The sequence below is a fragment of the Aeromonas sp. Y318-1 genome, from assembly GCF_027706125.1.
Classification (GTDB): Bacteria; Pseudomonadota; Gammaproteobacteria; order Enterobacterales; family Aeromonadaceae; genus Aeromonas; species Aeromonas hydrophila.
In genome coordinates this window covers 543132-600802 of record NZ_JAPDCM010000001.1, presented here as the reverse complement: position 1 = coordinate 600802, position 57671 = coordinate 543132, and the positions used below count along the sequence as shown (strand labels likewise).

The following is a 57671-nucleotide window of genomic DNA, read 5'->3' as shown; positions in this document are numbered from 1 at the left end:
TGCATGGGCCACCGGCAGCAGCCCGTGGCCATAGGCATTGGCCTTGAGTACCGCGATGATCTTGCTGTGGGGGGCATGGCGGCGCACCACGGCGAAATTGTGCTGGAGTGCATCGATATCGATGCTGGCCGTAACTGTGTTCATCATGGGGTCGGGTGTCTGCTCGATGAGAAGTTGGCTGCTGGTTTCAATCCTGATCCGGTGATCCTGGCTGCCGCGACGAGCAAACGGGGGGGCCACTGAATCATGTTGTTTTATATGCTTCAAAATGTAAAAAGATGTTATCAGTTGTTTTTTGGTTGGTAAATTATGTGGCGAATAAGAATGTGTAAATGCGCAAAATACGGGATATTCCTCTGTATAAATTTGCCTGCCAACGCTTTCTCTGGCTCCCTATGACCCAGTATTTATCACTGGTTTTGTCCCTCCAAACGGGAGGGGAATGAGGCTGTTTTGGGCTGTTTTTGATGGATGGTTGAGTGGATGCCGTGCTGATGTCGGCATTCCAGCGCCGGCCGTCGTGAGCCCGTGGCAAAGAGGAAGGGTAAAGATGGGAGCTTGATGGCAGGGTGAGGGGGAGAGACCCGCCAGGCCCATGGCCGGGCGGGTCTCGGCGTTTTTATTAGACCTTGAAGAACCCGATGCCCTGATTGAGCTGCTGGATGATGGTGGTCAGCTGAGAAGCGTCGTGATTGACGCTCTCGGCGGCGGAGACGTTCTCCAGCGACATCTGGGTGATCTCTTCCACCGACTGGGCGATGAGCTGGCTGGCGGCGGCCTGCTCGTGGAGCATGGAGCTTATCTCCTGGATCAGCTCCACCACCTTGCGGGAGCTCTGATCCACCTGGGCCATGGTTTCGCTGGATCCCTCGGTGGTCTCCCGCACCGTGCTCATGCTGTCGGAGCAGGCGTTCATTCCCTTGACCGCGCTGGTGGCCCCTTGCTGGATGGAGGTGAGCATCTCGTTGATCTCCTGGGTGGCCTGGGTGGTGCGCGCCGCCAGGGTCCGTACCTCGTCGGCTACCACGGCGAAGCCGCGGCCCATGTCGCCGGCCCGGGCCGCTTCGATGGCGGCGTTGAGCGCCAGCAGGTTGGTCTGATCCGCGACCCCCTGGATCATCACCGAGATCTGGCTGATGCGGGTGATGTCGTCAAACAGTCCCTGCACCTGCTTGGCGGAGTCGTTGACCGCCGTGGTGACCCTGAGCACCTCCTGGGAGGCGTGCTTGACCTGCTTCTCGCCGGCCTGGGCTATCTCCCCGGATTGCATCACCACGCTGTTGGCCTGATTGGCAAACGAGGAGAGCTGGGAGACGGAGGTAGTGAGCTCTTCGACCGAGGCGGCCGTGTTGGCGGTGGCGAGGGATTGCTGCTGGGAGCTGGTATTGACCTGCTCGGCCGCCGCCCCCAGCTGGGAGGCACTGGCGGTGAGGCTTTCGGCGGCATGCTGCATGGTTGAGACGATGTCGCGCAGGCTGCGGCGGGTGCTGATCATCGCCTGCTGCATGCGGGTCAGCTCGTCGTTGCCCTCAGCCTGATCCGGGGCGGTGAGCCGGCCCTGCGCCAGTTGCTGCAGATCCTGCATGATGGCGAGCAGCGGCTGGTTGATGCTGGTGCTGAGCAGCCAGCCCAGCAGCAAGGAGAGCAGCACCGAGATGGCGAGTATGGTGTAGGTGGCGGTGGTGATGTCGCTGGCAATCACGTCGCTCTCATCGTATGCCTGTTTGCCCAGCCCCTGGTTGATGTCGACCAGCTTGCTGAGCAGATCGTCCACCACCTGAAACGTGGTGGCGGCTTCGCCCTTCATCAGCTTGATGGCGCTGTCATTGTCGTTGGCTGCACTTGCCGCCATCGCCTTGTGTGCCGCTTCCTTGTAGAGCGGCCAGGCGCGGTCAAAGTCCGCCAGAGCCAGTTTCTCCGGTTCGCTCAGCTGGGTTGCCCGGTACTTGTCCAGCAAGGCGGCCATCTTCTGCTCGTGCAGATCCATATCCCTGGCAATCTTGTCCATGCCGCTTTGGGTCGGCTCGATGACGTAATCGAACAGCGAGCGGTTGTGATAGATGGCCTGCATGTTGGCGTTGGCGACATCCGTGATGGGGGTCAGGATGTTGAGGTACATGTCGTTGAGCATGTCATTGATGGTGTTGGTGTTCTGCTTGCCGTAGAGGCCGACCCCGATCAGGATGAGATTCAGCAATAGGAAGGAGACGATAAGCCGCGTCTTGATGGAGAGCTGGCGAAGTAGGTTGTTCATGGTAGCCTCATGCTTGTTTCAAGCGTCCATGCAGCGATGTCGATACTGCCGGTGTTGTTGTTATCCCGCCCTCTCAGAGCGGGGTTCCTCAATAGCGCAAAGGGACACGGCTCAGGTCGCTCTGGCCTGCCATTCCGCAAACCATTTTCCAATCTGATCGACCGGCAGCGGTCGGCTGATGTAATAGCCTTGCGCCAGTTCGCAGCCGAGCAGTGCCAGCTGCTTCCAGTCCTCTTCGGTCTCCACTCCCTCGGCGACCGTCTTGAGGTTGAGCTTCTGGCTCATGACGATCGCTGAGGTCAATATAGCCAGCTTCTTGGGGCTGCTATGGGCGTCGTGCACGAATTCCTTGTCAATCTTGATCTCGGTGAAAGGACAGCGAGATAGCTGCTTCATGGAGGAGTAGCCGGTGCCATAATCATCCATTGCGATGCCGAATCCCCGCAGTCTCAAGCGTGCCAGGGTGCCCAGCGACATGGCGAGGTTGGACATGAAAGTGGTCTCGGTGACTTCGATGATGATGGCGCTGCAGGGCAGTTGATGGGCCTGCACGATGGCAATCATGTTCTCGACCAGCTTGTCCGTCAGCAGCAGGCTGACCGGCATGTTGATGGAGCAGGTGGGGTGCTCGGACAGTGGGCCCAGGGTGGTGAGTGCCTCGCAGGTGGCGTGCAGAAACTGGTAGAAGAAATCGAGCGCCAGCTGCCCCTCTTCCAGGTGGTGAACGAAGCAGATGGGGGGGATGACCCCGTGCTCGGGATGGATCCAGCGCACCAGCGCCTCGAAGCCGTAGAGACTGGCGTCCGCCATCAGCACCTTGGGTTGCAGAAAGGGGATCAGCTGCCGGTTATCCAGCGCCTGCTGTACATCCTCGGCGGTGAAGGTGAGCTGCATCCACTTCTTGTTTTCCCGGTGTGCCAGCGGATCGCAATGCTGCAGCATGTTGCGCAGATCGCTTTGTCGCAGCGGCTTTGACAGCACGCCGATCACCTCCAGGGTGCTGGCATCGGCGATGGCGTGGATCACGTCCAGCACGTCCCGCTCGACCCCGCTCATCACGGCCACGAACATCCGGTAGTGGGTATTCTTCTCCAGGTTGCTGATGAGCTCGACTCCGTCCATGCCGGGCATGTTGAGGTCGGTCAGCAGCAGATCGATGCGCTCGAGCTGCTGCAGTTTGTTCAGGGCATCCTGACCATCATGGGCAACGTGGATCTGGCCGAACCCCAGCTCCTGCAGCAGGCAGGTCACTTCGTACTGCTGGGTGCGGGAATCATCCACCACCATGGCACTGCGGCCTTGCCATTTTTCCAATGACATAATTACACGCCTCGTAGATCCGGACGGCTGAGCGTCTGGGTAATGTGGGTGAGGGACATGACTTCATCCACTCCGCCGTGGGCTATGGCCTCTTTGGGCATGCCGAACACCACGCAACTGGCTTCATCCTGGGCGATGGTGCGTGCGCCCGTGTCGTGCAGCTCCCGCATGCCGCGGGCACCGTCATCCCCCATGCCGGTCATGATGACGCCGAGGGCGTTGCGCCCCGCACTTACCGCCACCGAGCGAAACAGCACGTCCACCGAGGGGCAGTGACGGGAGACCGGCGGCCCCTCTTTGACTTCCGCCAGATACTGGGTGCCGCTGCGCTGGATCAGCAGATGCTTGCCCCCCGGCGCTATGATGGCGACCCCGGGCAGCAGGCGATCGCCGGTCTCGGCCTCTTTCACCTCCAGCTGGGAGAGGCCGTTGAGCCGCTCGGCAAAGGAGGCGGTGAAGCGGGCCGGCATGTGCTGGACGATGGCGATCCCCGGGCAGCTGGCGGGCAGGCGGGAGAGCAGATACTCCAGCGCCTGGGTGCCGCCGGTGGAGGTGCCGAGCGCAACGATCTTCTCGGTGGTGCGAAAGGAGATCCGCTCCGCCGGCGGGGAGAGTACCTCGTCGGCGTTGCGCCTCGGGGTGACCGGCAGCGGGGCGGCACCGGGCAGCAGATTGCGCAGCTTGGCGCCAACGGCGCCCCGGATCTCCTGGATGAAGTCGTTGGCCGACTGCTGCAGGAAGCTCTTGATGCCGACGCTGGGCTTGGTGACGATGGAGATGGCCCCCGCCGACATCGCCTCCAGGGTGATCATGGCCCCCTCTTCGGTGAGGGAGGAGCAGATGATGACCGGGGTGGGGTGCTCGGCCATGATCTTCTTGAGGAAGGTGAGGCCGTCCATACGCGGCATCTCGATGTCGAGGATGATGACGTCGGGCCAGCACTTCTTCATCTGCTGCATGGCGAAGATGGGGTCGAAGGCGGCGCCGATCACCTCGATATCCTCCGCCTTGCTCAGCATCTGGGTCAGTACCTCTCTTACCAGGGCCGAGTCGTCGACGATAAGCACCCGTATGGTCATGGCAGCTCCTTGGGCTGAAGGGGCAGGCAGCGGTAGCGGGAGGGGGCCTCCTGCACCAGCGGCAGATCCTGCTGGCGGATGATCTCGGAGTGGCCGACCAGCAGGTAGCCGTCCGGGCGCAACAGGTTGCAAAGCTGCGACAGCACCCGGGCCTTGGTCTCGTCATTGAAGTAGATGAGCACGTTGCGCAGGAAGATGACGTCGAAGTTGCGCTCCGGATAGTCGCCGCATATCAGCAGGTTGAGGTTGGCAAAGGTGACCTTGCCGGCCAGCTCCGGCTTGACCCGGATCTTGCCGGCGAACTCGTCATGGCCGCGCTGAAAATAGCGCAGCCACAGATGGGGCGGCACGTGCTGGGCCCGCTCGACCGAGTAGACGGCGCGGCGGGCAAAGGGGATGACCCGGGTGTTGATGTCTGTGCCGTGGATGCTCCAGCGATCGTTGATGCCGAGCTGTTCGGCCAGCACCATGGCGGCGGAGTAGGCCTCTTCCCCGGTGGAGCAGGCGGCGGACCAGATCCGCAGCGGCTGGCGGCGAGTAGCAAGCAGCTGTTCGGCATGGTGCTTGAGCCAGCTGAAGTGCTGGGATTCGCGAAAGAAATAGGTCTCGTTGGTGGAGAGCAGGTTGATGGCGAGCTGCCGCTCGTGGGGATCGCTGGATTGATTGATCCGCTCCCAGTAGGCGTGATAGCTGGTGAGGTGCAGTGCCCGCAGCCGCTTGGCGAGCCGGGATTGCACCAGCGCCCGCTTGCAGGGGGCAAGATCGATGCCGGCCGAATTCAGGATGAAGCGGCGAAACAGATCGAACTCGCTCTGGCTGAGAGTCGGGGTGAGTTCGGACGTGAAGGGGGGCGCCACCATGGTCAGCCGCCCTGTTCCGGGGAGAACTGCTGCTCGGTGGCCGCCTCGGCCATGGCGCTCAGCTCGGCGATGGAGAGGGCCCTGTGCATGTCGAGCAGGATGGCGAACTGCTGATCGATGGTGACCACCCCCTGAATGAAGTCACCGCGGATGTGGGTGCCGAAGGTGGGGGCCGGCTCGATGGCGTCGCTGCGGATCTCCAGCACCTCGCAGACCGCATCCAGCAGCATGCCGATCTCCTGCTCCTCGCCGGTGCTGTTGGGCAGGGAGAGGATGGCGACGCAGGTGGTGGGCTGCAGCAGAGTCTGGCCCCGGCCGAAACGGATGGAGAGGTCGATCACCGGCACCACGGCGCCGCGCAGGTTGATGATGCCTCGCACGAAGCGCGGCATCATGGGTACCGGGGTCATCCCCTCGAACTCGATGATCTCGCGAATGCAGCCGATGTCGATGCCGTACAGTTCGCCGCCCAGCATGAAGGTGACGCAGTGAAAGTGGGCGCTGGTGTCAGGGGCAAGCTTGTCTCTCATCGCCGGCTCCTAGTAGTTGGTGAACTTGCCATCGTCTATCTCTCGCTCCAGATCCTCTTCATGAAAGGGGTAGGGGCGGGAGAATGCAGACTTCGGTTTGCTGCGCCGGATGACATGGGCGCCGCCGTGCGGGGTATAGGGCTGGCGGGTGTTGCCGCCGCGCAGGGTGAACTGCTGCATCAGCTCCTGCAACTGCAGGGCGGTGGAGCTCAGCTCTTCCGAGGTGGAGCTCAGTTCTTCCGCCGAGGCGGCCGAGGCCTGCATGCCGTCGCTTATCTGGGTCACGGCGATGTTGATCTGGGAGACGCTGGCCCGCTGCTCGCGGGAGGCGGAGGCGATCTCCTGCACCAGGGTTGCGGTCTGATCGATGCCGGGCAGCATTTCACGCAGCAAGGAGCCCGCCTGCTCGGCGACGCTGACCGAGCGCCCGGCCAGCTCACCAATCTCCTTGGCGGCAGTCTGGGAGCGTTCGGCCAGTTTGCGTACCTCGGCGGCGACGGTGGCAAAGCCCTTGCCGTGCTCGCCGGCGCGGGCCGCCTCGATGGCGGCGTTGATGGCCAGCAGGTCGGTCTTGTTGGCGATGTCGTTGATGACGGTGATGCGCGACGCTATCTCCTTCATGGCGTGCACCATCTCGCCGACCGCCTTGCCGCTGTCGGTGGCGCTGCTGGCTGCCCGGGTGGAGATGTTCTCGGTCACCTTGGCATTGTCGGCATTCTGGCTGACGGTGGCGGTCATCTCCTCGACCGAGGCACTGGTCTGCTCGACGCTGGAGGCCAGCTCGGAAGAGGTCTGGGAGAGGGCATTGGCGGTGGCGGCCACCTGCTCGGAGGCCGAACCGATGGCTTCCGACATAGCACCCACCTCGTTGAGGGTGTCGGAGAGACGGTGGGCCATGCTCTTGATTGCATAGAGCAGGCTTGAAGTGTCGTCGGCCTTGAGCTGCACCGGGGTGGAGAGATCCCCCTCGGCGACCCGGGCCACCACCTGCACCGTGTAGGAGGGGTCTCCTCCCAGCTGGCGCAATATGCTGCGGGTCACCAGCAGGGCCAGGATGAGGCAGATGAGAAAGGCGGCGCTGGCGATGGCGATGAGGATCTGCAGGTTGTCCTGATAGATGGCCTGGCTCTCATCCATGGATTGGGATGCAAGTTCGGCATTCACCTTGACCAGATCGCTCAGCAGTCCATCGGCGATGTCGAAGGCGGGGCGTCCCTTGTCACCCATCAGCCGAAAGGCGTTGCGCTCGGGCTCCCCATCCTGGCCCGGTGTCTGAGCCAGCTTCAGGATCTCGCTGGCGTACTGCTTGTAAGTGGCCCAGGCCTGATCGAAGCGGGTCAGCAGGTCCACCTCCCGCTGGGTGAGATAGGTCTTGCGGTAGCTGACCAGAAAATCCCACATCCCCTTCTCGAACTTGTCGACATTGACCAACGCCTGGGCCTTGAGATCCGGGTCGACCTCGCCGATGTAGCGATAGAGGGCCCGGTTCTGGTAGACCGCATAGATGTTGGCGTTGGCGATGTCCTTGATCGGCAACAGCTGGTTGGCGTGCATGTTGCTGACCAGTTGCACCATGGTCCTGGTGGAGTAGTAGCTGGTGAGCGACAGCACCACCAGCAGCACCATGAGGATGGAGAACGAGAACACCAGCTTTGTTCTGACTTGCAAGTTGTGAAACCAGTCCATGGTCTGACTCCGTCAATTCCGTTGATGTGCTTAAGGTGTGTGGTCAATCTCTGAGGCTGTAGAGAGCATCGGTCTGTTGCCGGAGCGCATGTTGTTCCCGCCGCCAGGCCAGCTGGATGAGCTGGGGAACGTCGAGGATGAGCGCCGGCTGGCCGTTGCCAAGAATGGTGGAGCCGCTTACGTAGCGCAGGGACTTGAACAGCTCGCCGAGCGGCTTGATGACGGCCTGCACCTCGCCAATCAGGCGATCCACCACGATGCCGGCACGATGGTCGGCATAGTCCACCATCACCACGAATTCGGGTTCGTCGGCAGGGGGCAGGGCAAACAGCTCGCGCAGGACGATGAAGGGCACCCACTCGCCGCGCACGTTGATCTGGCGGGCCGGGGTGCGCAGGGCATCCGGCGGCAGATCGATGCACTCGACCATCATGTCGAGGGGGATCACCAGGGAGGCGTGATCCACCTCGATGCGAAAGCCGTCGATGATGGCCAGGGTGAGCGGCAGTCTCAGCCTGAAGGTGGTGCCCAGCCCCAGCCGGCTGTCGATGGTGGTTTCACCGCGCAGAAACTCCAGGTTGCGCTTGACCACGTCGAGCCCGACCCCCCGCCCGGAGAGATCACTGACATCGCTGGCCGTCGAGAAACCGGGCAGAAACAGCAGTTGAAAGATCTCCTGTTCACTCAATACCTTGCCTTCCGGCAGCAACCCCTGGCCATGGGCCTTGGCGAGGATCTTGTCGCGGTCGATGCCGCGGCCGTCATCGCTGACCTCCACCACCACGGCGCCGGCGTCGTGATAGGCGTTGAGGGTGATGGTTCCCTGCGCCGTCTTGCCGGCGGCGAGCCGAATCTGTTGCTCCTCGAGGCCATGGTCGGCGGCGTTGCGCACCAGGTGCATCAGGGGGTCGGTCAGCTTCTCGACCATCGACTTGTCGATGTCGGTATCGGCGTTGCGGATCTGCAGCTGGATCTCCTTGCCGGTCTGCTGGGAGAGTTCGTGCACCAGTCGCGGGAAGCGGTTGAAGATCTCGTTGATGGGCACCATGCGCAAAGTGAGCGCGTCGTCGCGGATCCCTTCCACCAGGGTGTTGACGATGGCCACTGATTCGATGAGCTCCGCATCGCCCCTCATCCTCGCCTGCAGGGTGGTGGCCGAGGTGGCGATCACCAGCTCGCCGACCCGATTGATCAGCCGATCGAGCTTGGCCGCCTCGATGCGGATGTAGTGCCCCTCCGCCCGCAGTGGTGCGGGTCTGGCCTGCAGTGGGGGGGCCTCCTGCGGCGGGGGGGTTGAGGGGGTGGTAGCCACGGGGGCCGGTTCGGCGCTTGCCGCGCCGGGCGTCAGCTCGCCCCGCGCGATGCAGGCCGCTTCCTCTTCGCTCAGCGCGCCGGCCTGCACCCAGCGCTGCAGCTGGGCCGCGAGCGGCTCATTGCGCCAGGCCGCCAGTTTTTGCCCCTGTTCTGAAAACTGCGCCAGATCCTGATGGGGGCTGAGCAGGCAGATGAGACTAGCGTGGGCAACGAAATCAAAGGTGCTCCGGATCCGCTCGGCCGGTTCGGCGCTGAGCAGGCCAATCTCGTAGCCGAGGAAACACTCGGTGGCATCGAGCAGTTGCAGCGGGGGCCACTCCTGCCAGACCGGCTGGATGACGCGGATCTCCCCCAGGTTGCCGAGGTAGCGAATGAAGGCCAGCAGATCGAAGCCGTCCTGATAGAGGGCGGGATAGAAGCGCAGGGAGAGGTGCCAGGCGCGCCGATCCGTCTGATTGACCGGTGCGGGAGCCGGCATGATCAGCGGCTGGCTGGGCAGGGTCTGGTGCCCTTGCAACTGGGAGAGCAGGGCCAGGATCTGCTGGGTCTCGGTCTGCTGCAGCTCGGGGTTGTGTTCGGCCCCCTGCAGCAGGTCGCGCAGTTGATCGTTGCAGGCCAGCAGCAGGTTGATGAGGTGTTCGTCCAGCGCGATCTCGCCGCTGCGCAGCCGCTCCAGCATGTTCTCCATGGCGTGGGCGAAGCGCACCAGCATGGCCAGCCCCAGCATGCCGGCCGAGCCCTTGATGGTGTGGGCGGTGCGAAACATCAGGTTGTAGGTGTCGGGGTTGGCCGGATAGGTGTCGCGATCCAGCAGAGCGTGTTCCAGATTGTCGCACTGCTCGTAGGCCTCCTCGAAGAAGAGGGCGCGGGCCTTATTGATGTCCATCCACGCGGCCCTCCCCATGGTCGGCTGGCCACAATCCCATCAGGCTCAAGACATGGCGGGCCTGGCTGCCTTCAGCGGCCTCGAGTCGCAGCTGCTTGCCCTGCTGGCCGGCCTCCTGCTGCAGGATGGCGATGAGCTGGGCACCGCAGCCATCGAGCATCTCCAGCGGGGTGAGATCCAGCGTCAATACCGAGAAATTGAGCAGACCGAACAGTTCATCCTGCAGATCCCCCAGCGTGATGACGCTGAGCTCGCCGCTCAGGGTGGCGGTCACCGGCGTCTGCCGGGTGTCGATCGCCAGGCTCATGGCTGCACCACCTTGCAGACATCGTCCAGCAGCTTGAGCGGTTCGAACGGCTTGGTGAGCCAGACCCGGGCGCCGGCCTCGAATCCTTCCCGCTTGATCTGCTCGGAGTCTTCGGTGGTCAGCATGATGAAGGGGAGGTAGCGGGTAGCCTGCTGGGCCTTGACCCGTCTTAGCAGGGTCATGCCATCCATGCCGGGCATGTTGAGATCGGAGATGATGAGGTGTACCCGCCGCTGATCCAGTTCGATGAGGGCGGCTTCGCCGTCGCCGGCCTCAATCACCTCAAAACCGGCGCTGCTGAGCGTCATGGTGATGGCCGCCCTGATCCCCACGGAATCATCCACCACCAGTATGGTTTTGCTCATCGGTCATCCTCATCGACTTCATGGGTTCCTTGCCCTTAGCGCCAAGGGCAGAGCCCGCACAGGGCTCAGTGATAATTGTTGTTCAACAGCTTGATGTTGGAGAGATTTTTATGTCATCACTGACTAATAGAGACAAATGGCGCCAGTTGTACCGGCCAGGTGGCGCAGCCGAGCCGGGAAGGAGGGGGTGGGCCACCTGTTGCAAGAGGGGGAATAGGGGGAAATGCAGATACCCTGTTGATGACAGTTAATTAATCAAGCAAGGGGGATATTTCTTGAAATAGGCAGAGGAGCCTATTTTAGAAGCTGATAATAAATATCGTTCGCGCGTCCATTCCGCTTGTTTACATATAATCATACAAATATAAAGGTATATATTGTCAGCCACTTTTGGCGAGGTAAAATAGCCTATTGCTGGTAACATAAAGACCGGGTCAAATAGTGTGACAACGCTTTCATTCTGATTATTTAACATCACGAATTAACGGGTAATTTAAATGAATTAAATTCATTAACACGTAAAATTACCCCCTAGTGGGTATTTTGAAGGCTCACGCCATGCTTTCTAAGTCTATGCTACATATGAAATTTTTAAATCCATGCTGATGAGTTTTCTATTTGAATAATGTTCCGTCACTTGATGGAGATCAACGCGGGGCAGGGGGGGAGTACTTAGCATTTCCGCTATTAAGCATTTATCAAACAAGTGCTCACTACGGGAATAAAAAGAATGGTCGAGGATACTTTTTTATCGGCTCATGGAATTAATCGCCGTGACTTTATGAAACTGTGCGCCGGGATGGCCGCAACCCTTGGATTAAGCCAGCATGCCGTGGCCAAGATGGCCACCGCGCTCACCAGCCCCGAGCGGCCACCGGTGATCTGGATAGGGGCGCAGGAGTGTACCGGTTGCACCGAGTCGCTGTTGCGCGCCACCCACCCCACCATCGAGAACCTGATCCTCAACACCATTTCGCTGGAGTACCACGAGGTGCTCTCGGCGGCCTTCGGTCATCAGGCCGAAGAGAACAAGCACAATGCCATCGAACGCTACAAGGGCAAGTATGTGCTGGTGGTGGATGGTTCCATCCCGCTCAAGGATGGCGGCATCTACTGCATGGTGGCTGGCGAGCCCATCGTCGACCATATTCGCCGCGCCGCCAGTGACGCGGCCGCCGTCATCGCCATCGGCTCCTGCGCCGCCTGGGGCGGGGTGCCCGCCAGCGGTGGCAATCCGACCGGTGCCGTCAGCCTGGAGGAGGCCCTCGGCAACCTCGGCACGCCGATTATCAATATCCCGGGCTGCCCGCCCAATCCCCACAACTTCCTCACCACGGTCGCCTACTACATCACCTACGGCAAGCTGCCGGCGCTCGATGCCAAGAAGCGGCCGCTGTTTGCCTATGAGCGGCTGATCCACGAAAACTGCGAGCGCCGTCCGCATTTCGACGCCGGTCGCTTCGCCAAGGAGTTTGGCGACGAGGGCCACCGTCAGGGCTGGTGCCTCTACCATCTTGGCTGCAAGGGGCCGGAGACCTACGGCAACTGCTCGACCCTGGAGTTCTGCGATGTGGGCGGCGGCATCTGGCCGGTGGGCATCGGCCACCCCTGCTACGGCTGCAACGAGCAGGGGGTGGGTTTCAGCAAGGGGATCTTCCAGCTCGCCAAGGTGGAGAATCCCACCCCGCGGGTGAACAAGCCCGACGTGGCCATCCAGGAGGGAGGACACATGTCGCCCACCGCCACCGGCCTTATCGGTGGGGCGCTCGGGGTGCTGGTCGGGGTGAGTCTGATGACGGTGCGCGAGCTCGGTCGCCAGCAAAAGCGCCATGAAGCCGGGCAGCACACCTCACGGGAGGAGTAACCGTGAACAGACGCAACTTCCTCAAATTCGCCTCCGTCGGTGCGCTGGCGGCGGGCACCACCGTCCCCGGCAGTGCCCTGGCGGCGGCCGAGAACAAGCCGCCCATTCCCGGCGCGCTCGGCATGCTCTACGACTCCACCCTCTGCATCGGCTGCCAGGCCTGTGTGGCGGAGTGTCAGCGCCTCAACGGCAACCCGGCCAATCCGGCCGGGGAAGCGACCTGGTCCAACAACGACAAGCTGAGCCCCTACACCAACAACATCATTCAGGTGTGGAAGAGCGGCACGGGTGAGCACAAGGATCAGCTGGTGGATGGCTATGCCTACATCAAGAAGCAGTGCATGCACTGTGTCGATCCCAACTGCGTCTCCGTCTGCCCGGTGCAGGCGCTGACCAAGGATCCCAAGACCGGCATCGTCCACTATGACCCGGACGTCTGCACCGGCTGCCGCTACTGCATGGTGGGCTGCCCGTTCGACGTGCCCAAATATGACTACGACAACCCGTTCGGGGCGATCCACAAGTGCGAGCTCTGCAACCAGAAGGGGCTTGAGCGCATCGATCAGGGCAAGTTGCCCGGTTGCGTCGAGGTGTGCCCCACTGGCGCCGTCATCTTCGGCACCCGCGAAGCGCTGATGGCCGAGGCCAAGCGCCGGCTGCTGGCGACCCCGGGCAGCGAATACGCCTACCCGCGTCAGACCTTCAGCGCCAACGATCCCTACCTGCATGAAGTACCCAACTACCAGCCTTACGTCTATGGCGAGAAGGAGGGGGGCGGCACCCAGGTGCTGGTGCTGGCCGGGGTGCCCTACACCAAGCTCGACATGCCTGACTTGCCGGAGCTCTCCTCCGGGGCGCGCTCCGAGCACATCCAGCACACCCTCTACAAGGGGATGGTGCTGCCGCTGGTGGTGCTGACCGGGCTCTCGGTGCTCATTCGCCGCAACACCAAGGACCATCAGGATGGCGACGATCATGACTCGCACGCGGGCCATGACAAGCAATCGGGAGGCAAGGATCATGAGTAATCACAAGGCACATCCGCTGGGAGGCAGGCTGGTCAGCTGGCCGGTCATGGTGCTGGCGCCGTTCGTCATCCTGTGCGGCATGCTGATCCTCAAACGCCTCATCTTCGGGCTGGGCTCGGTCACCGATCTGAACGGCGGCTACCCCTGGGGGCTCTGGATCTCGTTCGATCTGCTGATCGGCACCGGTTTCGCCTGCGGCGGCTGGGCGCTGGCCTGGGCGGTCTACGTCTTCAATCGGGGCGAGTATCACCCCCTGGTGCGACCGGCCCTGCTGGCGAGCCTGTTCGGCTATTCGCTGGGCGGCCTCTCCATCACCATCGACGTCGGCCGTTACTGGAACCTGCCCTACTTCTATATTCCGGGTTTCTTCAACACCTCCTCGGTGCTGTTCGAGACGGCGGTCTGCATGACCATCTACATCGGGGTGATGGCGCTGGAGTTTGCCCCCGTGCTGATGGAGAAGTTCGGCTGGAAGGTCTCCCTCGCGCGGATCAACAAGGTCATGTTCTTCATCCTGGCGCTGGGGGCCCTGCTGCCCACCATGCACCAATCCTCCATGGGATCCCTGATGATAGTGGCGGGGGAGAAGATCCATCCGCTCTGGCAAAGCTACGAGCTGCTGCCGGTCTTCTCCTTGCTCACCGCCTTCATCATGGGCTTCTCCATCGTGGTGTTTGAGGGCTCCCTGGTGCAGGCGGGGTTGGCGGGACGCGGTCCCAACGAGAAGCCGCTGTTCTACAAGCTGACCCAGGTGATCGACATCTTCCTGATCCTGTTCGTGGCGCTGCGCTTTGCCGAGATCGTCATCAACGACAAGTCGGAGTACCTCTCCCAGTGGGATCGCTACGCCTTGATGTTCTGGAGCGAGATCGCGCTGATGATCTTCCCGCTGCTGGTGTTCCACTGGGACAAGAGCCGCCGCGATTCGCGCATGTTGTTCCTGGGGGCCCTCAGCATGCTGCTGGGCGCCGCCCTCTGGCGACTGGACTACTCCCTGCTCGCCTTCAACCCCGGCAATGGCTACCACTACTTCCCCTCCGCGGCGGAAGTGCTGATCTCCTTGGGCTTCGTCGCCATCGAGGTGTGTGCCTATTTGCTGCTGATCCGGCTCTTGCCGGTACTGCCATCACTTGAACGTGTTCACCAAGATTATCAGGCCCGAGGGAAAGCCAACGTATGAGCCAACGTATCACCATAGACCCCATCACCCGCATCGAGGGTCACCTGCGTATCGACTGTGAAATCGAAGGCGGCGTCGTCACCAAGGCCTGGTCGTCCGGCACCATGTGGCGCGGGATGGAGGAGATCGTCAAGGGCAACGACCCGCGCGATGCCTGGATGATAGTGCAGCGCATCTGCGGGGTGTGCACCTCCATTCACGCCATCGCCTCGGTGCGGGCGGTGGAGAACGCCATCGGCGCCAAGGTGCCGGTCAACGCCCAGTACATTCGCAACCTGATCATTGCGGCCCACAACATCCACGATCACATCGTCCACTTCTATCAGCTCTCCGCGCTGGACTGGGTGGACATCACGGCCGCACTGCAGGCCAATCCGCAAAAGGCGGCCGACCTGCTCAAGGGGGTATCGACCTGGTCCCTCAACAGCGCCGACGAGCTGACCAAGGTGCAGGACAAGATCCGCGCCCTGGTGGCGAGCGGCCAGCTCGGCATCTTCGCCAACGGCTACTGGGGCCACAAGGCGATGAAGCTGAGCCCGGAGGTGAACCTCATCGCCGTGGCCCACTATCTGCAGGCATTGGAGTGCCAGCGCGATGCCAACCGCATCGTCGCCATCCTCGGTGGCAAGACCCCCCACATCCAGAACCTGGCGGTGGGCGGGGTGGCCAACCCCATCAACCTGGATGCACCGAGCGTGCTCAACCTGGAGCGGCTGCTCTACGTGAAGAGCTTTATCGACCGGCTCGGCGAGTTCATCGAGCAGGTCTACAAGGTGGATGCCGCCATCATAGCCGCGCACTACCCCGAGTGGCTGAACCTAGGGCAGGGGGCCAAGCACTACCTGAGCGTGCCTGAGCTGCCCACCGATGGTGACGGCGGCAGCTTCCTGATGCCCGGTGGCTACATCGAGAACGGCGATCTGGCCGGCTATCGCCCCATCGAGAGCCATCAGGATGCCTGGCTGATGGATGGCATTGCCGAGAGCAACAAGCACGCCTGGTACAAGGATGACGAACCCCTCAAACCCTGGGAGGGCAAGACCGAGCCCAACTACACCGGCTGGCAGGATGACGGCAAGTACTCCTGGGTCAAATCCCCCACCTTCTACGGCAAGGTGGTGGAGGTGGGGCCCCTCGCAGACCTCCTGGTCAAGCTCGCCGCCAAGCACCCGGAGACGGTGGCGCACTTCGATCAGCTCAACGGTCTCTACAAGACGCTCACCGGTTCAGCCATCAAGACTGAACAGCTGCACTCCACCCTGGGCCGCATCATCGGCCGGGCGGTGCGCTGCTGCGTGCTCAAAGACACCTTGTCTCATCAGTGGAAGGCGCTGGTGGACAACATCGGCAAGGGGGATTTCACCGCCTACATCAAGACCGAGATCCCGGCGGACAAGGAGTTTCGCGGGGTGGGCTTTGAAGAGGCGCCGCGCGGTATGCTCTCCCACTGGATCGTCATCAAGGGCGGCAAGATCGAGAACTATCAGGCGGTGGTGCCGTCGACCTGGAACTCGGGCCCGCGCAACTTCAACGACGAGCCCGGCCCCTACGAGCAATCCCTGGTAGGCACCCCGGTGGCTGACCCCGCCAAACCGCTGGAGGTGGTGCGCACCATCCACTCATTCGACCCCTGCATGTCCTGCGCGGTGCACGTGGTGGATACCCAGAGCGGCGACGTGACTCAGGTGAAGGTGCTGTGATGAACACCCTGATCCTGGGCGTGGGCAACCTGCTGTTGAGCGATGAGGCCGTCGGCGTGCGGATCATCGAGGGGCTGGAGCGCGACTACCGCTTCGCCCCCGGCATCGAGCTGCTCGATGGCGGCACCGCCGGCATGGAGCTGCTCGAAGCGATGGCCAGTCGCGACCACATCATACTGGCGGACGCGGTGCGCAGTGGCAATCCGCCGGGCACCGTGGTGACCCTGAAAGATGAGGAGATCCCGACCCTGTTCGGTCGCAAGATCTCCCCCCATCAGCTGGGGCTGGCGGACGTGCTCTCGGCGCTGCACATGACGGGGGAATCCCCCAATCGGCTCACCCTGATCGGGGTCGAGCCCGAATCCCTCGAGCCTCGCATCGGCCTCACTCCCGTGGTGGCGGCGGCGTTGGGGGAGGCGACGGATCGGATCCTGACCCTGTTGGCCAGTCTGGGTGCTCCGGCCATTGCGCTCTCCGAGCAGGAGAAGGCCGAGCGAGCGCGGGAGGGTGTATGGCGCAATCCATTGTGAATGAGGCAGTGAACGAAGCCGCGCAAGAGCCGGTGCAGGAGTTTGCCGGTTTTGCCGCGAACCCTGCCCCGCGCCTGGTGGCCCAGTACGAGCGGATCGCGCAGCAAGAGATGCAGGCCCTGCCGTTCTATCACCCGGCCATGCCCATCGTGGCCGAATGCACCCTGTTTGAAGGGCAGTGGCTCGGCTGCGTGCTCACCCCCTGGATGCTGAGCGTGGTAGTGCTGCCGGGGCCGGATCAGCTCTGGCCGGTGCGCGGCAGCAGCGATCGGTTCGCCCTGCAGCTCCCCTGCGGCAACCTGACCTTTATGGTGGGGGCATTGCCCGAGACGGGGCAGTTGCTGGCCTGCTCGCTCATGTCTCCCATTGACCCGCATCTGGGGGCCGACGAGGGGCGCTCGCTGGTGAGCAGCACCCTCAAGATGCTGCACTCTTTGCCGGTGCAGCAGGGGGAGGGCGGCGTGAACTTGAGCCGGCGCCGCCTGTTCAGCGGCCGGCGCGGCGATCCTGTGGGCGACACCCAGCGCTAGGTCTCATCTGCAATCAGGTTTAGAATAGGGGCCGTTTTGGCCCCTCACTCGCTTCTGTCGTGCCCCTGTTTTTCGATAGTGAGTGGTAAAACGAACAAGGGATCTTATGACCATTCAATGCTTTGGCTGCCACTCAGGCAGCAACGCCCCCCGCCGCAAAGGCCTCTCTGCCACGGCGGCCGCCTTGCTGGCCCTGCTCTCGGGCGGTTTCTCTTCCATGGCGCCGGCTGCCCAGCCCGTCCCCGCCGAGCTCAAGCTCGCCATCGGAGCCGAACCCACCGAAGGGTTCGACCCGCTGCTCGGCTGGAGCCACGGTAGCTACCTGCTGCTGCACAGCCCGCTGCTCAAACAAAACGCCGATCTCAGCTGGCAGAACGTGCTCACCCAAGCGGTGACTCCGAACAAGGATGGCAAGGGGTGGCTTATCCGCCTCAAGCCGGATCTGACATTCTCCAACGGCGCGCCGCTCACCGCCGAAGACGTCGCCTTTACCTACAACAGCGCAGCCCAGGGCGGCGGCAAGATCGACATGGGCAACTTTGTCTCGGCCAAGGTGCTTTCGCCTACCGAGGTTGCCATATCTTTAAGTGCCCCCCAGAGTACCTTCGTCAACGTGCTGGGATCGCTCGGGATAGTGTCGAAGCAGGATTACGATCCCAAGCGCTATGCTCGCCATCCGGTCGGTGCCGGCCCTTACCGCTTGGTGAGCTTCCTGCCCGGCCAGCAGCTGGTGGTGGAGGCCAACCCCCATTACGCCGGCGGCAGCAATGACTTCAAACGGCTGGTGTTTGTCTTTATCGATGAAGAGAGCGCCTATGCCGCCGCCCAGAGCAGCCAGCTCGACCTGGTGCGCATCGCCCCCTCGCTGGCGCCTACCGTGCCTGCCTCCCTCAAGCTGTGGGTGCGGCCAAGCGTGGAGAACCGCGGTATCGTCTTCCCCATTCCTGCTGCGGGTAAAAAAGATGCCAAGGGCTATCCCATCGGCAACGACGTGACCTCGGATGTGGCGGTACGCCGCGCCATCAACTACGCCATCGACCGCAAGCTGCTGGCCGATCAGCTGTTGGAAGGACACTCCATTCCCGCTTACAGCGCGGTAGAAGGCTTGCCCTGGCTGAATAAAGCCACCGCCTTCAAGGACGGGGATGCGGCCCATGCCAACGCCCTGCTCGACGAAGCAGGCTGGAAGATGGGCAGTGACGGCGTTCGCTACAAGGGCGACCAGCGCGCCGCCTTTACCCTCTGGTACACCAGTGGTGACAGCACCCGCCGGGATCTGGCGGAAGCGGTGCGCGCCATGCTCAAACCCATCGGGCTCGAGGTGAGCCTCAAGTCCGGCAGCTGGGAGCAGGTGGAGCGCGAGATGCACGCCAATCCGGTGCTGATGGGGTGGGGGAGTCTGGATCCCATGGAGCTCTATCACCACTACCAGAGCGGTTCCGCCGGTGTGGAGTTCTACAACCCGGGCTATTACAAGAATCCGGTGGTGGATGGCCACCTCAAGCAGGCGCTGGATGCCCCGAACTGGCAGGCTGCCGTGCCGTTCTGGCAGCAGGTGGAGTGGGATGGCAAGCGTGGCGCCGGGGTACAGGGGGATGCGGCCTGGGCCTGGCTGCTTAACGTGCAGCACACTTATCTCGCCAACCGCTGCATCGACCTTGGCAAGGGGGCGCCAGAGATCCACGGTAGCTGGTCACTGCTCAACAACCTGCAGGATTGGCGGTGGACGTGCCGCTAAGTTCGTCCACCATGATGACTGCAACACTGAAAGCCCTGCTGCGTTTGGCAGGGCTGCTCTGTCTGGTCTCGGTCGCCACCTTTGTGTTGCTGAGCTACTCCCCCATCGATCCCATCAAGGCCTATATCGGCAACGATCTGCTGCACGTGCCGCCAGAGCAGTACGCCCGCATCGCCGCCCGCTGGGGGCTGGATCAGCCGCTCTGGTTGCGTTACTGGCACTGGTTTAGCCAGGTGCTGCAGGGGGATCTCGGTTACTCCATGCTCTACAACGCGCCGGTGAGCGAGGTGATTGGCCAGCGCTTTGCTGCCTCCTTCCTGCTGTTGGCGGGGGCCTGGCTGCTCTCCGGCTGTTTCGGCATTCTGCTGGGCCTCTGCGCCGGTCGCTATCTCAACCGCTGGCCCGATCGCCTTATCTGCCGCTTTGCCTATCTGCTCGCCTCCTTGCCCACCTTCTGGGTCGGCCTGTTGCTGCTCGCCCTGTTTGCGGTGCACTGGCCGCTGCTGCCGGTCTGCTGCGCCTGGACGCCGGGCCTCTCTGCCGATGAGGCAGATTGGGTTATGCGAGCGCGCCATCTGTTACTACCGGTCACCACCCTGGCGCTGCTCGGGCTTGGCAATATCGCCCTGCACACCCGGGCGCGGGTGGCCGAGGTGCTGGCGAGCGATTTTATTCGCTATGCCCGCGCGCAGGGGGATGGTGGCTGGCCCATGCTGCGCTTTCACGTGCTGCGCCACGCCCTGACCCCGGCGCTCTGCCTGCAGTTTGCCTCCCTCGGTGAGCTGATTGGTGGCTCGCTCTTGGCCGAGAAGATCTTCTCCTACCCGGGGCTCGGCCAGGCCACCGTGGATGCGGGGCTGAGGGGAGATATCCCCCTGCTGATGGGAATAGTGCTCTTCTGTACCCTGCTGGTTTTTTTGGGCAACACGGCGGCGCGGGTGCTGCTGGCCCGTATCAACCGCGGTTGGGAGGGTGTGCATGCTGTTTAATCCGCTCCCCTCCTTGCTGCGTCTTGGCTTTGCGCTGATCTGTCTGTTGCTGCTGGCCAGCTATGGTTGGAGCCTCTCTCATCAGGATGTGCCGATGGATCTGCTGGCGCGCCAGCAGCCCCCCTCGCTGGTGCACTGGTTCGGGACCGATCAGATGGGGCGGGATCTCTGGCTGCGCGCCTTTCAGGGCACCCTCACCAGTCTGGAGCTTGGCATCAGCACGGCCCTGTGCAGCGGCCTGCTGGCCATGGTGGCGGCCAGTGTCTCGCTTATCCATCCCCGATGCGATGCGGCGGTGCGCCTGGTGATCGACGCCATGCTGGCGCTGCCCCATATGCTGCTGTTGATTCTTATCTGCTTTACCGTGGGGGGGGGCATGCGCGGGGTGATCCTGGCGGTGGCACTGACCCACTGGCCCAAGCTGGCGCTCATTCTCTGTGCCGAGGCGCGGCGCATCGCCAGCAGCGACTACGTGGTGTTGGCCCGCAGTCAGGGGATGGGGGCGCTGCGCCGCTGGCGTACCCACCTGCTGCCGGGGCTGTTGCCCCAGTGGTTTATCGGCACCCTGCTGATGTTCCCCCATGCTGTGCTGCACAGCGCGGCGCTGAGCTTCCTCGGCTTTGGTCTGGCGGCCCACGAGGCCTCCCTGGGTCTGCTGCTGGCCGATGCCCTGCGTTATCTGGCCGGTGGCGGCTGGTGGCTGGCCCTCTTCCCCGGTCTGATGCTGCTGACGTTGGTTTTACTGTTTGATCAGGCCACTCGCGCCCTGCAACAACTCTGGTTTGGGGGAGAACCATGCTGAGTTTTGAAAGCGCCATCTGGCGTCAGCACAGTCTGGCTGGCGCCGCTGTTCGATCAGGTGACTCGCGCGCCCTGCAACAACTCTGGTTTGGGGGTGAACAATGCTGAGCTTCGACCAGTTGACCATAGAAGCGGCCCACTACTCCTGGCTGGGTCGGCGCAGCTGGCGGCCGCTCTTGACCGATATCAGCCTTCAACTGGCGCCGGGGGAGATAGTGGCGCTGGTGGGGGGGAGTGGCGAGGGCAAGAGCCTGTTGCTGCAAAGTGCCCTGACCCTGCTGCCGGACAACCTGCGCATGCGCGGCACCATCTTCCTCGATGGCGTGCCCCTGTGCGACGCCAGCCGGGCCGGACTGCGCGGCCACACCCTCTGCTATGTGCCGCAGGGGGTGAGCGCTCTCAACCCGCTGCTGACGGTGGAGCGCCAGCTGGGACGGGCGGCGCGTCTGTGCGGTCAGAGCGGTTCTCGCGAGCGGCTCGGCCAGCAACTGCTGCGCTACCAGTTGCCCGCCACCACCCTGGACAGCTATCCGCGCCAGCTCTCCGGCGGCATGGCCAAGCGTATTCTGGCCTGCACAGCGGCCCTTGGCGGTGCCCGCTACATTCTGGCGGACGAGATCACCGCCTGGCTCGACGAGGGGCTGGCCTGCCAGCTGCTCGGCCAGTTGCGTGAATTGGCCAATCAGGGCAGCGGCATCCTCTGGGTGACCCATGATCTGGCACTGGCGGCCCGTTTTGCCGATCGCATCGTGGCGCTGCATCAGGGGCAGGTGAGCGACACCTTGAGCTGCCACCATCTGCGCCAGGGGCAGGGGAGCGAGATGCTCCGTGCCCACTGGCAGGCGCTGCCGGAGTTCAACGCACTCTTCTCTGTGCCGGAGGTTTCCTGATGTTGGAAGTACGAAATCTCAATATTGCCCAGGGGGAACGCGCTCTTTGGCAGGGGTTATCGCTGACGGTGAAAGCGGGCGAGCGGCTCGGCATCTCTGCCCCGAGCGGTCATGGCAAGACCACGCTGGGGCGGGTATTGGCCGGTTGGCAACCGATTGGGACTGGCGGGCAGATCCTGCTGGATGGGCAGCCTTTGCCTAAGCAGGTGAAAGGCTACAATCCCATCCAGCTGGTGCCCCAGCACCCGGAACTCACCTTCAATCCCTATCGCACTACCGGGCAGGCGCTCTGGGATGTGTGGCGTCCCGATGAGGCCATGCTGGCCCGCTTTATGGTCAAGCCTGCGTGGCTCGGTCGTAAACCCGGTCAGCTCTCCGGTGGCGAGTTGGCGCGCATCGCGTTGCTGCGCGCCCTCGATCCCCGCACCCGATTGCTGATTGCCGATGAGGTGACCGCCCAGCTGGATCCGCAAATTCAGCGCCAGCTCTGGCGGGAGTTGATGATGGAGTGCGAGCAGCGTGGTCTTGGCATGCTTGTCTTCAGTCACCAGCAGGCATTATTGCGCCAGGTTTGCCATCGGGTGCTGCGCTTTGGTGAGGTGCAGCCCGTGAGTGTATTGGCTGAAAATGCGGCCTGAGGATTGGTTTCCCCTCATCCCCAGCCCTTCTCCCGCAAGGGGAGAAGGGAGCAGAAGGTGCCATTTCGCCAGGCTCGGGGTTTAGGGTTTGGAGAACCTCGGGGGTTTGAAAATATGGTTGGTTGTTATGCTCGAAGCCCCCTGAGGGGTTTGAGGGAGTCGTATAGTCGCGGCATCCACAAACCGGTTCCCTCTCCCTGGGGAGAGGGCCAGGGTGAGGGGCCGCGAGTGTGAGGCGCTGGCCACTCTGGACAGATAGCACGGCCGACAAGGTCCATAGAAAACAAGAGAGAGAGGCATCAGCCTCCCTCTCTTTATCTACCGTTAGCAACGGCGTTTAACCGGTTCAGGCACTGGCCAGCCAGTTAAGCCAGGCATCCATCCCTTCGCCTGTGGTGGCACTGACCTGGATTACCTGGATATAGGGGTTGACCCGTTTGGCGTTCTCGATGCAGCGGGCCACATCAAAGCTGACGTAGGGCAGCAGATCGATCTTGTTGATCACCATCAGCTGGGCGGCGGCAAACATATCCGGGTATTTCAGCGGCTTCTCTTCCCCCTCGGTGACGGAGAGGATCGCCACCTTGTACTTCTCGCCGAGATCGAAGCTGGCGGGGCAGACCAGATTGCCGACGTTCTCGATAAAGAGGATGCCCCCTTCATTGGCGGGCAGCTGGTGGCAGGCGTCGTGGACCATCTTGGCGTCCAGATGGCAGCCCTTGCCGGTGTTGATCTGCACGGCAGGCACGCCGGTGGCACGGATGCGATCCGCATCGGCGCTGGTCTGCTGATCCCCTTCGATGACAGCGCAAGGGCGCTTGTCGGCCAGCTGGCGCAGGGTTTCGCACAGCAAAGTGGTCTTGCCTGAACCCGGGCTCGATACCAGATTGAGCACCAGCTGGGCCGCCTCGTCGAAGTGTTCGCGGTTGTGGGCCGCCAGCGCGTTGTTCTTGGCCAGCACATCCATCTCGATGGCGATCAGCTGGCGCTGCCCCATGCCCGGAACCGACAATCCCGCTTCCCCTTTGCCGTAGTGCAGATCACCCTGCTGGTGGTCATGGTCATGGTCATGGTCATGGTCATGGCTGTGATCATGGGGATGCGCGTGGGAATGGCCGTGGTCATGAGAGTGGGCATGTTCATGATGATGGTCGTGGGGGTGATCATGGTGGTGATCGTGTGGGTGATCATGCCCCTCATGGCTCATGGGAGCCCGCACCCCGTGGTAGTGGTGATGGACATCCCCCTGATGGTGGTAGTGGTGGTGAATGATCAGGGTGCGCGGCGCGCTCTGCTCGTGGTCATGATGGTGATGGGCGTCATGAGCATGATGATGGTCGTGTTCATGGTGATGTCCATGTTCATGATGATGCTCATGATCGTGCTCATGATCGTGCTCATGGCCGGCGATCCGCGCCTGGCCGCATCCGCATACGCTACACATATCAACTTACCTCGATGTCGGTGATGCGCAGGCTATCGCCCTGCGCGACTCGTAATTTGTATCCGCCACACTCGGGGCAGGCTTGCCCACGCTCGGTGAGGGTGATCGTCTGGTTGCAGTCGTAACACCAGGCCTCTGCCGCCTGGTGCTGAAAGTGCAGCTGGGCTCCTTCGACGGCAGTGCCCTTGGCGGCCGCCTCGAAACAGAAGGCAATGGTGTCCGGGTCGACACAGGAGAAGCTGCCGACCTCGAGCCAGAGGGCGGTCACCTTGGTAAAGCCCCGCTGGGTGGCCTGTTCGGCCGCCAGATCGATGGCGGCCATGGCCAGAGACATTTCGTGCATGGTGGCTCCTTAACCGATATGGGGAGGTGTGACTCCCCTCTGTCATTGGCTGAACGACATGGCCGCTCAGCAGATCCGCGGCAGCAGTTCCCCCTGCGGCAGCTCCAGATAACGGCGGCTGCCCCAGGGGTTGTTCAGGATCACCTTGTGGCGCTTGCTTGCCTGCACCACGCCGATCTGGCTGGCGCTGGGGTTGAACTGCCGCAAGATGCCCAGCGCGTCCTGCGCCTGTTCGGCAGGCAGGGCCAGCACCATGGTCCCCTCGTTGGCGAGATCATGGGGCTCGAAACCGTAGAGTTCGCACAGGCCCCGCACCGGATCGCACACCGGAATGGCGGACTCCTCCAGTTCGATGGCCACCTGGGAGGCGCTGCTCCATTCGTTGAGCACGGCGGCAAGGCCACCGCGGGTGGCGTCGCGCAGGGCGTGAGGGGCAATGCCAGCTTTTAGCAGCGCTTCGACCTGCGGCCAGAGGGTTGTGCAGTCGCTCTTGAGATCAGATCCCAGTTGCAGGGCGTCGCGGGCCATCAGGATGCAGGCGCCGTGGCTGCCGATATCCCGCGACACCAGAATGGCGTCACCGGCCTTGAGGCTCCGCACCGAGATGCCCCGGCTCTGTTCGGGCAGCGGGAAAGTGCCGACCCCGCTGGTGTTGATAAAGATCTTGTCGGCCGCCCCCTTGGGCACCACCTTGGTGTCGCCGCAGACGATACGGGCGCCGCTCTTGGCAAGCTCAGCCGCCATCGATTCGACGATGCGGACCAGATCGGCGTAGGGGAAGCCCTCTTCGATAATGAAGCTTGCGCTCAGATACTCGGGCTTGGCCCCCATCATGGCCAGATCGTTGACCGTGCCGGCGATGGCCAGCTTGCCGATATCGCCCCCCTCGAAGAAGAGCGGCGAGACGGTAAAGCTGTCGGTGGTGAAGGCAACGGGGCCGCTTACCGGCAACAGGGCGGCATCTTCACAGCGCAGCAGGATCTCGTTGCCAAAGTGGCGAAAGAAGAGCTGGTTGATCAGCTGGTTCATCTCGACGCCGCCGCCGCCGTGGCTAAGTTGGATTTCTCTCATAGGGTCTGGTTCTCCACAAGATTGCAGAAACAGGCTGGTTCATCTCTCCTCATCACCCGACCGCCGTGGCTTAACTGAATTTCTCTCATTGGATCCCCATATATCGGTAGTAGGCATTGCAGGCCCCTTCGGAGCTGACCATGCAGCTGCCCATGGGCTGGGTCGGGGTGCAGCCCCGGCCAAAGACCTTGCACTGGTTCGGCTTGGCCAGCCCGCGCAGGATATCGGCGCACTGGCACGCCTTGTGGTCATCGATGGGGGTCTCACTGAGTTGAAAGTGACGCTCCGCATCGCGCCTGGCAAAGGCATCGCGCAGGCGCAGGGCGGAGGCGTTGATGTCCCCCAGACCTCGCCAGCGAAAGTGCTCGCGGGTCTCAAAATATTGGTCGACCAGCCGCTGGGCGGCCCGGTTGCCGCTGGCGGTGACGGCGCGGCTGTACTGCACCTCCAGCGCGTAGCGCCCCTCCACCTTCTGGCGCACCATCATCAAGAGCGCCTCCATCACATCCACCGGCTCGAAGCCGCTCACCACTACCGGCACCTGATAGCGATCGACGATGGGCAGGTAGATATCGGCGCCGGTGATGACGCTGACGTGAGAGGGGCCGATAAAGGCGTTCACCTTGGCCACCCCGTCGGCCATCACGGCGTGGATGGCGGGCGGTACCAGCACATGGTTGATATGAAACAGCAGATTCTCGACCCCTTGCTCTTCAGCGGCAGCCAGCAAGGCGGCCGTCATCGGGGTAGAGGTCTCGAAACCGATGGCGAAGAAGACCACGGTTTTCTCCGGGTTCTCACGGGCGATGCGCAGCGCATCGAGGGGGTCATAGACCGGGCGGACGTCGCTCCCCTTGGCCCGCTGTTGCGCCAGCGTGCCTTTGGAGCCCGGCACCCGGATCATGTCCCCCAGGGTGACCAGAATGACGTTCGGTTGGCGAGCCAGCTCGATAGCCTGATCGATGCGCTCTTTGGGCATGATGCAGACCGGGCAGCCGGGGCCGTGGACAAACTCGATGCTGGCGGGCAACAGCTGGTGCAGGCCGTACTTCATGATGGTGTGGGTATGGCCGCCACACACCTCCATCACCCGCAGCGGTTCGGGCAGATCTTTGGCCAGTTCATTAATTTGGGCGGCGAGGGCGCGGATCACCTCGGGCTGACGAAAGCCCTGAAAGAGATCATTGAGGGTCAGCATGGCAAGATATCCTGCTCTGGCATCAGGGCCACCATCTGGCGGAAGCTCTCGAGGCTGGCCTGCGCCTCCTCTTCGTCAATCTTGCTCATCACAAAGCCGATGTGGAGCAGCACATAGTCGCCCACCTGGAGCGGCTCTTCGAGCAGCATGCAGCTGACGCGCCGCTGCACTCCCAGGGTGTCGACGGTGACGCAGTTATCTTCGGGGTGCAGCTGCACCACCTGAGAGGGGATGGATAGACACATGGATTTCAGGACTCCGACAAGGTGACACAACCGGATGTGACAGGCTGGTGCGTGGCAAGATGGTGGATGGCAAACCAGAGCTGACCGGCGGCGATGCCACCGTCATTGAGCGGCAGGGTTTCGCTGGTCAATACCTGCCGGCCGGCGGTTTCGAGAGCGGGCACCAGCTGGTCCATCAGCACCCGGTTTTGAAAAACGCCGCCCCCGAGCGCCACCGGATAGCCGGGGAAACGCTCGGCAAGGGCAACCACCAGATTGCTGATGGCACGGATAAAACCGGCGGCCAGGCTGGCGATGGCGGTGCCTTGGCGCCGCTCGTTGACAAGGGTATTGATGAGCTCGGCCCACTCGATCTGCAGCGGCCCCTCTGCTGATTGGCTGAGATCAAAGGCGAGGGGGAAGGGCTGTTCATCGGGGGCCAGCTGCAAGGCAGCCGCCTCCAGCAATAGCCCCGCTTCGCCCTCGTAATCGGGGGTGTCAATCACTCCCAAGAGCGCCGCCACCGCATCGAACAGCCGACCGATGGAGCTGGTGTAAGGGGCGTTGCGACCGAGATGCCAGAGCTGGTGCAGGTTGCTGATCCGCTTAAGGGGCAGTTGCTTGATCAACGGAATATCGAGGGCACTGATCTGCTCAGGGCTGTGCGATTCAAACAGCAGCCCCAGCAGCTGGCGTACCGGCTCGCGGATGGCCGCTTCGCCGCCGATCAGCTTGAAGGGGGCAAGGTGGGCAACCCGCTCAAATCCCTGAACGTCTGCCATCAGCAGCTCGCCGCCCCAGAGGGTGCCGTCATCGCCAAGGCCGGTGCCATCGAAGGCAACACCCAGCACCGGGCCCGTGATGTTGTGCTCGGCCATCACCCCCAGCAGGTGGGCGTGATGGTGCTGCACCTCGAGATGGGTTGCCCCCTGATCGCGGCAATAGTTTTTGGCCCACTGATGGCTGAGATAACCGGGGTGGCGATCCGAGACCAGCAGTTCTGGCTTGAGATCGTAGAGATCGCGAAAGGTGGCCAGGGTCTGCTCGAAGTGCTCCTGCATCGGCAGGCTGTGCAGATCGCCGATATAGGGGCTGTAGATGCGCTGGCGGCCGAAGGCCAGTGCCAGCTGGTTCTTCTGCTGCGCCCCGACCGCCAGGAGCGGCCCCCTGACCGCCTCTTGCAAGCTGGGGGTGCAGGGGGCATAGCCTCGGGCCAGCCGCAACGTCTGGCGTCGCCCGCCCGCCCACTGCACCAGACTGTCGTCGCACGGGTGCAGGATTGGGCGGTTGTGATCCAGGATGCCGTCAATCTCGCTGCCGAGTTCCCTGACCACAGCCTCGCACTCGATCAGGATCGGGCTGCCGCGACCATTGGCGCTGGTGGCCACCAGCGGCATGGCGCAGGCGTCCAGCAGCAGCTGATGGAGCGGGGTATAGGGGAGCATGATGCCAAGGTAGGGAATGCCGGGGGCGATCCCCTCGGCCAGTTGCGCGGCTGACTGTCTGGATTCTGAGTGCCGATCATCGTTAATGCGCTTGCGCAGCAAGGTGATGGGTCTGGCCTGAGAGGTGAGCAGTTGCCACTCGTCTTCGCTGCCGGTGACATGCAATTTGGCCTCGGCAAGGGAGCCCATCATCACCGCCAGCGGCTTGCGCGCGCGCCGCTTGAGCGTTCGCAATCTGGCAACACTCTGTTCATTGCGGGCATCACATATCAGGTGATAACCCCCCATCCCCTTGACCGCAATCAGCGCCCCCGCTTGCAGGGCGCGGGCGGCGGTGTGCAGCGCATCCTCGCGCTCGGCCAGCGCATCGCCGCGGCCGGAGCGCCAGCTGAGATGGGGCCCGCATGCGGGGCAGCTCACCGGCTGGGCGTGGTAGCGTCTGTCCAGCGGGTTTTCATAGGCCGCCGCGCAGCGCGGGCACATGGCAAAGCCTGCCATGGCGGTGTGGGGTCTGTCGTAGGGGAGGCGGCGGATGATGGTGTAGCGCGGGCCGCAGTGGGTGCAGTTGGTAAAGGGGTAGTGGTGGTGGCGATCGTTGGGATTGGCCACGTCCCGGGCGCACGCCTCGCACATCCCCTGATCCGGCGAGATGGCGACCGTGGCCGTGCTCTGCTGCTGGCTCGCTTTAATTCGAAACTGGCCATGAAATTGGCCATCAAAGTCGGGATCATGAGCAAGGGGCAGCTCCCGCTCGCTGAAATGATCGATACGGCTTAAGGGCGGCGCCAGTTCCCGCAGTTCGCGGGCAAAGGCTGTGAGCTGCTCAGGCGATCCTTCGGCGCCAATGGTGACGCCGTTGGCATCGTTCAACACATAACCGGCAAGGCTGTGGCGCAGCGCCAGTCCATAGACGAAGGGGCGAAAGCCGACCCCCTGCACTATACCGTCGATATGAAATTCGCGGCGCAGCCGGTTGGCCACCGGATTGGCAGAGACAGAGGGGGCAATGGTGGCGCTCATGCCAGTTCCATCTCATCTTGAGTCTGCGGCAAGCGCAGCACCCGGCGCTCGTTCTCCTCGCGCCGCACCCAGCCATCCATCTCCATGCGCAGGCAGAACGGAATGGCGTATTTGCGCGACAAACCGGTGATCTCCTTGAAGGATGCCATGTCGATCAGATCTCCCACCTGCTGGCCCGCCAGCACGGTGGCGACCATCTGGTTGTAAAGGGCGGCGTCGTAATAGATGGGGCCATCGAGCTGCACCAGATACTTGAGTCGCGCCAGGTTGCGCAGCTGCTTTTGCAACGCGCAGTTTTTTTGTAAACCATTGCGCAGCAAGCCCTGTTGCAGGGCTGCGGGCAGCTTGCGGGTGATAAAGGGATCCAGCTCCACACCGCCGGGGCCCAGTTTACCGGGCTCGTACCCCTCCTTGCCTTGATCTCGCACCACCTTGAGCACCAGCAGCGCCTCTTCCCCCAGATCGTCTTCCGACTCGCCGCTGCCCGGTTGCCACTTGTCATGGTGCAGGCGAATGAGCTGCTCGCTCTTGAGCTGCTGGAGCAGGGCTTGAATGACCGGCAGGGCGATGCCAAAGCGGGTTGCGAGCTCGGCGGTGCTGAGCGGTTCGCTGGTCAGCGTGGCCAGCAGCTGGTCGCGGCTCTGGGCCAGCCAGCAGCTATCCAGCAGCCAGTCAGCGAGGGGGGTGACCTGCTCTGGCCGCGAGTCAAAGCGGCTGGCCAGCACATAGCCGTTGAGCCCCAGTTGCAGGGTGGCCGGGTTGTAGCGCTCCAAGTCATCAGGCAGCTCGCCCAGCAGGGCGTGCAGCGCCTTGCGTCTGGCGGGGTGGATGTCGCCGCACCAGACGATGCGGGCGCCGTGCAGCAGTTCGCTGCTGCCGTGGCGAATGATGGCGAGCGGCTGGCCGAAGAAGCAGGGGATGGGGCTGGTAAAGATCAGCCGCGCCAGCCGGGTATCCTTGATGGGCACGAAACGGGCCCGGCCATGCCAGCTGCCGAGGGCCACTTCCACTTCTCGGTTGCGCTGCTCCCGGATGCTGTCGCCGACCTCATTTAGCCGCACGATCAGATGAGTCGCTGCCTCGCACTGGCCAGCTGCGCTGGTGAGGCAGTGACCGCGGGTCACCTCCTTGTGGGGCACTTTTTTAAGTCCCACCGCCACCCGGCAGACGGCGCCGATCTCGTCGACGCTCTGGTGATAGGCCTGCAGGGAGCGCACCTGCACCTCCCGATCGGCGGGGTAGAGGCGCAGCTTGTCCCCCACCTTGAGGCTGCCCTGCTGCAGGGTGCCGGTGAGCACGGTACCGGTGCCGTTGGCGGTAAAGACCCGGTCTACATAGAGGCGCGGGGCGGCCTGTTCGCGGGGGGCATGATGCTCGGCCATATCCCCCAGCTGGCGCACGATGGCGGCGTGCAGGGCAGCCATATTGGCGCCGGTTTTGGCGCTGACGCTGACGATGTCGGGCACCATGCCGCTCTCGTCCATCACCCGCTCCAGCAGGCTCTCTTCAAGCAGTAAAAGCTCGTCGGGGGAGACCAGATCGCACTTGTTGATGCAGACCAAGAGACGCGGCACCCCCATCGCCCTGAGCAGGCGCAGGTGATCGCCGGTCATCGGCATCCACCCCTCGTCGGCGGCGATGACCAGCAGCACCAGATCCAGACTCCAGAGCCCCGCCACCATGTTGCGGATATAGCGCTCGTGGCCGGGCACGTCGATGACGCCTATGGTGTTGCCCTGACCGTCGTCAAAGTGGGCAAAGCCGAGATCCTGGGTCATGCCGATGGCCTGCTCATGGGCGCGGGCCGTGGTGATGCCGGTGAGCGCCTTGATCAGCAGGGTCTTGCCGTGATCCACGTGGCCGGCAAGACCGATAACGGCGCGATAGGGGGTCATGGGATCAGGGCTCCTCGGTCGCATTTGTTGCATTGAACGGGGTGGGCAGCAGCAACTCCTTGAGTTGGGCGATCAACAGCGCCATCTCCGCCGGCAGCAGGGTGGCCATATTGAGCAGCACCTTCTGCTGGCGCACGGTGGCGATGACCGGCACCGGCAGTTCGCGCAGAGCGTCTAGCAGCTGCTGGGCCGGACGCGGGTCGGTGCACTCCAGCGCAGGCGCCGGATAGAACTCGTCCGGCAAGGTGCCGCCGCCCACCACCAGTTGGGCGGGAACCGGCACAAAGCAGCCGGGAAGGGCGGCCATCAGCTGGTCTGCTCTTGCCTGCATGGCGGCCGGGTTGCTTAAGACTTGCTGGGCGATGCCCTCGCCGACGGGAGATTTGTTGAGCTTGTGGATGAGCAGCCGTTCGAGCAGGGAGTAGACGATGCGGCTCGGGCGGAAGGTGCGCATCATGGGGTGTTTTTCCAGCCGCTTGATAAGGTCGCTGCGGCCGCTGATGATGCCCGATTGCGGGCCGCCCAAGAGCTTGTCGCCTGAGTAGCAGACCAGATCCGCCCCTGCCTTGATGTACTGGCGCACCGAGGTTTCATCCGGCGCAAACTCCTCGGTGGTCAAGCCGGAGCCCTGATCCACCGCCAGCACCACGTGCTCGGGCAGGGCGCGGGCCACCTCGCCGATATCGGGGGATTCGGTAAAGCCGCGAATGGCGAAATTGGATCTGTGAACCATCAGCACCAGCGCGGTCTGCTCCGTGATGGCATCCAGGTAATCCCGGGCTGTGGTGATATTGGTGGTGCCCACCTCCACCAGCTTGGCGCCGGAGAGCGCCAGAATGTCGGGAATGCGAAAGCCGCCGCCAATCTGGATCTGCTCGCCGCGCGAGACGATCACCTCGCGCCCCTTGGCCACCTCCTGCAGCAGCAAAAAGAGCGACGCGGCATTGTTGTTGACCACCAGCGAATCCTCGGCCTGGGTGAGGCAACGGAGCAGGGGGGCGATCAGCCCCTTGCGCCCGCCGCGCTTGCCGGTGGCGAGATCCAGCTCCAGATTGTTGTAACCGGTGTTGAGGTCGCGCACCTCGTCCCACAGATCGGCACTTAACGGCGAGCGCCCCAGATTTGTATGCACCAGGGTGCCGGTGGCGTTGATTACCCGGGTCTGACGCTGGCGCAGTTGCTGCTGGCAGCGCTTGGCAATCAGCGCTTCAAGGCGTTCAGCGGTGACTCCGTGCTGGCGAAACGTCTCACTCTGGCGCAGTTCGCTCAGGGTGTCGCGCACCGCCTGGGTCACCAGCGGGCGGCTCAGCGCCTCGATAAAACCGGCGAGAAAGGGTTGCTGCAGCAGCTGTTCCACTTGTGGCAAGCGGCGCTGGTTTGCTGGAGTCGCAGCATAAGAGGCGCTGGGGGCGAGGGAGGATACGTCAGACGGAGTTGGCATGGGATGACCCGGGCTGTGCGTGGGAGTGACATGCACGCCGCCTTGCCGGAGGAAGGCCGCTGCGACGCTGCTTATTTGCTGCTTTTAGCCATTCATGAATTAATTAAAAAGGCGAATGGATAAATTAATGTTTGAGCAGAAAAATAAGGGTGTCGGAGCGCATTCAGATTATATTGGCAATGCGACAGGCGCCTTGTTAGAACAATATGTGAAACAGTCGTCAACCAGCCTGAAACATAATTGACGGTTTCTATCCAATATATGAAATTTGGCGGAAGAGGCAGGAATCGAACCTGCCAAAGCCTTCTCGGCTCACATCGGTTTTGAAGACCGAGGAGGCCACCAGACCCCATCAACTTCCGTAACGGTCGCCATTTTGTGGCAAATTTCTGTGACTGGCAACGCTTTTTTTGTCATAAAAAAGCGAGAGTTAGCGATTTTTTGAAAAAATAAAAGAACCTTGTTTTATATCAAGTTCAGCACAATTAGCCCGATGTTTTTAATTTAACATCGGGCCTCGGTCACATTGCCGGAACCGTCGGTCAATAACGGCAGTTAACAACTCGCTAAATAATCACCGGCTGGCGTTGGCAATATTCCACTGATCCAGTTTATCTATTAACAGACCAGTGTCACTGGCGGCATCAAGATGCTGATATAGATAATCCATCGCCCCGCTCACCATCTCGGTCATCGGGAAGGAGAACGCCACGATGGCCGGTTGTACCCCGACAAAGATCACCTCGGGGACAAAGGTCTTGAGCTCGTCGATCAGGAAATTGAGCGGCATGTTGTGGGTGGAGAAGATAAACATCTCGGCGATGGTCTCGGGGGGGATCACCTGCAGGGTTCCCGCCTTCTCGCCGATCTCGGCGGCATCCACCAGCACCACCCGCTCCGGTTGCAGCTCCCGCACCTTGTAGACCACATTTTCTGGCGCGATGCCGCCGTCGATATGGATCCAGCCGGGCAGGGGGGCGGCTTGCAGCTTGTCGGAGAGATAGGGGCCGGCACCGTCGTCCCCCATCATGGCATTGCCCACGGTCAACACGAGATTGCAGCCCATCAGCGGCTCCTTACCATCAGGTACATATGGGGGTCGTTAAAGAGGGCGGTGAGCTGATCCATAAAGGTATTGGTCCAGCCCAGCTCCTGCTCATCGAGCAGATTGTCGGCTTTGCGCAGTCGGTCGAAGGCGCAGGCCAGCATATGGCAGTGCTCGCGATAGATGGTGATCTCGCCAAAGGTGAGAAACCCCTCCATCTTGCGGCGCGCTTCGCTCCCCTCTGGCAGCTTGGCTACCCAGTCGCGATAACCGGTCAGCGAGCAGACCAGGTCTGCTCGCAGGCAATCGACAATGCCGAGGTGATGGCCGATGGCGAGGCTGTAGTACATCACCTCCCTGGCCTCTTCCGGCACGTCGAACTGCTCGTCGACGAACTTGCGCGAGAGGCGATAGAAGAAAACCTCGTCAGCCATGCACCGCCTCTCCCTTGCCGGCCGCTCGGTTGAGGCAGGCGTTTGCGAGGTTGTTGACGATCTCCGCCAGGCGCGGATCGTCGTGCTGATCGAGGTAGCTCTGGATGCGCAGATCCACATCCTGCTGGGTCGCCCCTTCGAGCAGGGCCATAAACTCGTCGGCGATGATCCGCCCCTGACGATAACCGGCCATGCGGCGCGCCTCGCGTTCGATCATCACCCGAATTTCGTTGGGGATGCCGGTGTGGCGCAGCTCGACCCGCTCACCCGGTTGCACCTCGTGGCTGGTGGCTTTGAGTTTTTGCTCAAGCAGGCCGAGCGCCACCGCAAAGCCGTAGATGGTAGCCGCCGGTGTCGGAGGGCAGCCGGGGATATAGACATCCACCGGCACGATCTTGTCGGTGCCGCCCCAGACGCAGTAGAGGTCGTGGAAGATGCCACCGTCACAGCCACAGGCGCCGTAGGCGATGCAGATCTTGGGATCGGGCGCCGCCTCGTAGGCGCGCAGGGCCGGCACCCGCATCGCCCGGGTCACCGCGCCGGTAAAGAGCAGGATGTCGGCGTGGCGCGGGGAGGCGACCACCTTGATGCCGAAGCGCTCGGCATCGAACAGCGGGGTGATGGTGGCGAAGATCTCGATCTCGCAGGCGTTGCAGCCGCCGCAATCGACCCGGTAGACATAGGCCGAGCGGCGAATGTCCTTGAGCAGGGTCTTCTTGAGTTTGGTGATCTCGGGATCCTGTGCCAGCGGCACGGCGCGGGTATGGGCATGGCCGACAACCGGTTCTATGCCTTTGATCTTGCTCATCACATCAACTCCTTTTGTGCAGCTATCGGTGTGATCAGGGCCGAGTCAGGCTGGCTCAGCATGCTCTGTTTTCGTTTGCAGTCGGGGCAGTGGTGCAGCCGCTCTGGAGGCGCAAGCGGCTTGGCATCGCGAGCGAGCGGTGTGCCTGCCTGCTTGAGGGTGTCCTCCACCAGCGCCACCAGCTTGCTCGGGGCAAAGTAGGTGCCGCACAGGGTGCAGGAGGCCAGCGCGAAGCGGGCCTCCTCATAGAGATCTGCCTTGTTGGTCACCGCCAGCTCGAACTCGGGTGAGAGCGCGATGGCGCGGGTCGGGCAGACCTCCTCGCAGCGGCCGCAGAAGATGCAGCGCGCCATGGAGATCTCCCAGCGGCGCTCGCCGGTCTCCATGTCCACTTCCATCACCAGCGCGTTGGCCGGGCAGGCCTTGGTGCAGGCGGCGCAGGCGATGCACTGATCCGCCTGATATTTCGGTTTGCCGCGAAAATCCCGGTTCACCTCATAAGGGGCGAAGGGGTACTTGGCGGTCGGGGTGCCAGCCTTGAGGATGGTCTTGAACAGCTTGATCATGATGACCCCTTATTTCAGCGGAGAGTGCTTGCGATCGATGCCGTAGCGCTCGATCTCCTTGTAGGAGACCACGGTGGACTTGCCCTTCTTGGGGTCGACCAGAGTAACCCGGTCGGTACAGGAGTAGCAGGGATCCAGACTGCCGATGATGAGCGGCGCATCCGCCACGGTATTGCCGCGCAGCATGTAGCGCAGGGCGGGCCAGTTGGCGTAGGTGGCGGCGCGGCAGCGCCAGCGGAACAGCTTCTGGTTGTCCCCGGTCATGCTCCAGTGGACGTTCTCGCCGCGCGGCGCTTCGGTAAAGCCCAGCGCAAACTTGCCCGGCTGGTAGGTGAAGCCTTCGGTGAGCAGTGGCCCTTCCGGCAGGTGCTCCAGGCCAAACTCAATCATGTCGAGGGAGTCGTAGAGCTCGTGGATCCGTACCAGTACCCGGGATTGCACGTCGCAACCCGCCTTGGTCTGGATCTCCATCGGCAGCTCGCGGTAGCCGGCAAAGTCGTGGACCCGGCGCACGTCGCGCTTGAAGCCGCTCGCCCGCACCATGGGGCCGACGCAGCTGAAATCGCGGGCAATCTGCGGCTCGAGCTTGCCGATACCGATGAGGCGGGAAGAGATGTTGGCGGTATCCAGCAGCATGGCCACCAGGGGTTTGAGCTCATCACGGAGCTCGCGCACCAGCTGGGCACCCTTGATGCGATCTTCCTTGAAGATGTCGCGGCGTACCCCGCCAATCAGGTTGAGGCCGTAGGTCTTGCGGGCGCCGGTCAGCAGCTCGGCCAGGGTCATGGATTTCTCCCGCACCCGGAAGAACTGCATGAAACCGGTGTCGAAACCGGTGAAGTGGCTCGACAGGCCGATGTTGAGGATATGGCTGTGCAGGCGCTCCACCTCCAGCAGCACGGCACGGATCATCTTGGCCCGCTCCGGCACCGGAATACCCATGGCGTTCTCTACCGAGGTGGTGTAGGCGACGCTGTGGGTAAAACCGCAGATGCCGCAGACCCGGTCGGTCAGAAACGCCACTTCGTTGTAGCCCATGCGGGTTTCCGCCAGCTTCTCCATGCCGCGATGGACATAGAAGAGGCGGTAGTCGGCATCGATGATGTCTTCCCCGTCGACGAACAGACGAAAGTGGCCCGGTTCGTCCGAGGTGATGTGCAGCGGGCCGACCGGCACGATGCGGTTGGCATCACTGCCGAGCTCATTGACGAAGGGGTAGGTCTCGGTGTCGGTGGTGGGCATCGGGCGCTGGCGATAATCCATGGCGTCCTTGCGCAGGGGGTGGATATCCTCCGGCCAGTCGTCCGGCAACACCAGACGGCGTTCGTCCGGCAGACCGATGGCGCGCAGGCCGTACATGTCGCGGATCTCCCGCTCGCCCCACACCGCCGCCGGAATGGTCGGGGTGATGGAGGGGTACTCCTGGGTATCGGCATCCACCAGCACCCGGACTGTGATCCAGCACTTGGTGTCACCTTCCATGGAGAAGACGTGGTAGACGGCGAAGTGGCCGTTGAGGCTGCGCTCGTCATTGGCAAAGGAGAGCGGAAGCCAGCCCCCCAGCTGATGGAAGATCAGGCTGGCGGTCTCGACCAGACTGGTGGGCTTGACGGTGATGGTGGCCTGATCGGCGGTTTGCCACTCCTCGTCGACGATGGCGTGGGGCAGTTGTGCTCGCACCTGCTGGATGTAGTCGCAGCCGATGCGATCCGAAATGGCGATGGTCATGCAGTTCTCACTTTAATGTTCGGGAATGAGCATTCACAAATGATGAAATCGGAAAAAGTTGCTGTGCTGGCGGGCATGACTCAGACCCCGACCAGATAGGCGAGCAGCGCCAGCAGGGCCAGCCCCAACCCATAGCGAGTGAGCCTGTGGGTGCGCACGAACTGGGTACGGGCCATGGCGTTTTCGATGATGCCAGCCAGCAAAAAGGCCACCAGCAGCTTGCAGGCGAGGATCAGCGCCGCGCCGATGAGTGCCGGCAGACTCCAGTTAGCCGCCTTGCCGAAGGGCAGGAAAATCACCAGAAAGAGCTGCACCACCACCAGCTGCTTGAGGCCCATGCTGAGCTTGAGCAGGGCCAGCCCCGCACCGGAGTACTCGGTGAGCGGCCCCTCTTGCAGCTCCTGCTCGGCTTCGGCGCAGTCAAAGGGCAGCTTGCCCATCTCGACAAACACCGCGAAGGCGCAGGCGGCACCGGCCAGCAGGGTGGCGATGGGCGCGGCCAGTGGCTGGGTCGCCACATAGCTGCTGATATTGCCCAGATCCGAGCTGCCCACCATCATCGCCATGATGAAGCAGGCGAGCACCAGAATGGGCTCCACCAGAATGCCGAGGGTCAGTTCGCGGCGGGCCCCGATCCCTGCAAACATGCTGCCGCTGTCGAGACCCGAGAGCGAAAAGAAGAAGCGGAAGATGGCGAACAGATAGATGTCGGTGATGAGATCCCCGGCGATGGGGAAGGGGGACTCATGAGTCAGGGTCGGCAGCGCCATCCCCACCAGCAAGAGGGCGGCAATGAGCAGCGCAGGGATCAGATTGAAGATGATGCCGGCAGGCTCAGGGGTCACCTCCTGGCGGCGCAGGAGCTTGGCGATATCACGGTAATCCTGCAGCAGGCCCGGTCCCTGACGGGAGTGCATCTTGGCCCGCAGCACCCGGTTGAAACCGGTGGCGAGCGGCGCCAGCGCCAGCATGGCGATGGCCTGGGTCAGGGCGAGGGCGACCATGCCCCAGCTCGGCATTTCAAGAACAGGCATATCAGACTCCTACAGCCATCAGGATAAAGAGCGCCAGAACAATGGCGTGCAGCAGCCAGCCGGTTGTCCCGCTGGTATCGCTCACCCCGTGCAGGGCGCTGGCCAGATCGAGCTGCGGCTGCTTGCGATAGAGCGGCGCGCAGAGCTGGCGCAATGTGTGGGTGACACCGCCAGAGGTGAGGCTCATGCGCTCCTCATAGGCGTAACCGCAGGCCCATGGCGTGCCAGCATGACGACGACCGAGCTTGGGCCCCTTGAAGATGGCCAGTACCAGCAGCGGGATGAGGAACAGACCCAGCAAGGTGATGGCGATAACGGGCGGGGAGAGGATCGCTTGTGAGCTGTCGAGTGGCAGCAGGGTGGCGCCGGTGGCGACACTCATCTGGCTGGCAACGAGTGCCTGGCCATAGCTGGCGATATGGGGGGCAATCCAGGGGGCGCCCAGACCCAGCACCAGACAGACACCGGCCAGCAGCAGGGTGCCTGCCACCATGGCGCCCGGCACTTCGCGGGCGTGGCTCGCCTTCTCGCTGCGCGGGGCGCCGCAGAAGCAGATGCCGTACACCTTGACGAAACACATCACCGCCATGGCGCCGGTTACCGCCAGCATCACTACCGCGAGCGGCGCAACGACGGAGGTGCCGAGTTTGGTCATGGAAAGGAGCGACTGATAGATAAACCACTCGCTGACAAAGCCGTTGAGCGGCGGCAGCGCCGAAATGGCCATGGCACCTATGAGGAACGCCAGTGCAGTCCAGGGCATCAGCTTGGCCAGGCCCCCCATCTTGTCCATGTCGCGGGTGTGCAGGCGGAACATCACCGAGCCGGTGCCCATAAAGAGCAGGCTCTTGAAGATGGCGTGGTTGAGCAGGTGATAGAGGGCGCCGAGCAGCCCCAGCACCACCAGTGGCGGTTGCTGGTTGGCGATGCCGATCATGCCGATGCCCATTCCCATCAGGATGATGCCGATGTTCTCCACCGTGTGGTAGGCGAGCAGCCGCTTGAGATCGTGCTCGGCCAGTGCAAACAGTACCCCGAGCACCGCCGAGCAGGCACCGAAGATCAGCACCACATAGCCCCACCAGAGCTGGCTGGCGCCGAGAAAATCGATGCTGACCCGCAAGATGCCAAAGAGACCCAGCTTGACCATGACGCCAGACATCAGCGCCGAGATATGGGACGGCGCAACGGGCTCGGCCACCGGCAACCAGCCGTGCAGCGGCACGAAACCGGCGCGCAGGCCAAAGCCGCAGAAGCTGAGCAGAAACACCAGCGAGGCCAAACCCCCCGCCAGATGGTGCTCGCGCAGCGCGGCGAACTCCAGCGAGCCGCTTTCGCGGCAGAGCAGCCAGAAGGCGATCAGCACCAGCGCCATGCCGATATGGTTCATCACCAAGTAAAGCCGGCTCTGTTTGGCGGCCTCCGGGTTGGTCTTGACCAGCCAGTAGGTGGTGAGGGTCACCAGCTCGTAGCAGAGCAAGAAACCGAGCGCGTTGTCGGCCAGCACCATGCCCACCATGGCAAAGAGGAAGAGGTTCATCAGCGCGCCGATGGCCACATCTCCCTTGCCCTGATATTCGCGGATATAGGCAAAGGAGTAGAGCGCGACGGCAACGCCGACCGTGCTGATCACCAGCAGCATCAGCGCGGCCAGCATATCGAGGTGCACCGAGCCCAGCAGCCAGAGCTGGCCTTCGACGGTAGCGCCTTGGGCAAAGATCTGGATGGCGGCGACCAGGCCCGCGAGCGAGCCCAGCAGGGCAAAGCCGCTATTGAGGCGGTTGGCCAGTGCGGGCAGTTTTTGCAGCAGCAAACCGGCGGCGGCGCCCAGCAAAAAGAGCAGGAGCGCGGCCATAACAAGGGGGGACAACATCAGCACGCTCCCTCTGTGGTGGATAGATCGGATGCAGGGAGCGCCGTGGCGGGCGCCGAGAAGGCAGAGGCCCCTTGCGGGTTGGTGTCGGCCGCTTGCTGGCGACGGATACGGGCGGCGCGCTCGGTGTCGCCGTCATTGACCAGCTTCAATGCCTGGGAGGGGCAGGCATCGACACAGGCTGGGCCGTCGGCGCGAAATTCGCACAGGTCGCACTTGACGGCGATGCTGCGCACGCCCGGCTCCCAGCTCAGCAGATCCTCGCCAAAGCAGCGCAGGCCGGCAGAGGTGGAGGGGTTGCTGGAGCGGATGGAGCTGGGAATATAGGTGTCGTAACTGGTGGCCATGGCCACCGGACGGCTGCCGCCGCTCTGGATGGCGCCAAAGGGGCAGGCCACGGCGCAGAGGTTGCAGCCGATGCAGAGCGATTCGTTGAGTTGCACGCAATCGCCGGTCTGGCGAATTGCCTCGACCGGGCACACCTTGCTGCAGGGAGCATCGTCACAGTGACGGCACTGAACCGGCATGGTCGCCTGCTCGTGTCGCATAACGGTTAAACGGGGGGCTTGTTGCAAACCTTGCGCCTTGTGTACCTCGCTGCAGGCCGCCATACAGGTGCCACAGCCGATACAAAGCTTGGGGTCAGCGATAACGAAGCGGTTCATAGCCTACCTTGTCGTGTCGCGAACGGAGAAAGTAGGGGCAGGTTGGCAAGATACGGGCCAGCTTGGTTTTGCCTGGCTGGATGAGTGTAAGCGCTTGTTTTTAAATGACTTTAAAAACCGCACCGACGGGTGTCGAGGGCTTGTCCCACTGTCGAACCGTGACGTTCGTCACTTGTGACGAAGCCGCCGGGAGGGTTCGTCACCTTGGAAAACTCAGCATGAGTAGGGTGCAAAGAACGAAGTGAATTGCACCGCTATCAAAATATGTTCTACGGTGGGATGTCTGTGGGGGTCGCCGTGGTGTGCTCCCTTCGCCCCTCGGGGGAGAAGGGCCGGGGATGAGGGGCGGCCATCGGGGTTAACGGAAAAGAAGAGGGAGGCCAATGCCTCCCTCTCTCTTTAGCGCAACTCACGCCATCAGATATCCACCTGGGATCCCAGCTCGATGACCCGGTTGGGCGGGATCTCGAACTGATCCGGCGCGCGCAGGGCGTTGCGCTGCAGCAGCATAAAGAGCTTGCCGCGCAGGTAGAGATACCAGGGGCGCTCCTTCATGATCAGCGACTCGTGGGCCATGAAGAAGGAGGTCTCCATCATCCGGCAGCTCAGCCCCTCGGCGTTGCAGCGGTGGAAGATCTCCTCCACGTTGGGGGTCTCGCGCCAGCCGTAGCTGGCCACCACCCGCCAGAAGGTGGGGGAGAGCTGCTCGATGCAGACCCGGCGCACGTTGTGAACGTAGGGCACCTCTTCCACCCGCAGGGTGAGCAGGATGATCCGCTCGTGCAGCACCTTGTTGTGCTTGAGGTTGTGCAGGAGCGCGTGTGGGATCACGTTGACCACCCGCGACATATAGACAGCCGTGCCGGCCACCCTGGTCGGCGGGGACTTTTCCAGCGAGGCGATCATCGGCTCCAGCGAGTTGCCGTGCTCGTTGAGGCGGCGAATAAGCTGAAAGCGCTCGCTCTTCCAGCTGGTCATCACGGTGAACATCACCGCGCCCAGGGTGAGCGGCAACCAGCCGCCGGAGAAGATCTTGGCGAGGTTGGCGGCAAACAGCGGCACGTCGATGGCCAGCAGCGCGATAAACAGGGCGGCCACCAGGTACTTGTTCCAGTGCCAGCTGTGGCGAGCCACCGAGCAGGAGAGGATGGAGGTCAGCACCATGGTGCCAGTGACGGCGATGCCGTAGGCCGCCGCCAGGTTGCTGGAGTGCTCGAAGCTCATGATGACGATCACCACCGAGATATAGAGCATCCAGTTGATGACCGGAATATAGATCTGGCCGGACTCCTGCTCGGAGGTGTGCACGATGCGGATGGGTGAGAGATAACCGAGCCGCACCGCCTGCCGGGTGAGCGAGAAGACCCCGGAGATCACCGCCTGCGAGGCGATCACCGTGGCCAGGGTCGCCAGCAGCAGCAATGGCAGCAGTGCCCATTTCGGGGCGAGCAGGAAGAAGGGGTTGGTGATGGCTTCGGGATGGGCCAGCAGCAGCGCCCCCTGGCCGAAGTAGTTGAGCACCAAAGAGGGCAACACCACCATAAACCAGGCGCGCCGGATCGGGCTCTTGCCAAAATGGCCCATGTCGGCGTAGAGCGCCTCCACCCCTGTGATGGCCAGCACCACGGCGCCGAGAGCAAAGAAGGAGGCGGTCTGGTACTTGGCAAAGAAGCGCAGCGCCCAGATTGGGTTGAGCGCCCCCAGCACTTCGGGGTGCTGGAAGATGCTGTTCAGACCCAGCACCGCCAGGGTGATGAACCAGGTGAGCATGATGGGGGCGAACAGCTTGCCCACGGTGGCGGTGCCGTGTTTCTGGATGGCGAACAGCAGGGTCAGCACCAGCACCGAGAGCGGCACTATATAGGGGTCGAGGGAGGGGGCGGCGATGTTCAAGCCCTCGATGGCCGACATCACCGACATGGCCGGGGTGATCACCACTTCGCCATAGAAGAAGCTGCCGCCAATCAGCCCCAGGATGATCAGCAAGGGGGTCCACTTGGCCGGGGTGTTGCGGGTGGCCAGCGACATCAGGGTGAGGATGCCCCCTTCGCCGGCGTTGTCGGCCCGCATCACGAAGGAGAGGTACTTGACCGAGACCACTAGGATCAGCAGCCAGAAGATCAGTGAAAGAAAGCCCAGGATGGAGGCGGGCTCTACCCCGAAACCGAACTGGCCGGAGAGGCACTCGCGCAGGGTATAGAGCGGGCTGGTGCCGATGTCGCCATAGACCACGCCGATCGCCGCCAGCGTAACGCCGGACAGGGCTTGTTTGTGATTACCGTTCATGAAGTTGTCTGTCAGTTTGATGGTGACGATTGGCCAGCACGGGCCGCCCCCGTCTATCGGGCGTGCGGCAGGTGCCGCAGGAACGCATTAATGGATTGCGATGGGAAAGGGAGCTAACTGGATATAAAGAGGCTCATCATGGGACACAGTCTGTTCATCTGCCGTTAAGGGTATAATGACACACCCGTCGTGGGTTTATGCTCAGGTATAAATAATCAAAAAGGGGTGGCTAACGAAATTATTAATTGGCCGTTGATTGAAATACCCCGTCCAGACCCTGGCAAGTGATTGTTTTAGCTGGCTATCCATTTTTGCCAGCGTTTTGCATCAAGCTGGCTAAGAAATAAACGATAAAATGCTGACCAATAAAGAGGGGCTCTGGCAGTAAAAGAGAGGGGGTAAGGCTGCAATGGAGTCTTTATTTATCAAGAGACAGCAAGTAGGGTGCAATGAACGAAGTGAATTGCATCGCTAATTAAAAATGCAGGAGGTGCAATGCGCTGCGATTATGCACTCTGCGGTACTACGGCGCTAATAGATAAAAAGCGATTCTCTGTGACCAATAGGTCTCAAAAATTAATGTTTTTATGTTTCCTTTGGCAGGCTGGTTGCTAGAGCAGAAAGTGCATTTTTAAAGTCCTCAGCAGGGCCACGTTTAGATAATTGAACTAATTCATTAAGACCTGTAGAACTGGTAAACGTCATTTCTTGATATAAACAAATTGGTAGCTCATGATTGTTTTTGAATCTGCGGTCAGGTCCACCAGATTTATTTACATATTTCCATGTCTTATCAACAATCAATGCATCGCTTGGAACGGTTTCATCTTCAATAAACCGTCTATCACGTACCGTCACAAGGAGTGTTTGATAGCTTACAGCCCCAACCCCTGCAGCATCGTAAATCAGTACTCGGTCAGGAAAGAAATGCAAAGTCTGACGACCAACGGCAAGTGAGACAGTTTTTACATTCGTTTGTAAATACGGCGGCTCAGAGATCTGAATTGTTGTTGTTTTGCGGTCTACTAAATTGCTGGCACCCGCATGGTATTTTTTATCAAGGACCTTGCCAGAGGCCGATATGTGCCAAGCTTTTCTACATTTCTCCAAGCGTTCAGCTGCTTGGAACAGTTTGTTATATGTAGTCTCCATTTCTGGTTCAAAGTCATAGAACAACACAGTGGTCTTAGTTAGCATATCTCGTGTATGAGATACCCAAGTGAAAAATAAACCTAATACTAACGTGGAAAGTACAATCCACTCTGGTAGATCCATGCCATTCAATAAATATGTAGACCCTAAGGACGCAATGAAAACGATTGGCCATATCCTAGATTTTTTCGCTTATCATTTAGCTCGTTGAGTAACTCAGATGAAGATGAATCAACGATCTGTGTGACATGTGCAGAATCAATTTCCTTTAGCGGTTCGTGAGTGAGAGCATGGGGATTACTTGTAACTTGCTGGCTTTTATCTTTAATTGGATCACTTTCAGATGGAGAACTAGCAATAGTTGAACGATAGTAAATATTTTTCGTGCCAATTCTGACATAGTTTCCCCTGGGGCCTGTTCCAATTTTTAGGCCTTTAATACCAGCAGAAACACCTAGCCCAGATTTTGATAGATTGAAACGAAAAGGGCCAACAGCAATGCTCTTCCTTAAATAAATCCCCATGTTTACTCCGATGTAAAAATGCCCTGCTTAAAGGTTCGTGCGAGGAAATGTTCATTGCAGAGCTGGTTGCCATATGGGTCATCTTATCTGGTCGAGTAAAAAACTGAAGAGGGAGGCGATAGAAACCGGATCTTGCTCAACAAATGGGTCAATAAAGGGTAGTTTTGTTCTTTTTCTGACTAATACCTTTCAAATAGGAAAATTAAACATTTTAGCCGCCGTACAGCTCTCTCTAGGCCTGCTAACACTGCCTTGCTCCCTGTTACTGCCATGCTACCAATGTGTCGTCGGCAGGTCGGCTCCTCGATGGGGAAGAGGCTTCTCAGCCAGTGTCGACCTCGTCACTTTTGTCATGTCGAGCAGGGAGCTGGCCCCTTCGTCACCCTCGTCACCAGCGGCTAATACTGCCTTCGTCATCCAGATTACCCTTTTATTATCATATGCTTGTGATTTTATGACGGGCCATCTGCCCGTGTTGGTCTGATAAATGCTTTGTGGGGGCAGACCGCGTTGTCGCCTGCCAGGTGGGTGAGGGCGGTCGGGTGTAACGAACCATTTAGGATCCCTCTCTATGAACAGCTTCGTGATTGCAGATCCCAGTCTCTGTATTGGGTGTCGTACCTGTGAGGTGGCCTGCGCCGTTTCACACCAGTCAGGGTCCTGCAGCGGGACCCTTGAGCGGGAGGGCGGCCTGCATCTTGCCATCGAGGATGGACATCTGGTCTCCAAGGACAGCCATTTTCAGCCGCGCCTGAAGGTGATCGTGGGTAGCAAGGTGACCACGCCGGTGCTCTGCCGCCAGTGTGAAGACAAGCCGTGCGCCATGGCCTGCCCCAACAACGCCATTGTCACCGAGGATGGTTGCGTCAAGGTGCTGCAGGCGCGCTGCATCGGCTGCAAGTCCTGCGTGGTGGCCTGTCCTTACGGCGCCATGGCGGTGGTGGTGAAAGAGGTGGCCCCCACGGCCGATTCGCTCTTCAAGCGGCCGCAGACCAAGGCGCAGGCGCTCAAGTGCGATCTCTGCCAGCACCGCGAGGCGGGCCCGGCCTGTGTCGAAGTGTGCCCGACCCAGGCGCTGCGGCTGGTCACGCCGGCCCACCTTGACACCCTGAACCGGCAGAAGCAGCTGGCCAGCGCCGAGGCCCTGCTGGCGATGCCAGCACGGGTGTGAGCGGGCTTGCCGAGCCGTTTATCGTTAACAAACAAGAGTGTGAGTCATGAAAAAAGTCATTACCGTGTGCCCTTATTGCGGCACCGGTTGCAAAATCAACCTGCTGGTTGAAAACGACAAGGTGGTGGGGGCCGAAGGCGCCAACGGCCGGACCAACGAGGGGCAACTCTGCCTCAAGGGCTATTACGGTTGGGATTTCTTGAACGACACCAACCTGCTGACCCCCCGTCTCAAGAGCCCGATGATCCGCCGCGAGCGCGGTGGCAAGCTCGAAGCCGTCTCCTGGGACGAAGCGATCGAGTTCGCCAGTAGCCGTCTCTCGGCCATCAAGGCGAAATATGGCCCGGACGCCATCATGACCACCGGCTCTGCCCGTGGCCCTGGCAATGAAGCCAACTATGTGATGCAGAAATTTGCCCGTGCGGTGATTGGGACGAACAACGTCGATCACTGCGCGAGGGTGTGACACGCACCCTCAGTCTCCGGTCTGGAGACAACTGTAGGCAACGGCGCCATGAGCAACGCCATTCCCGAAATTCAAGAGACCAAGTGCCTGCTGGTGTTTGGTTACAACGCTGCTGACTCTCACCCCATCGTCGCCCGCCATATCCTCAAGGCGAAGGCAAACGGGGCCAAGGTGATTGTGTGTGATCCGCGTATGGTGGAGACCGCCCGCATCGCCGATCAGTGGCTGCCGCTCAAAAACGGTTCCAACATGGCGCTGGTCAACGCCTTCGCCAACGTGTTGATCGATGAAGGGCTCTACAACAAGGAGTTCGTCGCCAACTACACCGAAGGGTTCGACACCTTCAAGGCCACGGTGGCCAAGTACACCCCGGAATACGTGGAGGGGATCACCGGCCTCAAGGCCGCCGATATCCGCGCCGCCATTCGCACCTATGCCGCATCGCCTGCTTCCATGATCCTGTGGGGCATGGGGGTGACCCAGTACGGTCAGGCGGTGGACGTGGTCAAGGGGCTCGCGGGTATTGCGCTTTTGACCGGCAACTTCGGTCGCCGTGGCACCGGCTGCGGGCCGGTACGCGGGCAGAACAACGTGCAGGGCACCTGCGACATGGGGATGCTGCCGCACCAGTTCCCGGGCTATCAGTCGGTGAGCGATCCCGCCATCAGCGCCAAGTTTGCCAAGGCGTGGGGGGTGGATGCGCTCTCCCAGAAACCGGGTTATCGGCTGACGGAGCTTGGTCACAAGGTGGAGGAGGGCAAGTGCAAGGCCTTCTACATCTTCGGGGAAGATCCGGCCCAGACCGAGGCCGATCTCGGTCAGTTCCGCCGTACCCTGGCGGGGATGGAGCTGGTGATCGTGCAGGATATCTTCATGACCCAGACCGCCGAGATGGCCGACGTCATTCTGCCCGCCACCAGTTGGGGCGAGCACGAGGGGGTCTACAGCTCGGCGGATCGCGGCTTCCAGCGCTTCTACAAGGCGGTGACGCCGCCGGACAACGTGAAGCCGGACTGGGCCATCTTCTCGCTGATGGCGACCGCCATGGGGTATCCCATGGAGTATCGCGATACCCAACAGATCTGGGACGAGCTGCGCGGACTCTGCCCGCTCTACGCCGGGGTCAGCTATGACAAGATGGCCGATCTCAAGAGCGTGCAGTGGCCCTGTCCGACCGAGGATCACCCGGGCACCAGCACCCTGTTCGAGGGGAATGTGTTTACCACCCCGAGCGGCAAGGGCCAGCTGATTGCCTCCGAGTGGCGGCCGCCGCTGGAGCAGCCCTGTGCCGAGTACCCGCTGGTGCTCTCCACCGTGCGCGAGGTAGGTCACTACTCCTGCCGCTCCATGACCGGCAACTGCTCGGCGCTGCAGACCCTGGCCGATGAGCCTGGCTATGTGCAGATCCACCCGAGCGATGCCAAGAAGCTCGGGGTGAAGGATCAGGCGCTGGTCTGGATCTCGTCGCGTCGTGGCAAGGTGATCACTCGGGCCAACTACAACGAGCGGGTCAACGCCGGGGTGGTCTACATGACCTACCAGTGGTGGATCGGGGCCTGTAACGAGCTCACCATCGAGCACGTGGACCCCGTCTCCTACACGCCGGAGTACAAGTACTGCGCAGTGAAAATTGAGCGTATCGAGGATCAGCCCGGGGCGGAAGTGTACGTCCAGACTGAATACAGCGCGCTCAAGGCGAAATTGCGCAGCGCCGCCAAAGGGTAATCGTCGTTAATAAAGTGGATCCAGGCTCTGTATACAGGGCCCGGATCCGCTCATCCTTTTTTCAGCTGGCAGGTGTCCATCATGAAAAATGAATTAAATCTTTCGTTCGGGATCTTTTATGTCTCCGCTTATTTGCTGGTGATGTTGTTAGGGATTGGGTGTTTTCTATGGCACGACGAATTGATATTTCTGCTGGGGTTTGCCTTCTTCGGCTGTTTTATCGCCGCGCGCATCGCCATGAGCGCCGTGCTGGCGGCATTGAGCGTGCAGGCGGCCTGGCTCATCGCCTTTCTCTCCACCACCCTGGTCAACGGCCTGCTGGCGGGCGTGCTGGGGCTCGGGGTCTACCTCACCCATCGGGTGGTGTCGGTAGAAATAGCTGACAATATCAGTGGGTTATTGCTGGGGCTTCAGCTCTTTTCGGCCGCCTTCATCTTCGGCGGACTGAAGCTGCACAACTACCGGCTGCTCTCCTCATGAGCCTGCGACAGCGGCAACAGGGGCAGAGGATGGGCCAGTTGGCGGCGATATGCGGCGAATGACGGCGATAGTGACGCCATATTTGGGCGCGGCGGGAAATATCCGCTGACGGAGCTGTAATATGTGCGAGGGCCGGCTTGGTTGTAATGGGAATGGGGCTAACTTATTATGCCAGCCATCCTGCGATAATCTGCGCGATGCTATTTCGCTGCATGTTAGTTTTTATAATTAAGCGTTAAGTTTTTAAAAATTAATTATAACATCTGACTGTGATGGCTGATGCATTGTTTACCGTTGTTGCCGTGCTGCAATTGGCCGGCAAGGGTACCCATCTAGATGTAATGCGAGGCCTGAATGCTGAATGTGAGTGCCATTCCGTTGACCGACATCTCACCCATCTGGGATGACGGCTTTCTCTCCCTCTCCAAGAACCTGCTCTCTGCCGTCACCCTGGACGACTTCATCAAGAAGCTGAACCGGATCCAGCCCTGCTTTCGCCAGGTGGATCGGGTCAACCTCATCCTCAACCTGGGGACGGGGGAGGAGGCGGTCTTCTACTACCTGGGGGAGCAGGGGCCGGCTCACCTCATCTGCCGCAAGGCCGATCTCCATTTTTCCCGCGAGCAGGCCATCGTGCTGCCGGCAAGCCGCTTTCGCCACCGCTGCGAACAGCTGGCGAGCATTCCTGTCTACGACGGCTTGCACTCCTACTGCCAGCTGCCCATCACCACCGCCCGCAGCCACCTGGGCGGGGTAGAGTTCATCAGCCGCGAGGCCAACGCCTTCCCGATGGAGACCCTGGCCAAGCTGACCCAGCTGGCGGCCATCGTCGCCATTGCGCTGGAGAACGTGCTGGACAAGGAGCGCACCCTGGAGCAGGCCAACTCCCTGCGCCTTGAGCGCGACAGCTGCAAGATCCTGGTGGACGTGACCAACGCGGTGATTAAGTTAGTGCGCATCGCCGAGCTGCCCCAGAGCCTGTTCACCATACTGCACCACCACGTTGGCATCAGCAGCCTGTGCCTGGCCGAGTACAACGCCACCTCCGACAGCTTCAAGAGCTACCTGGTCAATCAGCAGCAGCGTGAACAGCCTGGCATCATCAACCATTCGTGTTTTGAGAAGAACTGTCTGCAGGGGGCGCTCGGCCACAGCGAGCCCTTCTTCCTCTATCGCGAGCAGGGTCACGGCTGCCAGTCGAGCTGCCGCTTCACCTCCCAGATCCTGCCCCCTGACGCCGACAGCTCCTGCATCCTGCCGCTGCGCTATCGGGGCAATCTGCTGGGGGTGTTGATCCTCTCTCACCCCGAGGCGGATTTTTTCGCCGATCTCGATATCTCGCTGCTCGAACAAGTGGCGGCGCGCACGGCGATTGCCATGAACAACGTGCAGGCGCAGCAGGAGATCTCCAACACCACCGGCGCCAGGGAGAAGACCCTTCGGGTCGACGGACCCGCGCCGCAGGGGGACTTTGCCAACATCATCTACCAGAGCGCCGTGATGGAGAAGGTGCTGGAGAAGGTGAAGCTGGTGGCCCAGAGCGACTGCACCGTGCTCATTCTGGGGGAGACCGGCACCGGCAAGGAGCTGATCGCCCAGGCCATTCACGCCCTGAGTGCCCGCCACGATCACGAGATGGTCAAGGTGAACTGCGCCGCCATTCCTACCGGCCTCATCGAGAGCGATCTGTTCGGCCACGAGAAGGGGGCCTTCACCGGGGCGCTGACCCAGCGCATCGGCCGCTTCGAGCGGGCCCACAAGGGCACCCTGTTCCTCGACGAGGTGGGGGACATGCCGCTCGATCTGCAGCCCAAACTGTTGCGGGTCTTGCAGGAGCATGAGCTGGAGCGGGTGGGCAACAGCAACCCCATTGCCATCGATGTGCGGCTGGTGGCAGCCACCAACTGCGATCTGCTCTCCATGGTCAAGAACAAGCGCTTTAGAAGCGACCTCTATTACCGCCTGAACGTCTTTCCCATCGAGCTGCCGCCCCTGCGCGAGCGGCGCGAGGATATTCCGCTCTTGGTCAACTTCTTCATCAAGAAGATCGCCAAGCGGATGCGCCGCACCATCACCTCCATCCCGGCCGATGCCATGAAGATGCTGGTGTCGCTCCCCTGGTACGGCAACATCCGTGAGCTGGAGAACATCATCGAGCGGGCGGTGGTGATGACCCGCGGCCACGTGCTCAACCTCTCGCCGGACGAGCTGCTGCCCCTCAAGGGCTTTCACAAGATAGAGACCCTGGTCTATGACGAGCCGGCCCGGGAGCTGTTCCGCGAGCCGCTGCCCGCCTTGCCGCAGGGTGACGAGGCACAGGGGGAAGATGAGCGGGTCAGCATCATCCGGGCGCTGAAGGCGTGCAATGGCATCGTTGCCGGCGAGCGGGGCGCGGCCCAGCGCCTCGGCATGAAGCGCACCACCTTGCTGTCGAAAATGAAACGGCTCGGGATCTCGGCCAAAGATCCACGCACCCTCAACTAAGGGGCCCCAGATGTTGCTTGAACTCGACCCCGACACCCCGCAGGCGCTCAGCGCCCATCGCGAGGTGGTCCATTACCATCAGCGCGGCGTCACCACCGACAGCGCCATGCAGCTGCCCTGCGAAACCCCGGTGGCGCTGGTCTACAACGGCATCGCCCACAGCGTGATGATGTGCTCGGCCGCCGATCTCGAAGATTTCGCCATCGGCTTCTCGCTCTCCGAGGGGATCATCGACAGCCTGCTTGATATCCACGACATCGAGCAGCAGAGCGCCTGCGGCGGCATCGAGCTGCACATCACCCTGGCCAATCGCTGCGTTCATCGCCTGAAAGAGAAACGGCGCACCCTGGCTGGGCGCACCGGGTGCGGCATCTGCGGCAGCGAGAGCCTGGAACAGGTGGTGCGCGCCCAGCCAAGGCTGCCCGACAGCCAGCGTTTTGCGGTGGGTCATATCGACAAGGTGCTGGCGGCGTTGCGCCCGCTCCAGCTGCTCGGTCAGAGCACGGGGGCGACCCATGCCGCCGTGCACGTGGATGGCGAGGGCAACATCCTCGCCATTCGCGAGGACGTGGGGCGCCACATCGCGCTCGACAAGCTGGTGGGGCACCTGCAGCGAAGTCAACGGCGCGATGGCGCCATCCTGGTGACCAGCCGTGCCAGCTTCGAGATGGTGCAAAAGTGCGCCAGCGCCGGGGTGGAGATCTTGCTAGCCATCTCGGCCGCCACCGAGCTCGCGGTCGAGCGGGCCGAGCAGACCGGGCTCACCCTGGTGGGCTTTTGCCGCCCGGGGCGGGCCGAGATCTACAGCGGCCGCCAGCGCATCCTGCTGGCAAGCGCAACGTCATCCCCCGTTTCGGCAGAGGGCTGAGGGCACAAGGGCATTGGCGCTCGGGGTTGGCTCGGGTATAGTCCTGCGCCAACAAGATAGGTTCGGTCGCGCTCCTTGCCCGTCAGGGCGCCGTGGCCGACACAGCGTCAAAGGATACCAAGCCCATGAAATTCAGCCCGCTGCTGGATGAGATGATGAAAGCCCTGCAGGTGCTGCCGGGTGTCGGCCCCAAGTCGGCCCAGCGCATGGCATTTACCCTGCTCGAGCGTGAGCGCAGCGGCGGCCTGCGGCTGGCCCAGCTGCTTTCTCGCGCCCTGACCGAGATTGGCCACTGCAGCCACTGCCGCACCTTCACCGAGAACGAGCGCTGCGAGATCTGCGCCAATCCCAAGCGCGAAGAGAACGGCCTGCTGTGCGTGGTGGAGAGCCCGGCGGACGTGGCTGCCATCGAGCAGACCGGCCAGTTCTCCGGCCGCTACTTCGTGCTGATGGGCCACCTCTCGCCGCTGGACGGCATTGGCCCGGAAGAGCTGGGGTTGGAGATCCTGGAGCGACGCTTGAAAGACGAGGCGATCAGCGAGCTTATTCTGGCCACCAACCCCACCATCGAAGGGGACGCCACCGCCTGGTACATCGCCGACATGGCCCGCGCCGCCGGCGTCAAGGTGAGCCGGATTGCCCACGGGGTGCCGGTGGGCGGCGAGCTGGAGCTGGTGGATGGCACCACGCTCTCCCACTCCCTGATGGGGCGTCAGCCTCTGAACTGAGTCAGCGCCAGCCCCTCAATTGGGCCTGCGCTAGCGAACTGAATTTGCGTCGCGACTCAGCAGTAATACCAGAACCCGCCCCGGCGGGTTTTTTGTTGGGCAAGAGGGTCGATTGGCGCAAAAATCGCCATTCGCACGCCTCGACGTTTTGTCCCCCTTGAAATGGCGATCGCCGGCCCCATCTTGGATCGGGAATATGTTCAACCCGAATCGCCTGAGGATAGTGTCGATGACCCAAAGCGTTCATGCCGAAACCCACGGGTTTCAGACTGAAGTCAAACAACTGCTGAGCCTGATGGCCCACAGCCTCTACTCCAACAAAGAAGTGTTCCTGCGCGAGCTTATTTCCAACGCCTCCGATGCGGCGGACAAGCTGCGCTTCAAGGCGCTTTCCGATGCCTCTTTGTTCGAAAACGACGGCCAGTTGCGCGTTCGCCTGGTGGTTGATAAAGAAAATCGGACCCTGACCATCTCCGACAACGGGATCGGTATGACCCGTGATCAGGTGATCGAGCACCTGGGCACCATCGCCAAGTCCGGCACCGCCGAGTTTTTCAAGAACCTCTCCGGTGATCAGGGCCGCGACTCCCAGCTGATCGGTCAGTTCGGGGTGGGCTTCTACTCCGCCTTCATCGTTGCCGACAAGGTGACCGTGGTGTCCCGCGCCGCCGGTACTGCTCCGGAGCAGGGCGTGCAGTGGGAGTCGGAAGGGGAAGGCTCCTTCACCGTGGCTGACGTGACCAAAGCCGGTCGCGGTACCGACGTCATCCTGCACCTGCGCGCCGAAGAGGACGAGTTCCTCGACGACTGGCGCCTGCGCTCCGTGGTCAGCAAATATTCCGACCACATCAGCGTGCCGGTGGAGATGTTCAAAGAGGGCACTCCGGATCGCGAAGAAGACGGTGAAACCATCGTCGGCACTCCGGGCGAGTGGGAGCAGGTCAACCGCGCCACTGCACTGTGGACCCGCAACCCGAAAGAGATCAAGGACGAGGAGTATCAGGAGTTCTACAAGCACGTCGCCCACGACTTCGAAGATCCGCTCTTGTGGGGCCACAACCGGGTGGAAGGGGCGCAGGAGTACACCAGCCTGCTCTACGTGCCGGCCCGCGCACCGTTTGATCTCTACAACCGGGATCAGAAACACGGCCTGAAGCTTTACGTACAGCGCGTCTTCATCATGGACGACGCCGAGCAGTTCATGCCGGCTTACCTGCGCTTCGTCAAAGGGGTGCTGGACTCCAACGATCTGCCGCTCAACGTCAGCCGTGAGATCCTGCAAGACAACAAGGTGACCGTCTCCCTGCGCAAGGCCTGCTCCAAGCGCGTGCTGACCATGCTCGCCAAGCTGGCCAAGGACGATGCCGAGAAGTACGCCAAGTTCTGGAGCGAGTTCGGCAATGTGCTCAAAGAAGGCCCTGCCGAGGATTACGCCAACCGCGAAGAGATCGCCAAGCTCTTGCGCTTTGCCAGCACCGCCGGCGAGGGCGAAGCCCAGACCGTGTCGCTGGAAGATTACGTTGGCCGCATGAAGGAAGGCCAGCAGAAGATTTACTACATCACCGCCGACTCTTACGCTGCCGCCAAGAACAGCCCGCACCTCGAGATCTTCCGCAAGAAGGGCGTCGAAGTGCTGCTGATGTGGGAGCGGGTCGATGAGTGGCTGATGAGCCACCTGACCGAGTTCGACGGCAAGCAGCTGGTCTCCGTCACCCGTGGCGAGCTGGATCTGGGTGATCTGGAAGACGAAGCCTCCAAACAGGCGCAGGAAGAGGCTGAGAAGGCCAACGCCGGTCTGGTGGAGCGGGTCAAGCAGAGCCTGGGCGAGGCGGTAAAAGAGGTGCGGGTCACCCACCGTCTGACCGACTCACCGTCCTGCATCGTCACCGATGCCCACGGCATGAGCACCCAGATGATCAAGCTGATGCGCGCCGCCGGCCAGCCGGTGCCGGAGCAGAAGTACATTCTGGAACTGAACCCCGACCACGCCCTAGTGAAGAAACTCGATACCATCCAGGACGAGGCGCTGTTCGGCGAGTGGGTCACCCTCTTGCACGAACAGGCCCAGTTGGCCGAGCAGGGCGGGCTCAATGATCCGGCGAGCTTCGTCTCCCGTATCAACCGTCTGTTACTCCAGGCATGATGTTTGGGCCCACTGCGTGCAGTGGGCTCTTTCTTTTCTGGCGCCTGCCCCGTCTGGGGCGGGCGCCAGTTGCGTGCAGCGTTGCTGCATTTTCACTCATTTTTCGTACACGGATCTGCGCCAATGGTCGTATTGCCATGTCGGAAAGATGGTGAAAAATAAGCCACTCACACGGGGCAAGCTTGTGAAAATGGGCGAAACCGTGTAGTTTTTTGCCTTCTCAAGAATTGAATAACCAATCAATAGGAGCGTGTATGCGCATTGTTCTGTTGGGGGCTCCGGGTGCCGGCAAAGGTACTCAGGCTCAGTTCATCATGGAAAAACACGGTATTCCGCAGATCTCCACCGGCGACATGCTGCGTGCCGCGATCAAGGCGGGCACCGAGCTGGGCCTCAAGGCCAAAGCCGTGATGGACGCAGGTCAGCTCGTCTCTGACGACATCATCATCGGCCTGGTCAAAGAGCGTATTGCCCAACCGGATTGCGCCAACGGCTTCCTGCTGGACGGTTTCCCGCGCACCATTCCCCAGGCGCAAGCCATGAAGGACGCCGGTGTTGCCGTGGACTTCGTGCTGGAATTCGACGTGCCGGACGAAGAGATCGTCAAGCGCATGAGCGGTCGTCGCGTTCACTCCGGCTCCGGCCGTACCTACCACGTGGTGTTCAACCCGCCGAAAGTGGAAGGCAAGGACGACGTGACCGGTGAAGATCTGGTGATCCGTGCCGACGACGAAGAGACCACAGTGCGCAAGCGTCTGGATGTGTACCATCAGCAGACCGCACCGCTCATCGGCTTCTACGGCAAGGAAGCGGAAGCGGGCAACACCCGTTACGTCAAGATTGATGGCACCCAGCCGGTGGATCTGGTCAGCAAGCAGCTGGCGACCATCCTGGGCTAAGCCCGCCATTGCCATCGCCCCCAAGGGGCCTGCGGCAATGTGCCAGTGAGACAAGGGCCCGGCATGGGCCCTTTCTTGCATTCAGACATAACAACAGAACGACAGGAAGCATACGTGACCACGAAAACCGGGATCTTGCTGGTCAATCTGGGTACCCCAGCCGCGCCCACCACGGCCGCCGTCAAGGCGTTTCTCAGCCAGTTTCTGCACGATCAGCGGGTCGTCGACCTGCCGCGCTACCTCTGGTGTCCTCTGCTCCACTTCATCATCCTGCCGACCCGCTCCCCCAAGGTGGCCAAGCTCTATCAGCAGGTGTGGACCGAGCAGGGCTCGCCGCTGATGGTGATAAGCAAGCAGCAGCGCGCGGCGCTGGAGCAGGAGCTCAAGCGCGAAGGGGTCGAGGTGCCGGTGGAGCTGGCCATGACCTACGGCTCCCCTTCGCTGGATGAGGGCTGGCAGGCGCTCAAGGCCAAGGGCGTCAACCGGGTGATCCTGTTGCCGCTCTATCCCCAGTATTCGGTCAGCACCACCGCCTCGGTGTTTGATGGCTGGGCCAAGGCGATGAAGAAAGAGCGCAACCTGCCGGTGGTGCGGCTCATTCGTGATTACCATGCTCACCCCGAATATATCCAGGCGCTGGCCATGAGCGTGCGCCGCCACTGGGAACAGCACGGCCAGGGCGAGCACCTGCTGATGTCGTTCCACGGCATTCCCGAGCGCTACGAGCGGGAAGGGGACCCCTATGGTCACCAGTGCCGGCGCACCGCTGCCCTGCTGGCCGAGGCACTCGGTCTCGATGCCAGCCAGTGGACCGCCAGCTTCCAGTCCCGCTTTGGCAAGGAGGAGTGGCTCAAGCCCTACACCGACGTGACCATCGGCGGCCTGCCGGCCACCGGGATCAAGCGGCTCGATGTGATTTGCCCCGCCTTTGCTGCCGACTGCCTCGAAACCCTGGAGGAGATCCAGGTGCAAAACCGGGAGATCTTCATGGCTGCCGGTGGCGAGCAGTTTGAATACATTCCGGCCCTCAACAGCGATCAGGCCCACATCCGCATGATGGTGTCGCTGATCTGCCGCGAGCTGGCCTGACAGACATACAGCCGGTGCCGCCCATCGGCACCGGCTGCCAGCCGTTCGCTATCCAAGGAGAAGGAGTTTCACCATGATGCATATCACCCTGATTTACGCCGGCCTCTTGGGGCTGCTGTTCCTCTTGCTCTCCTTCTGGGTGGTCAAGCGCCGGGCCCAGTTCAAGGTGATGATAGGGGAAGGGGAGGCACCCGAGATGCGCGCCGCCATCCGGGCCCACGGCAACTTTGCCGAGTACGTGCCACTCACCCTGCTGCTGATGGCGCTGTGCGAGCTGGCGGGGGTCGGGGCATTCTGGCTTCATGCCGGCGGCCTGGCGCTGCTGGTGGGGCGCATCCTGCATGCCATCGGCATCCAGATCCCCAAGGCGCCCAACCTGCCGAGGCTGGTCGGCACCCTGCTGTTCTGGCTGGCGCTGGGGCTTTTCTCGGTGCTGGCACTGGCACAGGGGCTCGCCGCCGGCTGAGTCTTGTTCGCTGCAAAAACCACCTCCTTGCGAGGTGGTTTTTTTGATGGGTTTTGGTAAACGTTTTCCTCTGCAGCCCGTGTCTATACTGACTTCATATTTTAATCAGGCGACTTTTCGGCGCGGCGGATTGTGTTAAAATCCCGCCCCTCTTTCCCCCAGAGCACAAGAACATTGCCATGAAATTTCCCGGTCAGCGCAAGTCCAAACACTACTTTCCAGTGGATCGTCGTGATCCCCTCATCTCCCAGAGCGCGGTGCTTGCGGAGCGGGGCAAGGCCTATGTGGTCGGGATTGACCAGACGCTGGTTGACATCGAGGCGCACGTTGATCTGGCATTTCTCGAGCGTTACGGCCTGAGCCGCGGCCACTCCATGCTCATCTCCGATGACGTGGCCGAGCAGATCTACGACGAGCTCAAGAGCAACAACATGGTGGTGAGCGAGTTTGCCGGCGGCACCATCGGC

At 61.8% G+C, this 57671-nt stretch carries 52 protein-coding genes and 1 tRNA gene (2 of these 53 cut by a window edge); 23 read left to right on the top strand and 30 right to left on the bottom strand.

Features of this window, described 5'->3' with window-relative positions:
• The 10 genes from alr to OKB87_RS02565 all read right to left on the bottom strand — a co-directional run.
• Window positions 1–147 carry the 5' end (the start) of an alanine racemase gene (gene alr / locus OKB87_RS02610; RefSeq protein ID WP_270826358.1) on the bottom strand. 966 nt of this gene lie to the left of the window's left edge, so the window shows 147 of its 1113 coding nt (coding positions 1–147); it begins with the start codon at window positions 145–147; the stop codon falls past the left edge of the window.
• A gap of 475 nt (window positions 148–622) precedes the next feature.
• The gene (locus OKB87_RS02605) at window positions 623–2254 is read right to left on the bottom strand and encodes a methyl-accepting chemotaxis protein (RefSeq protein WP_139390999.1); all 1632 of its coding nucleotides are present in this window, start codon (window positions 2252–2254) and stop codon (window positions 623–625) included.
• A gap of 111 nt (window positions 2255–2365) precedes the next feature.
• The gene (locus OKB87_RS02600; RefSeq protein WP_270826357.1) at window positions 2366–3574 is read right to left on the bottom strand and encodes an EAL domain-containing response regulator; all 1209 of its coding nucleotides are present in this window, start codon (window positions 3572–3574) and stop codon (window positions 2366–2368) included.
• 2 nt (window positions 3575–3576) lie between these two features.
• Window positions 3577–4653, bottom strand: a complete 1077-nt coding sequence (locus OKB87_RS02595) for a protein-glutamate methylesterase/protein-glutamine glutaminase (RefSeq protein ID WP_017408151.1) — start codon at window positions 4651–4653, stop codon at window positions 3577–3579.
• Window positions 4650–5513 (bottom strand): CheR family methyltransferase, encoded by an 864-nt coding sequence (locus OKB87_RS02590; protein WP_270826356.1) that lies wholly within the window; start codon window positions 5511–5513, stop codon window positions 4650–4652. Before OKB87_RS02590 ends, OKB87_RS02595 begins: the two co-directional genes overlap by 4 nt.
• 2 nt (window positions 5514–5515) lie before the next feature.
• A complete protein-coding gene (locus OKB87_RS02585; protein ID WP_011706355.1) occupies window positions 5516–6043 on the bottom strand; it encodes a chemotaxis protein CheW in 528 nt (175 codons plus the stop codon).
• A 9-nt stretch (window positions 6044–6052) separates the two neighbouring features.
• A complete protein-coding gene (locus OKB87_RS02580) occupies window positions 6053–7729 on the bottom strand; it encodes a methyl-accepting chemotaxis protein (protein WP_270826355.1) in 1677 nt (558 codons plus the stop codon).
• A gap of 43 nt (window positions 7730–7772) precedes the next feature.
• Window positions 7773–9929 carry a chemotaxis protein CheA gene (locus OKB87_RS02575; protein WP_270826354.1) on the bottom strand — a complete coding sequence of 719 codons (2157 nt, stop codon included), beginning with the start codon at window positions 9927–9929 and terminating at the stop codon, window positions 7773–7775.
• Entirely contained in the window at window positions 9916–10236 is a 321-nt protein-coding gene (locus OKB87_RS02570; RefSeq protein ID WP_139393648.1) for an STAS domain-containing protein, read from the bottom strand. Before OKB87_RS02570 ends, OKB87_RS02575 begins: the two co-directional genes overlap by 14 nt.
• The gene (locus OKB87_RS02565; protein ID WP_270826353.1) at window positions 10233–10601 is read right to left on the bottom strand and encodes a response regulator; all 369 of its coding nucleotides are present in this window, start codon (window positions 10599–10601) and stop codon (window positions 10233–10235) included. The genes OKB87_RS02570 and OKB87_RS02565 overlap by 4 nt, the downstream gene beginning before the upstream one ends.
• 730 nt (window positions 10602–11331) lie before the next feature.
• Between OKB87_RS02565 and hybO the strand changes: the two genes are divergently transcribed.
• The 11 genes from hybO (at window position 11332) to OKB87_RS02510 (ending at window position 22489) form a co-directional block, all read left to right on the top strand.
• A complete protein-coding gene (gene hybO, locus OKB87_RS02560) occupies window positions 11332–12465 on the top strand; it encodes a hydrogenase 2 small subunit (RefSeq protein ID WP_201888946.1) in 1134 nt (377 codons plus the stop codon).
• Window positions 12466–12467: 2 nt separating this feature from the next.
• Entirely contained in the window at window positions 12468–13493 is a 1026-nt protein-coding gene (gene hybA / locus OKB87_RS02555) for a hydrogenase 2 operon protein HybA (RefSeq protein WP_270826352.1), read from the top strand.
• Entirely contained in the window at window positions 13486–14673 is a 1188-nt protein-coding gene (gene hybB, locus OKB87_RS02550; RefSeq protein WP_011706348.1) for a Ni/Fe-hydrogenase cytochrome b subunit, read from the top strand. Before hybA ends, hybB begins: the two co-directional genes overlap by 8 nt.
• Entirely contained in the window at window positions 14670–16373 is a 1704-nt protein-coding gene (gene hybC, locus OKB87_RS02545; RefSeq protein ID WP_270826351.1) for a hydrogenase 2 large subunit, read from the top strand. Before hybB ends, hybC begins: the two co-directional genes overlap by 4 nt.
• Window positions 16373–16903, top strand: a complete 531-nt coding sequence (locus tag OKB87_RS02540) for a HyaD/HybD family hydrogenase maturation endopeptidase (protein ID WP_270826350.1) — start codon at window positions 16373–16375, stop codon at window positions 16901–16903. The genes hybC and OKB87_RS02540 overlap by 1 nt, the downstream gene beginning before the upstream one ends.
• Window positions 16885–17433: a hydrogenase-2 assembly chaperone gene (hybE, locus tag OKB87_RS02535; RefSeq protein WP_270826349.1), complete on the top strand. Its 549-nt coding sequence runs from the start codon at window positions 16885–16887 to the stop codon at window positions 17431–17433. Before OKB87_RS02540 ends, hybE begins: the two co-directional genes overlap by 19 nt.
• 106 nt (window positions 17434–17539) lie before the next feature.
• The gene (locus OKB87_RS02530) at window positions 17540–19171 is read left to right on the top strand and encodes an ABC transporter substrate-binding protein (RefSeq protein ID WP_270826348.1); all 1632 of its coding nucleotides are present in this window, start codon (window positions 17540–17542) and stop codon (window positions 19169–19171) included.
• The gene (locus tag OKB87_RS02525; RefSeq protein WP_429075991.1) at window positions 19156–20160 is read left to right on the top strand and encodes an ABC transporter permease; all 1005 of its coding nucleotides are present in this window, start codon (window positions 19156–19158) and stop codon (window positions 20158–20160) included. The genes OKB87_RS02530 and OKB87_RS02525 overlap by 16 nt, the downstream gene beginning before the upstream one ends.
• Complete coding sequence (locus OKB87_RS02520) at window positions 20150–20962, top strand: ABC transporter permease (protein ID WP_270826346.1); 813 nt, start codon at window positions 20150–20152, stop codon at window positions 20960–20962. The genes OKB87_RS02525 and OKB87_RS02520 overlap by 11 nt, the downstream gene beginning before the upstream one ends.
• A 100-nt stretch (window positions 20963–21062) precedes the next feature.
• Entirely contained in the window at window positions 21063–21851 is a 789-nt protein-coding gene (locus OKB87_RS02515; RefSeq protein WP_103259965.1) for an ATP-binding cassette domain-containing protein, read from the top strand.
• Window positions 21851–22489 carry an ATP-binding cassette domain-containing protein gene (locus tag OKB87_RS02510; protein WP_270826345.1) on the top strand — a complete coding sequence of 213 codons (639 nt, stop codon included), beginning with the start codon at window positions 21851–21853 and terminating at the stop codon, window positions 22487–22489. The genes OKB87_RS02515 and OKB87_RS02510 overlap by 1 nt, the downstream gene beginning before the upstream one ends.
• Window positions 22490–22835: 346 nt before the next feature.
• Here OKB87_RS02510 and hypB read toward each other — a convergent pair whose 3' ends face one another.
• On the bottom strand, window positions 22836–23696 hold the full coding sequence (hypB, locus tag OKB87_RS02505; RefSeq protein ID WP_257688467.1) for a hydrogenase nickel incorporation protein HypB: 861 nt from the start codon (window positions 23694–23696) through the stop codon (window positions 22836–22838).
• On the opposite strand from hypB, the gene OKB87_RS02500 reads away from it, so the two are divergent.
• The gene (locus OKB87_RS02500) at window positions 23583–23957 is read left to right on the top strand and encodes a hypothetical protein (protein ID WP_270826344.1); all 375 of its coding nucleotides are present in this window, start codon (window positions 23583–23585) and stop codon (window positions 23955–23957) included. The two genes, hypB and OKB87_RS02500, sit on opposite strands and share 114 nt — an antisense overlap.
• On the opposite strand, the gene hypA is transcribed toward OKB87_RS02500, so the two are convergent.
• The 19 genes from hypA to OKB87_RS02405 all read right to left on the bottom strand — a co-directional run bounded on the left by hypA (window position 23935) and on the right by OKB87_RS02405 (window position 44685).
• Window positions 23935–24276 (bottom strand): hydrogenase maturation nickel metallochaperone HypA, encoded by a 342-nt coding sequence (hypA, locus tag OKB87_RS02495; protein ID WP_118881073.1) that lies wholly within the window; start codon window positions 24274–24276, stop codon window positions 23935–23937. The genes OKB87_RS02500 and hypA overlap by 23 nt on opposite strands.
• 66 nt (window positions 24277–24342) lie before the next feature.
• Entirely contained in the window at window positions 24343–25347 is a 1005-nt protein-coding gene (gene hypE / locus OKB87_RS02490) for a hydrogenase expression/formation protein HypE (RefSeq protein WP_270826342.1), read from the bottom strand.
• A gap of 85 nt (window positions 25348–25432) precedes the next feature.
• On the bottom strand, window positions 25433–26545 hold the full coding sequence (hypD, locus tag OKB87_RS02485; RefSeq protein WP_270826341.1) for a hydrogenase formation protein HypD: 1113 nt from the start codon (window positions 26543–26545) through the stop codon (window positions 25433–25435).
• Window positions 26539–26790 carry a HypC/HybG/HupF family hydrogenase formation chaperone gene (locus tag OKB87_RS02480; RefSeq protein WP_017784111.1) on the bottom strand — a complete coding sequence of 84 codons (252 nt, stop codon included), beginning with the start codon at window positions 26788–26790 and terminating at the stop codon, window positions 26539–26541. Before OKB87_RS02480 ends, hypD begins: the two co-directional genes overlap by 7 nt.
• A gap of 5 nt (window positions 26791–26795) precedes the next feature.
• A complete protein-coding gene (gene hypF / locus OKB87_RS02475; protein ID WP_270826339.1) occupies window positions 26796–29234 on the bottom strand; it encodes a carbamoyltransferase HypF in 2439 nt (812 codons plus the stop codon).
• Complete coding sequence (selB, locus tag OKB87_RS02470; RefSeq protein ID WP_270826338.1) at window positions 29231–31129, bottom strand: selenocysteine-specific translation elongation factor; 1899 nt, start codon at window positions 31127–31129, stop codon at window positions 29231–29233. The genes hypF and selB overlap by 4 nt, the downstream gene beginning before the upstream one ends.
• Before the next feature lie 4 nt (window positions 31130–31133).
• A complete protein-coding gene (gene selA, locus OKB87_RS02465) occupies window positions 31134–32570 on the bottom strand; it encodes an L-seryl-tRNA(Sec) selenium transferase (protein ID WP_270826336.1) in 1437 nt (478 codons plus the stop codon).
• 269 nt (window positions 32571–32839) lie between these two features.
• A tRNA-Sec gene (locus OKB87_RS02460) sits at window positions 32840–32931 on the bottom strand.
• A gap of 213 nt (window positions 32932–33144) precedes the next feature.
• Complete coding sequence (gene hycI / locus OKB87_RS02455; protein ID WP_270826334.1) at window positions 33145–33636, bottom strand: hydrogenase maturation peptidase HycI; 492 nt, start codon at window positions 33634–33636, stop codon at window positions 33145–33147.
• Window positions 33636–34049 carry a formate hydrogenlyase maturation HycH family protein gene (locus OKB87_RS02450; protein WP_005351509.1) on the bottom strand — a complete coding sequence of 138 codons (414 nt, stop codon included), beginning with the start codon at window positions 34047–34049 and terminating at the stop codon, window positions 33636–33638. Before OKB87_RS02450 ends, hycI begins: the two co-directional genes overlap by 1 nt.
• Window positions 34042–34857, bottom strand: coding sequence for an NADH-quinone oxidoreductase subunit B family protein (locus OKB87_RS02445; RefSeq protein ID WP_005301886.1), 816 nt, complete (start codon window positions 34855–34857; stop codon window positions 34042–34044). The genes OKB87_RS02450 and OKB87_RS02445 overlap by 8 nt, the downstream gene beginning before the upstream one ends.
• Entirely contained in the window at window positions 34857–35423 is a 567-nt protein-coding gene (locus OKB87_RS02440) for a formate hydrogenlyase complex iron-sulfur subunit (protein ID WP_270826333.1), read from the bottom strand. The genes OKB87_RS02445 and OKB87_RS02440 overlap by 1 nt, the downstream gene beginning before the upstream one ends.
• 9 nt (window positions 35424–35432) lie before the next feature.
• The gene (locus OKB87_RS02435) at window positions 35433–37151 is read right to left on the bottom strand and encodes a hydrogenase large subunit (protein ID WP_270826332.1); all 1719 of its coding nucleotides are present in this window, start codon (window positions 37149–37151) and stop codon (window positions 35433–35435) included.
• Between the two features lie 80 nt (window positions 37152–37231).
• Window positions 37232–38185, bottom strand: a complete 954-nt coding sequence (locus OKB87_RS02430) for a respiratory chain complex I subunit 1 family protein (RefSeq protein WP_270826331.1) — start codon at window positions 38183–38185, stop codon at window positions 37232–37234.
• Between the two features lies 1 nt (window position 38186).
• A complete protein-coding gene (hyfB, locus tag OKB87_RS02425; protein WP_270826330.1) occupies window positions 38187–40058 on the bottom strand; it encodes a hydrogenase 4 subunit B in 1872 nt (623 codons plus the stop codon).
• A complete protein-coding gene (locus OKB87_RS02420; RefSeq protein ID WP_130632216.1) occupies window positions 40058–40723 on the bottom strand; it encodes a 4Fe-4S dicluster domain-containing protein in 666 nt (221 codons plus the stop codon). Before OKB87_RS02420 ends, hyfB begins: the two co-directional genes overlap by 1 nt.
• Window positions 40724–41140: 417 nt before the next feature.
• Window positions 41141–43009, bottom strand: a complete 1869-nt coding sequence (gene kup / locus OKB87_RS02415; protein ID WP_029302845.1) for a low affinity potassium transporter Kup — start codon at window positions 43007–43009, stop codon at window positions 41141–41143.
• Window positions 43010–43594: 585 nt separating this feature from the next.
• On the bottom strand, window positions 43595–44284 hold the full coding sequence (locus OKB87_RS02410; RefSeq protein WP_236766793.1) for a hypothetical protein: 690 nt from the start codon (window positions 44282–44284) through the stop codon (window positions 43595–43597).
• A 23-nt stretch (window positions 44285–44307) separates the two neighbouring features.
• Window positions 44308–44685, bottom strand: coding sequence for a DUF4236 domain-containing protein (locus OKB87_RS02405; protein WP_270826329.1), 378 nt, complete (start codon window positions 44683–44685; stop codon window positions 44308–44310).
• A gap of 571 nt (window positions 44686–45256) precedes the next feature.
• Between OKB87_RS02405 and OKB87_RS02400 the strand changes: the two genes are divergently transcribed.
• From OKB87_RS02400 to OKB87_RS02350, 11 genes are all read left to right on the top strand, one after another.
• The gene (locus OKB87_RS02400; RefSeq protein WP_005301859.1) at window positions 45257–45856 is read left to right on the top strand and encodes a 4Fe-4S binding protein; all 600 of its coding nucleotides are present in this window, start codon (window positions 45257–45259) and stop codon (window positions 45854–45856) included.
• A 46-nt stretch (window positions 45857–45902) separates the two neighbouring features.
• Window positions 45903–48047 carry a formate dehydrogenase subunit alpha gene (fdhF, locus tag OKB87_RS02395; RefSeq protein WP_270826328.1) on the top strand — a complete coding sequence of 715 codons (2145 nt, stop codon included), beginning with the start codon at window positions 45903–45905 and terminating at the stop codon, window positions 48045–48047.
• Between the two features lie 81 nt (window positions 48048–48128).
• Window positions 48129–48527: a hypothetical protein gene (locus OKB87_RS02390; RefSeq protein WP_257684884.1), complete on the top strand. Its 399-nt coding sequence runs from the start codon at window positions 48129–48131 to the stop codon at window positions 48525–48527.
• A gap of 354 nt (window positions 48528–48881) precedes the next feature.
• Window positions 48882–51011, top strand: coding sequence for a sigma 54-interacting transcriptional regulator (locus OKB87_RS02385; protein WP_270826326.1), 2130 nt, complete (start codon window positions 48882–48884; stop codon window positions 51009–51011).
• Window positions 51012–51021: 10 nt separating this feature from the next.
• Window positions 51022–51879: a formate dehydrogenase accessory sulfurtransferase FdhD gene (fdhD, locus tag OKB87_RS02380; RefSeq protein WP_270826325.1), complete on the top strand. Its 858-nt coding sequence runs from the start codon at window positions 51022–51024 to the stop codon at window positions 51877–51879.
• Between the two features lie 125 nt (window positions 51880–52004).
• Window positions 52005–52607, top strand: coding sequence for a recombination mediator RecR (gene recR, locus OKB87_RS02375; protein WP_010633741.1), 603 nt, complete (start codon window positions 52005–52007; stop codon window positions 52605–52607).
• A gap of 229 nt (window positions 52608–52836) precedes the next feature.
• Window positions 52837–54750 (top strand): molecular chaperone HtpG, encoded by a 1914-nt coding sequence (gene htpG / locus OKB87_RS02370; protein ID WP_039213532.1) that lies wholly within the window; start codon window positions 52837–52839, stop codon window positions 54748–54750.
• A gap of 254 nt (window positions 54751–55004) precedes the next feature.
• The gene (gene adk, locus OKB87_RS02365) at window positions 55005–55649 is read left to right on the top strand and encodes an adenylate kinase (protein WP_011706319.1); all 645 of its coding nucleotides are present in this window, start codon (window positions 55005–55007) and stop codon (window positions 55647–55649) included.
• A 114-nt stretch (window positions 55650–55763) separates the two neighbouring features.
• Window positions 55764–56738, top strand: coding sequence for a ferrochelatase (gene hemH, locus OKB87_RS02360; protein WP_029302850.1), 975 nt, complete (start codon window positions 55764–55766; stop codon window positions 56736–56738).
• Window positions 56739–56811: 73 nt separating this feature from the next.
• Window positions 56812–57204: an MAPEG family protein gene (locus OKB87_RS02355; protein ID WP_011706317.1), complete on the top strand. Its 393-nt coding sequence runs from the start codon at window positions 56812–56814 to the stop codon at window positions 57202–57204.
• A 179-nt stretch (window positions 57205–57383) separates the two neighbouring features.
• Window positions 57384–57671: the 5' portion of an inosine/guanosine kinase gene (locus OKB87_RS02350; protein WP_011706316.1), read on the top strand. Its footprint extends 1017 nt past the window's final position; 288 of the gene's 1305 nt are visible here — the first part of the coding sequence; its start codon is at window positions 57384–57386; its stop codon lies off the right edge, out of view.

Coding starts and splice junctions, on each gene's coding strand:
- OKB87_RS02605 (WP_139390999.1), bottom strand. CDS start 2,254: ATGAACAACCTACTTCGCCAGCTCTCCATCAAGACGCGGCTTATCGTC.
- OKB87_RS02600 (WP_270826357.1), bottom strand. CDS start 3,574: ATGTCATTGGAAAAATGGCAAGGCCGCAGTGCCATGGTGGTGGATGAT.
- OKB87_RS02595 (WP_017408151.1), bottom strand. CDS start 4,653: ATGACCATACGGGTGCTTATCGTCGACGACTCGGCCCTGGTAAGAGAG.
- OKB87_RS02590 (WP_270826356.1), bottom strand. CDS start 5,513: ATGGTGGCGCCCCCCTTCACGTCCGAACTCACCCCGACTCTCAGCCAG.
- OKB87_RS02585 (WP_011706355.1), bottom strand. CDS start 6,043: ATGAGAGACAAGCTTGCCCCTGACACCAGCGCCCACTTTCACTGCGTC.
- OKB87_RS02580 (WP_270826355.1), bottom strand. CDS start 7,729: ATGGACTGGTTTCACAACTTGCAAGTCAGAACAAAGCTGGTGTTCTCG.
- OKB87_RS02575 (WP_270826354.1), bottom strand. CDS start 9,929: ATGGACATCAATAAGGCCCGCGCCCTCTTCTTCGAGGAGGCCTACGAG.
- OKB87_RS02570 (WP_139393648.1), bottom strand. CDS start 10,236: ATGAGCCTGGCGATCGACACCCGGCAGACGCCGGTGACCGCCACCCTG.
- OKB87_RS02565 (WP_270826353.1), bottom strand. CDS start 10,601: ATGAGCAAAACCATACTGGTGGTGGATGATTCCGTGGGGATCAGGGCG.
- hybO (WP_201888946.1), top strand. CDS start 11,332: ATGGTCGAGGATACTTTTTTATCGGCTCATGGAATTAATCGCCGTGAC.
- hybB (WP_011706348.1), top strand. CDS start 13,486: ATGAGTAATCACAAGGCACATCCGCTGGGAGGCAGGCTGGTCAGCTGG.
- hybC (WP_270826351.1), top strand. CDS start 14,670: ATGAGCCAACGTATCACCATAGACCCCATCACCCGCATCGAGGGTCAC.
- OKB87_RS02540 (WP_270826350.1), top strand. CDS start 16,373: ATGAACACCCTGATCCTGGGCGTGGGCAACCTGCTGTTGAGCGATGAG.
- hybE (WP_270826349.1), top strand. CDS start 16,885: ATGGCGCAATCCATTGTGAATGAGGCAGTGAACGAAGCCGCGCAAGAG.
- OKB87_RS02530 (WP_270826348.1), top strand. CDS start 17,540: ATGACCATTCAATGCTTTGGCTGCCACTCAGGCAGCAACGCCCCCCGC.
- OKB87_RS02520 (WP_270826346.1), top strand. CDS start 20,150: ATGCTGTTTAATCCGCTCCCCTCCTTGCTGCGTCTTGGCTTTGCGCTG.
- OKB87_RS02515 (WP_103259965.1), top strand. CDS start 21,063: ATGCTGAGCTTCGACCAGTTGACCATAGAAGCGGCCCACTACTCCTGG.
- OKB87_RS02510 (WP_270826345.1), top strand. CDS start 21,851: ATGTTGGAAGTACGAAATCTCAATATTGCCCAGGGGGAACGCGCTCTT.
- OKB87_RS02500 (WP_270826344.1), top strand. CDS start 23,583: ATGGGGATGCGCGTGGGAATGGCCGTGGTCATGAGAGTGGGCATGTTC.
- hypB (WP_257688467.1), bottom strand. CDS start 23,696: ATGAGCCATGAGGGGCATGATCACCCACACGATCACCACCATGATCAC.
- hypA (WP_118881073.1), bottom strand. CDS start 24,276: ATGCACGAAATGTCTCTGGCCATGGCCGCCATCGATCTGGCGGCCGAA.
- hypE (WP_270826342.1), bottom strand. CDS start 25,347: ATGAGAGAAATCCAACTTAGCCACGGCGGCGGCGGCGTCGAGATGAAC.
- hypD (WP_270826341.1), bottom strand. CDS start 26,545: ATGCTGACCCTCAATGATCTCTTTCAGGGCTTTCGTCAGCCCGAGGTG.
- OKB87_RS02480 (WP_017784111.1), bottom strand. CDS start 26,790: ATGTGTCTATCCATCCCCTCTCAGGTGGTGCAGCTGCACCCCGAAGAT.
- hypF (WP_270826339.1), bottom strand. CDS start 29,234: ATGAGCGCCACCATTGCCCCCTCTGTCTCTGCCAATCCGGTGGCCAAC.
- selB (WP_270826338.1), bottom strand. CDS start 31,129: ATGACCCCCTATCGCGCCGTTATCGGTCTTGCCGGCCACGTGGATCAC.
- selA (WP_270826336.1), bottom strand. CDS start 32,570: ATGCCAACTCCGTCTGACGTATCCTCCCTCGCCCCCAGCGCCTCTTAT.
- hycI (WP_270826334.1), bottom strand. CDS start 33,636: ATGGGCTGCAATCTCGTGTTGACCGTGGGCAATGCCATGATGGGGGAC.
- OKB87_RS02450 (WP_005351509.1), bottom strand. CDS start 34,049: ATGGCTGACGAGGTTTTCTTCTATCGCCTCTCGCGCAAGTTCGTCGAC.
- OKB87_RS02445 (WP_005301886.1), bottom strand. CDS start 34,857: ATGAGCAAGATCAAAGGCATAGAACCGGTTGTCGGCCATGCCCATACC.
- OKB87_RS02440 (WP_270826333.1), bottom strand. CDS start 35,423: ATGATCAAGCTGTTCAAGACCATCCTCAAGGCTGGCACCCCGACCGCC.
- OKB87_RS02435 (WP_270826332.1), bottom strand. CDS start 37,151: ATGACCATCGCCATTTCGGATCGCATCGGCTGCGACTACATCCAGCAG.
- OKB87_RS02430 (WP_270826331.1), bottom strand. CDS start 38,185: ATGCCTGTTCTTGAAATGCCGAGCTGGGGCATGGTCGCCCTCGCCCTG.
- hyfB (WP_270826330.1), bottom strand. CDS start 40,058: ATGTTGTCCCCCCTTGTTATGGCCGCGCTCCTGCTCTTTTTGCTGGGC.
- OKB87_RS02420 (WP_130632216.1), bottom strand. CDS start 40,723: ATGAACCGCTTCGTTATCGCTGACCCCAAGCTTTGTATCGGCTGTGGC.
- kup (WP_029302845.1), bottom strand. CDS start 43,009: ATGAACGGTAATCACAAACAAGCCCTGTCCGGCGTTACGCTGGCGGCG.
- OKB87_RS02410 (WP_236766793.1), bottom strand. CDS start 44,284: ATGGATCTACCAGAGTGGATTGTACTTTCCACGTTAGTATTAGGTTTA.
- OKB87_RS02405 (WP_270826329.1), bottom strand. CDS start 44,685: ATGGGGATTTATTTAAGGAAGAGCATTGCTGTTGGCCCTTTTCGTTTC.
- OKB87_RS02400 (WP_005301859.1), top strand. CDS start 45,257: ATGAACAGCTTCGTGATTGCAGATCCCAGTCTCTGTATTGGGTGTCGT.
- OKB87_RS02390 (WP_257684884.1), top strand. CDS start 48,129: ATGAAAAATGAATTAAATCTTTCGTTCGGGATCTTTTATGTCTCCGCT.
- OKB87_RS02385 (WP_270826326.1), top strand. CDS start 48,882: ATGCTGAATGTGAGTGCCATTCCGTTGACCGACATCTCACCCATCTGG.
- fdhD (WP_270826325.1), top strand. CDS start 51,022: ATGTTGCTTGAACTCGACCCCGACACCCCGCAGGCGCTCAGCGCCCAT.
- recR (WP_010633741.1), top strand. CDS start 52,005: ATGAAATTCAGCCCGCTGCTGGATGAGATGATGAAAGCCCTGCAGGTG.
- htpG (WP_039213532.1), top strand. CDS start 52,837: ATGACCCAAAGCGTTCATGCCGAAACCCACGGGTTTCAGACTGAAGTC.
- adk (WP_011706319.1), top strand. CDS start 55,005: ATGCGCATTGTTCTGTTGGGGGCTCCGGGTGCCGGCAAAGGTACTCAG.
- OKB87_RS02355 (WP_011706317.1), top strand. CDS start 56,812: ATGATGCATATCACCCTGATTTACGCCGGCCTCTTGGGGCTGCTGTTC.